Annotated in this window: 58 protein-coding genes and 1 pseudogene (2 of these 59 cut by a window edge); 27 read left to right on the top strand and 32 right to left on the bottom strand. The window is 56.8% G+C overall.

Annotation, left to right across the window (positions count from 1 at the left end; translation table 11 throughout):
• The 4 genes from CUJ86_RS07475 to CUJ86_RS07460 all read left to right on the top strand — a co-directional run.
• Window positions 1-407: the 3' portion of an EFR1 family ferrodoxin gene (locus CUJ86_RS07475; RefSeq protein ID WP_130646956.1), read on the top strand. The gene continues 394 nt to the left of window position 1, outside the view; the window shows 407 of its 801 coding nt (coding positions 395-801); its start codon lies beyond the left edge, outside the window; it ends in the stop codon at window positions 405-407.
• Between the two features lie 37 nt (window positions 408-444).
• On the top strand, window positions 445-1,287 hold the full coding sequence (gene nudC / locus CUJ86_RS07470; RefSeq protein ID WP_130646955.1) for an NAD(+) diphosphatase: 843 nt from the start codon (window positions 445-447) through the stop codon (window positions 1,285-1,287).
• Window positions 1,288-1,557: 270 nt separating this feature from the next.
• Window positions 1,558-2,292, top strand: coding sequence for a TetR/AcrR family transcriptional regulator (locus CUJ86_RS07465; RefSeq protein WP_130646954.1), 735 nt, complete (start codon window positions 1,558-1,560; stop codon window positions 2,290-2,292).
• An 81-nt stretch (window positions 2,293-2,373) separates the two neighbouring features.
• Entirely contained in the window at window positions 2,374-3,120 is a 747-nt protein-coding gene (locus tag CUJ86_RS07460; RefSeq protein ID WP_130646953.1) for a class I SAM-dependent methyltransferase, read from the top strand.
• Window positions 3,121-3,145: 25 nt separating this feature from the next.
• Here CUJ86_RS07460 and CUJ86_RS07455 read toward each other — a convergent pair whose 3' ends face one another.
• From CUJ86_RS07455 to CUJ86_RS07435, 6 genes and pseudogenes are all read right to left on the bottom strand, one after another.
• Complete coding sequence (locus tag CUJ86_RS07455) at window positions 3,146-4,456, bottom strand: hemolysin family protein (protein WP_130646952.1); 1,311 nt, start codon at window positions 4,454-4,456, stop codon at window positions 3,146-3,148.
• 108 nt (window positions 4,457-4,564) lie between these two features.
• Window positions 4,565-4,873 (bottom strand): DUF3471 domain-containing protein, encoded by a 309-nt coding sequence (locus tag CUJ86_RS12165; RefSeq protein ID WP_235855612.1) that lies wholly within the window; start codon window positions 4,871-4,873, stop codon window positions 4,565-4,567.
• Window positions 4,874-5,054: 181 nt separating this feature from the next.
• On the bottom strand, window positions 5,055-5,324 hold the full coding sequence (locus CUJ86_RS07445) for a hypothetical protein (protein ID WP_130646950.1): 270 nt from the start codon (window positions 5,322-5,324) through the stop codon (window positions 5,055-5,057).
• A 36-nt stretch (window positions 5,325-5,360) separates the two neighbouring features.
• Complete coding sequence (locus CUJ86_RS12160; RefSeq protein WP_235855611.1) at window positions 5,361-7,205, bottom strand: PKD domain-containing protein; 1,845 nt, start codon at window positions 7,203-7,205, stop codon at window positions 5,361-5,363.
• Window positions 7,206-8,810 (bottom strand): annotated as a pseudogene (locus tag CUJ86_RS12365) (NosD domain-containing protein); the annotation flags it as partial.
• 718 nt (window positions 8,811-9,528) lie between these two features.
• On the bottom strand, window positions 9,529-10,032 hold the full coding sequence (locus CUJ86_RS07435; protein WP_165394826.1) for a hypothetical protein: 504 nt from the start codon (window positions 10,030-10,032) through the stop codon (window positions 9,529-9,531).
• 99 nt (window positions 10,033-10,131) lie between these two features.
• Between CUJ86_RS07435 and CUJ86_RS07430 the strand changes: the two genes are divergently transcribed.
• On the top strand, window positions 10,132-10,374 hold the full coding sequence (locus CUJ86_RS07430) for a hypothetical protein (RefSeq protein WP_130646947.1): 243 nt from the start codon (window positions 10,132-10,134) through the stop codon (window positions 10,372-10,374).
• 154 nt (window positions 10,375-10,528) lie between these two features.
• On the opposite strand, the gene CUJ86_RS07425 is transcribed toward CUJ86_RS07430, so the two are convergent.
• From CUJ86_RS07425 to CUJ86_RS07415, 3 genes are all read right to left on the bottom strand, one after another.
• The gene (locus tag CUJ86_RS07425) at window positions 10,529-11,920 is read right to left on the bottom strand and encodes an ATP-binding protein (RefSeq protein WP_165394825.1); all 1,392 of its coding nucleotides are present in this window, start codon (window positions 11,918-11,920) and stop codon (window positions 10,529-10,531) included.
• Between the two features lie 116 nt (window positions 11,921-12,036).
• Window positions 12,037-12,381 carry a HepT-like ribonuclease domain-containing protein gene (locus CUJ86_RS07420; protein WP_130646945.1) on the bottom strand — a complete coding sequence of 115 codons (345 nt, stop codon included), beginning with the start codon at window positions 12,379-12,381 and terminating at the stop codon, window positions 12,037-12,039.
• Entirely contained in the window at window positions 12,296-12,658 is a 363-nt protein-coding gene (locus CUJ86_RS07415) for a nucleotidyltransferase family protein (RefSeq protein ID WP_130646944.1), read from the bottom strand. The genes CUJ86_RS07420 and CUJ86_RS07415 overlap by 86 nt, the downstream gene beginning before the upstream one ends.
• Window positions 12,659-12,830: 172 nt before the next feature.
• On the opposite strand from CUJ86_RS07415, the gene CUJ86_RS07410 reads away from it, so the two are divergent.
• From CUJ86_RS07410 to CUJ86_RS07400, 3 genes are all read left to right on the top strand, one after another.
• Window positions 12,831-13,124, top strand: coding sequence for a nucleotidyltransferase family protein (locus CUJ86_RS07410; RefSeq protein WP_130646943.1), 294 nt, complete (start codon window positions 12,831-12,833; stop codon window positions 13,122-13,124).
• Complete coding sequence (locus CUJ86_RS07405; protein WP_130646942.1) at window positions 13,121-13,471, top strand: HepT-like ribonuclease domain-containing protein; 351 nt, start codon at window positions 13,121-13,123, stop codon at window positions 13,469-13,471. Before CUJ86_RS07410 ends, CUJ86_RS07405 begins: the two co-directional genes overlap by 4 nt.
• Window positions 13,472-13,622: 151 nt before the next feature.
• Complete coding sequence (locus CUJ86_RS07400; RefSeq protein ID WP_130646941.1) at window positions 13,623-13,826, top strand: type II toxin-antitoxin system HicB family antitoxin; 204 nt, start codon at window positions 13,623-13,625, stop codon at window positions 13,824-13,826.
• A gap of 144 nt (window positions 13,827-13,970) precedes the next feature.
• Here CUJ86_RS07400 and CUJ86_RS07395 read toward each other — a convergent pair whose 3' ends face one another.
• Window positions 13,971-14,792, bottom strand: coding sequence for a hypothetical protein (locus CUJ86_RS07395; protein WP_165394824.1), 822 nt, complete (start codon window positions 14,790-14,792; stop codon window positions 13,971-13,973).
• 446 nt (window positions 14,793-15,238) lie between these two features.
• Here CUJ86_RS07395 and CUJ86_RS07390 point away from each other — a divergent pair, with 446 nt between their 5' ends.
• From CUJ86_RS07390 to CUJ86_RS07375, 4 genes are read left to right on the top strand one after another with little or no spacing between them, the layout of a single operon-like run.
• Window positions 15,239-16,402 (top strand): ORC1-type DNA replication protein, encoded by a 1,164-nt coding sequence (locus tag CUJ86_RS07390; RefSeq protein ID WP_130646939.1) that lies wholly within the window; start codon window positions 15,239-15,241, stop codon window positions 16,400-16,402.
• Window positions 16,386-16,706, top strand: coding sequence for a hypothetical protein (locus tag CUJ86_RS07385; RefSeq protein WP_235855610.1), 321 nt, complete (start codon window positions 16,386-16,388; stop codon window positions 16,704-16,706). The genes CUJ86_RS07390 and CUJ86_RS07385 overlap by 17 nt, the downstream gene beginning before the upstream one ends.
• 59 nt (window positions 16,707-16,765) lie before the next feature.
• On the top strand, window positions 16,766-17,245 hold the full coding sequence (locus CUJ86_RS07380; RefSeq protein ID WP_130646938.1) for a hypothetical protein: 480 nt from the start codon (window positions 16,766-16,768) through the stop codon (window positions 17,243-17,245).
• Window positions 17,246-17,620 carry a DUF3467 domain-containing protein gene (locus CUJ86_RS07375; protein ID WP_130646937.1) on the top strand — a complete coding sequence of 125 codons (375 nt, stop codon included), beginning with the start codon at window positions 17,246-17,248 and terminating at the stop codon, window positions 17,618-17,620.
• Between the two features lie 43 nt (window positions 17,621-17,663).
• Here the strand turns inward: CUJ86_RS07375 and CUJ86_RS07370 are convergent, their stop codons facing one another.
• Window positions 17,664-18,488: a hypothetical protein gene (locus CUJ86_RS07370; protein ID WP_207231392.1), complete on the bottom strand. Its 825-nt coding sequence runs from the start codon at window positions 18,486-18,488 to the stop codon at window positions 17,664-17,666.
• A 318-nt stretch (window positions 18,489-18,806) separates the two neighbouring features.
• Here CUJ86_RS07370 and CUJ86_RS07365 point away from each other — a divergent pair, with 318 nt between their 5' ends.
• A complete protein-coding gene (locus tag CUJ86_RS07365; protein WP_130646935.1) occupies window positions 18,807-19,967 on the top strand; it encodes an HNH endonuclease domain-containing protein in 1,161 nt (386 codons plus the stop codon).
• Window positions 19,964-20,332 carry an HIT family protein gene (locus CUJ86_RS07360; protein WP_130646934.1) on the top strand — a complete coding sequence of 123 codons (369 nt, stop codon included), beginning with the start codon at window positions 19,964-19,966 and terminating at the stop codon, window positions 20,330-20,332. Before CUJ86_RS07365 ends, CUJ86_RS07360 begins: the two co-directional genes overlap by 4 nt.
• A 57-nt stretch (window positions 20,333-20,389) precedes the next feature.
• Here CUJ86_RS07360 and CUJ86_RS07355 read toward each other — a convergent pair whose 3' ends face one another.
• From CUJ86_RS07355 to CUJ86_RS07315, 9 genes are all read right to left on the bottom strand, one after another.
• A complete protein-coding gene (locus CUJ86_RS07355) occupies window positions 20,390-25,723 on the bottom strand; it encodes a DEAD/DEAH box helicase (protein WP_130646933.1) in 5,334 nt (1,777 codons plus the stop codon).
• Window positions 25,720-26,769, bottom strand: a complete 1,050-nt coding sequence (locus tag CUJ86_RS07350; protein ID WP_207231391.1) for a hypothetical protein — start codon at window positions 26,767-26,769, stop codon at window positions 25,720-25,722. The genes CUJ86_RS07355 and CUJ86_RS07350 overlap by 4 nt, the downstream gene beginning before the upstream one ends.
• Window positions 26,762-28,927 carry a hypothetical protein gene (locus tag CUJ86_RS07345; protein ID WP_130646931.1) on the bottom strand — a complete coding sequence of 722 codons (2,166 nt, stop codon included), beginning with the start codon at window positions 28,925-28,927 and terminating at the stop codon, window positions 26,762-26,764. The genes CUJ86_RS07350 and CUJ86_RS07345 overlap by 8 nt, the downstream gene beginning before the upstream one ends.
• Window positions 28,928-30,505, bottom strand: a complete 1,578-nt coding sequence (locus CUJ86_RS07340; protein ID WP_130646930.1) for a competence protein CoiA family protein — start codon at window positions 30,503-30,505, stop codon at window positions 28,928-28,930. It lies immediately after the preceding gene.
• 1 nt (window position 30,506) lies between these two features.
• On the bottom strand, window positions 30,507-30,983 hold the full coding sequence (locus tag CUJ86_RS07335; protein WP_235855609.1) for a DEAD/DEAH box helicase family protein: 477 nt from the start codon (window positions 30,981-30,983) through the stop codon (window positions 30,507-30,509).
• A 707-nt stretch (window positions 30,984-31,690) separates the two neighbouring features.
• Window positions 31,691-32,761 carry a hypothetical protein gene (locus CUJ86_RS07330; RefSeq protein WP_130646929.1) on the bottom strand — a complete coding sequence of 357 codons (1,071 nt, stop codon included), beginning with the start codon at window positions 32,759-32,761 and terminating at the stop codon, window positions 31,691-31,693.
• 202 nt (window positions 32,762-32,963) lie between these two features.
• Entirely contained in the window at window positions 32,964-35,714 is a 2,751-nt protein-coding gene (locus CUJ86_RS07325) for a hypothetical protein (RefSeq protein ID WP_130646928.1), read from the bottom strand.
• Window positions 35,711-36,046: a hypothetical protein gene (locus CUJ86_RS07320; protein WP_130646927.1), complete on the bottom strand. Its 336-nt coding sequence runs from the start codon at window positions 36,044-36,046 to the stop codon at window positions 35,711-35,713. Before CUJ86_RS07320 ends, CUJ86_RS07325 begins: the two co-directional genes overlap by 4 nt.
• Window positions 36,043-36,348, bottom strand: a complete 306-nt coding sequence (locus CUJ86_RS07315; RefSeq protein WP_130646926.1) for a hypothetical protein — start codon at window positions 36,346-36,348, stop codon at window positions 36,043-36,045. The genes CUJ86_RS07320 and CUJ86_RS07315 overlap by 4 nt, the downstream gene beginning before the upstream one ends.
• Window positions 36,349-36,654: 306 nt before the next feature.
• Here CUJ86_RS07315 and CUJ86_RS07310 point away from each other — a divergent pair, with 306 nt between their 5' ends.
• Window positions 36,655-37,335 (top strand): hypothetical protein, encoded by a 681-nt coding sequence (locus CUJ86_RS07310; protein ID WP_130646925.1) that lies wholly within the window; start codon window positions 36,655-36,657, stop codon window positions 37,333-37,335.
• Window positions 37,336-37,368: 33 nt separating this feature from the next.
• Here CUJ86_RS07310 and CUJ86_RS07305 read toward each other — a convergent pair whose 3' ends face one another.
• The 3 genes from CUJ86_RS07305 to CUJ86_RS07295 all read right to left on the bottom strand — a co-directional run bounded on the left by CUJ86_RS07305 (window position 37,369) and on the right by CUJ86_RS07295 (window position 39,295).
• Complete coding sequence (locus CUJ86_RS07305) at window positions 37,369-37,917, bottom strand: YIP1 family protein (RefSeq protein ID WP_165394822.1); 549 nt, start codon at window positions 37,915-37,917, stop codon at window positions 37,369-37,371.
• Between the two features lie 108 nt (window positions 37,918-38,025).
• Complete coding sequence (locus CUJ86_RS07300; RefSeq protein ID WP_328590962.1) at window positions 38,026-38,586, bottom strand: YeeE/YedE thiosulfate transporter family protein; 561 nt, start codon at window positions 38,584-38,586, stop codon at window positions 38,026-38,028.
• A gap of 10 nt (window positions 38,587-38,596) precedes the next feature.
• Window positions 38,597-39,295, bottom strand: coding sequence for a YeeE/YedE thiosulfate transporter family protein (locus CUJ86_RS07295; RefSeq protein WP_130646923.1), 699 nt, complete (start codon window positions 39,293-39,295; stop codon window positions 38,597-38,599).
• A gap of 288 nt (window positions 39,296-39,583) precedes the next feature.
• On the opposite strand from CUJ86_RS07295, the gene sixA reads away from it, so the two are divergent.
• Both sixA and CUJ86_RS07285 read left to right on the top strand, forming a co-directional pair.
• Window positions 39,584-40,102: a phosphohistidine phosphatase SixA gene (gene sixA, locus CUJ86_RS07290; protein WP_165394821.1), complete on the top strand. Its 519-nt coding sequence runs from the start codon at window positions 39,584-39,586 to the stop codon at window positions 40,100-40,102.
• A gap of 513 nt (window positions 40,103-40,615) precedes the next feature.
• Window positions 40,616-40,816: a hypothetical protein gene (locus tag CUJ86_RS07285; RefSeq protein ID WP_130646921.1), complete on the top strand. Its 201-nt coding sequence runs from the start codon at window positions 40,616-40,618 to the stop codon at window positions 40,814-40,816.
• Window positions 40,817-40,820: 4 nt separating this feature from the next.
• Here the strand turns inward: CUJ86_RS07285 and CUJ86_RS07280 are convergent, their stop codons facing one another.
• The 6 genes from CUJ86_RS07280 to CUJ86_RS07255 all read right to left on the bottom strand — a co-directional run bounded on the left by CUJ86_RS07280 (window position 40,821) and on the right by CUJ86_RS07255 (window position 44,969).
• Window positions 40,821-41,429: an SOS response-associated peptidase gene (locus CUJ86_RS07280; RefSeq protein WP_130646920.1), complete on the bottom strand. Its 609-nt coding sequence runs from the start codon at window positions 41,427-41,429 to the stop codon at window positions 40,821-40,823.
• Between the two features lie 32 nt (window positions 41,430-41,461).
• Complete coding sequence (locus CUJ86_RS07275) at window positions 41,462-41,914, bottom strand: GNAT family N-acetyltransferase (protein WP_130646919.1); 453 nt, start codon at window positions 41,912-41,914, stop codon at window positions 41,462-41,464.
• 64 nt (window positions 41,915-41,978) lie between these two features.
• Window positions 41,979-42,311 carry a divalent-cation tolerance protein CutA gene (gene cutA / locus CUJ86_RS07270; RefSeq protein ID WP_130646918.1) on the bottom strand — a complete coding sequence of 111 codons (333 nt, stop codon included), beginning with the start codon at window positions 42,309-42,311 and terminating at the stop codon, window positions 41,979-41,981.
• On the bottom strand, window positions 42,311-43,558 hold the full coding sequence (locus tag CUJ86_RS07265; RefSeq protein ID WP_130646917.1) for a Glu/Leu/Phe/Val family dehydrogenase: 1,248 nt from the start codon (window positions 43,556-43,558) through the stop codon (window positions 42,311-42,313). Before CUJ86_RS07265 ends, cutA begins: the two co-directional genes overlap by 1 nt.
• Window positions 43,559-43,601: 43 nt before the next feature.
• Entirely contained in the window at window positions 43,602-44,546 is a 945-nt protein-coding gene (locus CUJ86_RS07260; protein WP_165394856.1) for a radical SAM protein, read from the bottom strand.
• A gap of 9 nt (window positions 44,547-44,555) precedes the next feature.
• Window positions 44,556-44,969: a plastocyanin/azurin family copper-binding protein gene (locus CUJ86_RS07255; RefSeq protein ID WP_130646916.1), complete on the bottom strand. Its 414-nt coding sequence runs from the start codon at window positions 44,967-44,969 to the stop codon at window positions 44,556-44,558.
• Between the two features lie 52 nt (window positions 44,970-45,021).
• On the opposite strand from CUJ86_RS07255, the gene CUJ86_RS07250 reads away from it, so the two are divergent.
• Window positions 45,022-45,420 carry a YigZ family protein gene (locus CUJ86_RS07250; protein ID WP_235855607.1) on the top strand — a complete coding sequence of 133 codons (399 nt, stop codon included), beginning with the start codon at window positions 45,022-45,024 and terminating at the stop codon, window positions 45,418-45,420.
• A gap of 31 nt (window positions 45,421-45,451) precedes the next feature.
• Here CUJ86_RS07250 and CUJ86_RS12320 read toward each other — a convergent pair whose 3' ends face one another.
• Entirely contained in the window at window positions 45,452-46,729 is a 1,278-nt protein-coding gene (locus tag CUJ86_RS12320; protein ID WP_165394820.1) for a GNAT family N-acetyltransferase, read from the bottom strand.
• 90 nt (window positions 46,730-46,819) lie between these two features.
• Here CUJ86_RS12320 and CUJ86_RS07240 point away from each other — a divergent pair, with 90 nt between their 5' ends.
• The 8 genes from CUJ86_RS07240 to CUJ86_RS07205 all read left to right on the top strand — a co-directional run bounded on the left by CUJ86_RS07240 (window position 46,820) and on the right by CUJ86_RS07205 (window position 53,770).
• A complete protein-coding gene (locus tag CUJ86_RS07240) occupies window positions 46,820-47,575 on the top strand; it encodes a SagB/ThcOx family dehydrogenase (RefSeq protein ID WP_130646914.1) in 756 nt (251 codons plus the stop codon).
• 66 nt (window positions 47,576-47,641) lie between these two features.
• Window positions 47,642-49,036: an MFS transporter gene (locus CUJ86_RS07235; RefSeq protein WP_130646913.1), complete on the top strand. Its 1,395-nt coding sequence runs from the start codon at window positions 47,642-47,644 to the stop codon at window positions 49,034-49,036.
• Between the two features lie 51 nt (window positions 49,037-49,087).
• Entirely contained in the window at window positions 49,088-49,600 is a 513-nt protein-coding gene (locus CUJ86_RS07230) for an FKBP-type peptidyl-prolyl cis-trans isomerase (RefSeq protein WP_130646912.1), read from the top strand.
• Window positions 49,597-50,238, top strand: coding sequence for a class I SAM-dependent methyltransferase (locus CUJ86_RS07225; protein WP_130646911.1), 642 nt, complete (start codon window positions 49,597-49,599; stop codon window positions 50,236-50,238). Before CUJ86_RS07230 ends, CUJ86_RS07225 begins: the two co-directional genes overlap by 4 nt.
• A 101-nt stretch (window positions 50,239-50,339) precedes the next feature.
• Window positions 50,340-50,696, top strand: coding sequence for an STAS domain-containing protein (locus tag CUJ86_RS07220; RefSeq protein ID WP_130646910.1), 357 nt, complete (start codon window positions 50,340-50,342; stop codon window positions 50,694-50,696).
• The gene (locus tag CUJ86_RS07215; RefSeq protein WP_130646909.1) at window positions 50,693-52,054 is read left to right on the top strand and encodes a PP2C family protein-serine/threonine phosphatase; all 1,362 of its coding nucleotides are present in this window, start codon (window positions 50,693-50,695) and stop codon (window positions 52,052-52,054) included. The genes CUJ86_RS07220 and CUJ86_RS07215 overlap by 4 nt, the downstream gene beginning before the upstream one ends.
• A gap of 2 nt (window positions 52,055-52,056) precedes the next feature.
• Window positions 52,057-52,470, top strand: a complete 414-nt coding sequence (locus CUJ86_RS07210; protein ID WP_130646908.1) for an ATP-binding protein — start codon at window positions 52,057-52,059, stop codon at window positions 52,468-52,470.
• Window position 52,471: 1 nt separating this feature from the next.
• On the top strand, window positions 52,472-53,770 hold the full coding sequence (locus CUJ86_RS07205) for an STAS domain-containing protein (protein WP_130646907.1): 1,299 nt from the start codon (window positions 52,472-52,474) through the stop codon (window positions 53,768-53,770).
• 43 nt (window positions 53,771-53,813) lie between these two features.
• Here CUJ86_RS07205 and CUJ86_RS07200 read toward each other — a convergent pair whose 3' ends face one another.
• On the bottom strand, window positions 53,814-54,215 hold the full coding sequence (locus CUJ86_RS07200) for a fasciclin domain-containing protein (protein WP_130646906.1): 402 nt from the start codon (window positions 54,213-54,215) through the stop codon (window positions 53,814-53,816).
• A gap of 195 nt (window positions 54,216-54,410) precedes the next feature.
• Between CUJ86_RS07200 and CUJ86_RS07195 the strand changes: the two genes are divergently transcribed.
• Entirely contained in the window at window positions 54,411-55,433 is a 1,023-nt protein-coding gene (locus tag CUJ86_RS07195; protein ID WP_165394819.1) for an AI-2E family transporter, read from the top strand.
• A 12-nt stretch (window positions 55,434-55,445) separates the two neighbouring features.
• Here the strand turns inward: CUJ86_RS07195 and CUJ86_RS07190 are convergent, their stop codons facing one another.
• On the bottom strand, window positions 55,446-55,956 hold the 3' end of the coding sequence (locus tag CUJ86_RS07190; protein WP_130646904.1) for an MBL fold metallo-hydrolase. 1,118 nt of this gene lie beyond the right edge of the window; the window shows 511 of its 1,629 coding nt (coding positions 1,119-1,629); its start codon lies off the right edge, out of view; the stop codon is at window positions 55,446-55,448.

The following is a 55,956-nucleotide window of genomic DNA, read 5'->3' as shown; positions in this document are numbered from 1 at the left end:
CGACGGCAAAGGACCGTCCGGATGCAGGCGACCTCCACCACGCAGAGTCGTTTGGACGAAAAATACGGGAAAAACTCAACGCCGTCCCGTCGGCCGACCAGATACCTGAAGTGGAGATACCCGGCTGTCGTCCGTACCGGGGTGACTCGGGACTCTGGACCGTCGATTTTATCGCGGTCGGGGATGCGTGCACCCGGTGCGGGATCTGCGCAGAGGGATGCCCGGTCGGCGCCATCGATCCGGAAGACAGCAGCGTGATCGATACACAAAAATGCATTACGTGCTGCGCCTGCATCAAAAATTGCCCGAACCACGCCAGGACGATGAAACCCGGGCCGGTGAAAGAGGCGTCGTTGCGCCTCCATACGCTTTACAGCGAGCGAAAGGAGCCTGAATGTTTCCTTTAGCGGGGAGACCGCTGCAGACACATATCGGGGACATCTGATGGAGCACCGCCCGTTCTACGCAGTCCGCCCCCTCCTCCCCGTCTACCCGGAACCGGAGGACCCGTCGCCCGCACAGAGACGCTGGGTCCTGGTCCAGGGCAGTTCTGTGCTCTTCCAGAGCGGCCCGGCACCAGGCACCGTTCTCATGTCCGACCCGCTCCCCGCCGGTCTGGTGTGCGGTGCGCCGGTGTATCTCGGCACCCGTGACGACCTCTACTACTATGCCGCCGAAGTCCCTGCCGGTGCGGCGCCGCCGGCCGGCTGGAATCCGTCGCCGGTCCGTGAACTCTCCGGAACGGTGCCGGATAGCGACATGGCCCTTGCCTCCTATGCCGTGCGGATCCTCGACTTTGACCGCTCGACCGCCTTCTGCGGGAGGTGCGGCGCACAAACCCGCCCGCTCACGACCGAGCGGGCGCGGATCTGCACGGCATGCGGCCGCATCATCTATCCCAGGATCTCCCCGGCCATCATCGTGCTGATCAAAAAGGGTGAGGAGGTGCTGCTCGCCCGCTCCCCCGCCTCCCCGCCGGGGGTCTTCTCGGTCATCGCCGGCTTCAACGAGCTCGGCGAGAACCTCGAGCAGACTGTCCACCGCGAAGTCGGCGAGGAAGTCGGCATTGCAGTGCGAAACCTCCGGTACTTCGGGAGCGAGCCCTGGCCGTTTCCCGATTCGCTCATGATCGGCTTTGTGGCGGACCATGCCGGAGGAGAGATCCGGATTGACCATCAGGAGATCGAAGCCGCCGGCTGGTTTACCCGCGATTCCCTGCCCCCCTATCCCCGGAAGGCGAGCATCACCCGGGCGCTCATCGAGGCCTGGATCCGGCGGGAGGTCTAACACCTGCCGGAGTTACAGAACGAGGGGGCCTGAAGGGTTTTGCCATTAAAGGGAAGGAGGGATGAACGGTGACGAGCGTAATGGCGATCAACAGCCGGCCCCGGAAGGATGGAAACACCGCCATTCTGATGAGGCATATCATGGAAGAGCTTGAGAAAGCGGGTATCCCCACTGAAGGGCGCCCCAATGATGCTTGAATGATCATGGCATGGCTTCTCAACGCCCTTGAGACCGAAAAAGAGAGTGCCGGACAGAAGCAGGAGAACAGAGATGGGAATCAAAGATAGAAGACAACGGGAAAAGGAACAGCGAAAGACCGAGATCGTCGATGCAGCCGAGCGCCTCTTTTTTTCCCGGAGGTACGAAGAGGTCACCATGGACGAGATCGCCCGCGAGGTCGAACTGAATAAGGCGACGATCTACCTGTATTTTAAAAACAAGGAGACGCTGTTCGCCACCATCGTTCTCCGCGGCGTCGAGATCCTCAAGCAAAAATACACAGAGTGCATGGAAAAACAGGCCCCCGGAATCGTCAAGGTAGCCCTGATGGGCCAGGCCTATTACCGGTTCTCACAGGAACACCCGGATTATCTCCGGCTGATCCACTTTTACGGCTCCGAGCGTTTTTCCAGAGAAAACCCGTATACCGCAGAGATCGGAAAGGGATACGGCACCTGCCGCCGGATCCTGCGGGACGCAGTCCAGGAGGGCATCGACGACGGGACGATCCGGCCCGATCTCGACCCGTTCCTCACCTCGATGTACCTGATGGTCTCCTTCATGGGCATCCTCTCCATGGAAGACCGGTGGAAACTGGTGATCGAGGCCGAGGGATTTTCTTATGAGCGGTTTGCCGGTGAATTCTTCCGGTTCATCATTCCGGCGCTTTCTCCCGGCGAGGGGTCCCACAGGATGGACGTCAGGGATTTCGCGGCATTCGGATTCCATTTATCAGAACCTCCGGCGCCCGGGGAGAGAGAAACAACAAAATCAGTCCATTATTAATCGCGGGAGCGAGGATATCCCCGCTCTTTCAGGTTCCTGACCACGTCCGTTAAATAATCAGGACGGCATAATTCTACGGCAATGGACATTTCATTCATCTTAAAGATGCACGAGGGTCTCCCCCGCCAGGGGCCGGGGAGCAACGAGTGCACGAGAAAAGCGTTTTCGATGCTGAAGGACCTCCCGGAGCGGCCGGAGATCCTGGATATCGGGTGCGGTTCCGGGATGCAGACGATCGAGCTCGCCCGGATATGCCCGGACTGCCGGATCACCGCCGTCGACATCCACCAGCCGTTCCTGGACGACCTCGCCGGGAGGGCGGCGGCGGCCGGGGTGGGGGACAGGATCACGACGGTGAGGGCGTCCATGGACGACCTGCCGTTCGAGGATGCATCCTTCGACGTCCTCTGGGCGGAGGGCTCCATTTTCATCGTGGGCTTCGAGGAGGGGCTCCGGTCGTGGAAGCGGCTTCTCCGGCCGGGCGGCTACCTCTGCCTCACCGAATCGGTCTGGTTCACCGACCGGCCCTCGCCCGAGGCCCTGGCATTCTGGAACGACTGCTACCCGGCGATACAGAGTGTCGAGGAGACCGGTGCGATCGCTGAGAAGGCAGGATACGAGGTCGTCGCCACCTTCCGGCTCCCGGCCTCCGCGTGGTGGGACAGCTACTATATGCCCCTCCAGAAACGGCTGCCCGGCCTGAAGAAGGAGGCGGCCGGCAACCCGGACGCAGAGGCGCAGGTGGCCTTCTCCGAGCGGGAGATCGAGGTGTTCCGGGAGCACGGGGAGGAGTACGGCTACGAGTTCTTCATCCTGAGGAGCCCCTGATCCGCCGGCGCGAAACCATAACCCATTAATCCTGGAGAACCGGAGGAACTCTCGCCACCATCACCTTATCCACCCGGTTTCCGTCCATATCCACGACCTCATACCGGAGATCGCCAATGACGATGTGATCTCCGGTGGCAGGTATCCGGTTCAGGGCGTACATGATCAGCCCCGCAACGGTGCGGTAGTGCCCCTCCGCCTCGCCGGGAAACTGTTTGACCCCCAGGGTATCCCTGACCTCTTCAATCGGGGTGCTCCCGTCAATCAGCCACGACCCGTCCTCACGGACGACGACCGGCGCCTCTTCCATCTCTCCGGGGGTGCGGACATCGCCGACGATGGCCTCGAGGATATCATGAAGGGTGACGAGACCGGTGACATTGCCGTACTCGTCGGTGACGAGCGCACTATGCATGCCCGTTTCCTTGAAAGAGTCAAGCACGTTGAGGGCCGGGGTGGACTCGGGGACAAAGAACGGTGCAGTGACGGCCCCCCTGATATCCGACGACCCTCCTTCCACCATGGCTGCGAGGACGCATTTTACCGATACCATCCCGACGACGGCGTCCAGGTCCCCCTCATATGCTGGAAAGGTGGAACGACCGCTCCGCACCATCTTCTTCAGGTTCTCTTCGTCGGGGTTGTTGAGATCGAGGGCGATGATCTCGTAGCGGGGAGTCATCAGGGACTCGATGCGGCGGTCGCCCAGCCCGAACACGCCTTCCACCATGCTCAGTTCGGCCTTCTCGAAGATCCCGGCCTCTGTCCCCTCCTCGAGCATGATCGTGATCTCCTCTTCGGTCACCGGCGGCCCGGTGCTCTCGCGGATGCGCATGACCTCGAGTACCGCATCGGTCGACCGGCTGAGCACGAACACGAGGGGCGCTGAGGCAAGAGAGAGGGCCCGCATCGGTTTCGAGACGGCTGAGGCGATATCCTCCGGGTTGTTGAGGGCGATGCGTTTGGGGACGAGTTCTCCGAAGATCAGGCTGCAGTAGGTGATGACCAGGACGACCAGGACGATGCCGAGCGCTTCGGCATAGGGGGCGAGGGCGGGGAATGCGGTGAAGGAGGCGGCAAGCCCTTCGGCCACCGTCGCACCGCCATATGCACCGGCGACGATGCCGACAAGGGTGATCCCGATCTGGATGGTCGAAAGAAACGGCGTCGGTTCTTCCGCGAGGTCCAGCGCCACCGCCGCCCCGGAGTCCCCCTCATCCGCCCTCTGCCTGAGCTTCGCCCTCCTGGCGGAGACGATGGCGAACTCCGACAACGAGAGGACGCCGTTGAAGGTGATGAGCAGAACGATGATGGCAATCTCGACGAGATAGGACATTGTCGAGTTACTATCCTCACAATGGAAGTTATAACCGTTGTCATGGAACCGATCTCCGGCTCGAAAATGTTACCGGGAGGGCGGGCGCCTGCACGGCCCTGAAAAAAATTATGGCGAGATGCGGACAAACGTCCCGTTCCGCCCGGGCAGGTCGAACTGCACGAACCGGACACTCTCCGCGGTCCCGTTGCTGCCGACGGCGAACACTACGGGGGTATCTGTCGCCGTATCGCGGAAGGTGTCACCGTCATACGGGACCAGGAACAGCGGACTCGTGCTGTGGCCGGGGTACGCCAGGAGGCCGGTCGCATTCGTCTCGATGCGGACGGTGCCGTAATAGTCCTGCGCATACGAACCGCTATACGCCGCACCGGGGCGGGCCGAGCCTGGGCCGAGAGGTCCGTGCGGGCGTACCACCCATACACGTAACAAAGAGGAGGCGGGGAAGTGCCGGTGAGCCTGCATCCTTGCGAGCGGCGGTTGCCCGCCGGTCCCACCCCATCCTGACATCACAATTAAGCACTGATATGTGCAGATCACATACCCGATCACATAAACGAGGGGATATGTGATCGATATGTGCAGATCACATATCTGATCACAAACCCCGGTGTTCGCTCCCGCCCGGCAGGTAGCGATATCGGCTGCCCTTCCCCACGCCCTCGCGAACAACCGCAGGGTCTTCATGCTGCAACTCTTTCATCAACCGCACCGCCTGATACCGGTCCAGGTGGGCGATCTGCCTGATCTCCGCATTCGACAGCCCCCCCTCGCCGCACATCGAGCGCTGCCGCAGCACGCTCAGCACCCGCGTCTTCGCCGCCTCCCAGTCGATCCGCCGGTCGCGGTTTGGGTGAAACGGCGCCATTAGTCGGTGTGGGCCACCATACGCCTCAAAAAAGAGTTATTTTGTGTGGATGACAATCGACCCCCTGCCGATCTCGGTCAGGGCGTTGTCGTCCTCAAGATCGGCTCCAAGGCCGTTGTCATAGATAATGATTTCATTTTCCAACTCGTCTTTTTCCCAGATTTTGATTCGGAAACGGTCGATCTCGAAGGCATCCTTCTTGTTGATGTCGGCGTCGACGGCACTGAGCATGAACTTGTATGAACCCTCGCCACTGATGGTCCCCGTTCCCTTGTACTTCGCCTTCGCCCCGGCAACGACGAGCCACTCGTATTCGTCGGAGTGGAAGTTGAGGTCGGCAACCTGGAACTGGAACTCGGTCTCTCCGGTCGGTACGTTGGCCCCTTTCTTGTACTTCGAGTCGAACCCGAAGGTCGCTTTCCCGGTGAGATCGGGATCGGCGACGTAGGCACCTGCCGGCGACTCGATCCAGCCGCCGCCAGTGACGAAGCCGCCGTCAGGATCGTGGATGACCACATACTGGTACACAGACAAGACAGCACCGCCATTGTCATCGGTCACCTTAAGAGTGATCGTGTACACGCCTGCCACGGTATAGGTGTGCGTTCCGGTGATCGTGCCTGATCCTTCTGTTCCGGCCACGACACCATCAGAGGAGGTGCCATCGCCCCAGTCCCACGAAGCAGTATGGGTGTCGAGCGTTCCTGGATCGGTCCATTCAGCCGATGCCGAGACCGCCGTGTCCACCTGAACGGGATCGACGGGAGCGGTGATCGCACCGAATGTTGGGGGTTCATTGCTCACCGAAACATCTGCGGTTGCGGTGGCACTCAATTCCCCGTCAGAGACTTCGACGGTTGCCATGCCCGAGAAGTCGTCCTCCCATGTGAAGGAATACTCCGGGTTGGCCGACCAGGAGGTCTCCCATTCTCCGTCCGAGTCCACGTCCCACCGGAACTGGAGATCGTCGCCGTCGGGATCGGATGAACCGGAGGCGTCGAGGGTGACGGCAGTTCCTTCGGGTGCTGTATAGGAGTCGCCCGCATCGGCGATGGGGGGGCTGTTGGGGGAGGTGACGATGATATAGTCGGTTTTGGTGGTGCTGTCGCTGCCTCCCGAATTGGTGACGGTGAGTGAGACGTCAAAGGTGCCCGCATCAGAATAGATGTGCTGCGGGTTCTGGTTGTCCGAGGTGGCGCCATCGCTGAAGTCCCACGCCCATGCTGTCGGAGACCCGGCGGAACAGTCGGTAAACTGAACGGTCAGCGGCGCAATGCCGGTGGTTATACTCACCTCGAAATCCGCAACTGGCGGATCGATCTGTTCCACGGTGATGTACGCCTCCCTGAGCAGGGAATCGATTAGGCCATCCTCGCTTGTCACCGTGAGACTGACCGAGTAGGTCCCCGGATCGGTGTAGACATGTACCGGGTTCTGGTCAGTATAGTCGATGACACCGTCGTTGTCGATATCCCACGCCCAGGATACCGCATCAATCGAGTTGTCGATGAAGGTTACCGTGAGGGGCAGTTTTCCGGTGGTGACATCGGCCGAGAAGTCGGCTACCGGTTCGACCAGTGCTTCTACAGTGATGTAGTTCTCCATGAGGATCGTGACAGAGACATCATCGATACTGGTCACCGTGAGACTGACCGAGTAGGTCCCCGGATCGGTGTAGACATGTACCGGGTTCTGGTCGGTATAGTCGATGACACCGTCGTTGTCGATATCCCACGCCCAGGATACCGCATCTATTGAGTTGTCGATGAAGGTTACCGTGAGGGGTAGTTTACCGGTGGTGACATCGGCCGAGAAGTCGGCTACCGGTTCGACCAGTGCTTCTACAGTGATGTAGTTCTCCCGAATCTGTGAATCATACATGTCAACAGAATTCGTGACGGTGAGATTGACTGAATAGTTCCCCGGTTCAACATAGGTGTGTATAGGGTCCTGATCAACTGATGTGAATCCATCGCCAAACTCCCAAAGCCAGGATTCAATAAATTCTCCTGTCGATGTATCGCTGAAAGAAACGGTCAATGGAGCTTTGCCACTGGTGATATTGGATGTGAAGTTGGCTTCCGGAGGTTGAATTACACCGGTGGTAGTGAGTGGAAGCCAATCTATGTTCGTAAACAACGTCATGAGGTCATATTCGAGATCGCAAAAACCGTCGCCGTTCCCATCGGGGTTGATTTGCGAATGTCCGTCACCTTCGGGAGTGGCCCAATAATTTCCCCCGATGTATTCCCCGCCGATGATATTGGGGCCTTCGGTCATCGAGACGTTCCATGTATTTGACCCAAAAATCGAGTAACTTTGAGCATTTATGCTATTATTGAAATAGTTATTATAGATGAGGTTGTGGCCTGAAGAGGGGATGCCTAAACCGTAAATTCTGTTATTAACGATGGTGCTGTCTTTGAGAGTGATGCTTTCAGATGCTAATTCCAGCACGACGCCGTAGTCGTTACTCGATGCAAAAATGTTCTCGATCAGTCCATCATGCACGTCATTACAGAAGATACCTCTGTACCAGTCTGTAAGGACGGCGTTGCGGATGGTTATGTTTGTCAATGGTTCATCGTCTAGATCTTTGACGAGAAATCCAGCAGAGGAGCCCCAATCTATTCCATCGATTGTGTATCCGTTTCCTTCAAAAATGACATCCGATGCGATAATCTCAAAGCATTGAGCCCAATCACAATCGGCGATATCGTTCTGGAGAGTATACGTCCCGCTGTACGCGATGATCTGCGGGCCGTAGACCGGGCCGGGGAGAGGCGGTTTGAAGCCGCCAATAGGAAGGAAATCGAAATTATCTCCATATGGGTTAATCACAAATTTTTCATCGCAGATATCATTACGATCGACATCAAGACACGTCTGTGAGTACCCGTCTCCGGCAGGTGTTCCCCAATAATTTCCGGCGATATAATCTCCGCCAATGATATTGGGGCCCTCTCTCTGTGAGACATTCCAAATGTTTGTCCCAACATTTATCCACCACGCAACATTATCGTCATTGCTGAAATAATTGTTATAGATCAGGTTCTCGCCTGATGAAGGAATGTGAAGCCCGTAATCCGTGTTGTCAACGATAATGTTGTTGGTGAGGATGTTGTTCTCAGAAGATGACAGTTCAATCCCATATTCGTTGCTGGCGGCATAAATGTCCTCTATCCGTCCATTGTGCACATTATTGAAGTATACTCCACGTCGCCAGTCAGTGAGATTGAGATTCTTTATCTGGACATTGTTAAGTGGATCACCTGTGTCATTCTGCACACGGAATGCATAACATCCGGTATCTCTCCCATCGACAGTATACCCGTTCCCGTCAAAAATGACATCAGATACGATGATCTTTATGCAGTCAAGCTCATTGCAGTCAAGTATATCATTTTGCAGCACATATGTTCCGGGAGTCTCAATTACAATCGGTCCGTACACCTCGAATGTCGCGGCCTGAGCACTCCCCACCATAACAAGAAGAGTGACCAACGCCACTCCTGGGAGAATCATCTTCCTGAATATCATAGTTCAACTCCTTTTCTCAAGATTCACTCCATGTATGGCTTCTGTGAAAAAATCTGTAAAATCTTGAATAGGCGCTGAATGAAAATATTCCCGGATGAAATCGGGATATTTGACTTTATAGACGAATCTGCCGTCGTAAAATGAGATACGGCAAGAATTGCCTGAATGAATGCCATATGATCATGGATTGAAAAATTGTCACTCATTTATTACACATTCTTCTACCGATTTGATCAGAGCAGATCAAACCACGGCCAAAAATAATTCAACACAATTTATATAATTTCTCCAAATGATTGCACCTGCATTCATAGACAGCATTGTGCGGCAGCCCAGGCGTTTTAGTACACCTCAGCATTCGCCAACCGCCAGTCCTAACCGGGCAAACCCCCTAAAATCAGGTCCAATCCAGGCCATTTCCGCCCGTTTTCCCGCCCTTTTCGTCCCCTCTCCCCACCATTCCGGCCCCTCGCTCCTGATCACGCTCACGCACCCCCAGAACTCCAGATGAAACGGCACCATTTCTTCTCCGTTCCTCAAAATACCCCCAGAACGCCCACATCCGAAAAAACGCCCGGACTATCGAGATTAACGCGCTCAAAATCGCAAACTACGCCCAGAATGATGAGATTGTCGCACAGGAGAAGAAGGGGAAAGATCCCCCTCAGTTCAGGGCCGCAACCCCGTCCGCCCAGGTCTCGACGGTGGCGAGAATGGCGTCGTCCTCATACGAGGTGATCCGCACGCTCTCGCGGGCGAAGGTGACGTAATAGGTCTCCCCGTTGGCGTCATGGCACTTCAGCTGGCAGCTGAAGGCGTCGGCGTCCGGGTTCCGGACGGCATCTCCTCCAAGCGCCGCCTCCAGGGCGGCATTTGCGGCGAGTTCGGTGGCGGCGGCGTTGAACCCGGACATATCCGGGGCCTTCGCGCTCACCGACCCCACGACGCTGCCCTCGCCGTCCTCATAGTTCACCCGCACGGTGTAGGACTGGCGGTTGCGCTCAACGCCCGGATGGGTGGCCCCACCCTGCACATACTCCACGCACCCCCAGGGGTTGGTGGCGATCACGTCGGCGATGATCCCCTCGAAGGTCGCAATATCGGCGATTGCGGCCGGGATCTGCCGGACGGCGGTCTTGGTGTTGCTGGTCTCGACAAAGTCTGCCATGGTTTGGTACTCCTGCCAGCATGCTCCCGGGTGCATGACAGGCACATCACAATATTACTATAAGTAATATTAATCTGCCTTATCACCACTGTATCGAGCATGGAGGAACGCAGCACCCAGGAGGTGGTGGCCGAGACCGCCCGGGACGTGAAATGGATCTGCCGGACGCTTGCACGGATGGAGGAGCAGGGCGACCGGACCGAAGAGCGCCTCCGCTCCCTCGAGGGCTGGCAGAGCGAAAAGGTGGGTGAGGCGAGACGGGACAGGCAGATCGCCGCCGGAGCGGGGGGAGTTGTGGGGGGAGCGGTGGCGATCGTGCTGCAGATGATGGGGTGGGGGTGAAGGGTTCCCCCTCTTTGCCCCGGGCACCATCACGCACTGATCACGCATTATCACACAAATATCCACACATTATCCGCACCTCTCGAACACGGGACATCAATCGGGCAGATTATAGGCGCCATTTTCACAATATCGCCACGATAATATCCACACATCAGACATCAGGCACCGGCCCCTGCGCCAGCACATAATGCGTCTTCTTCTTTGAGGGGCTCCTGCGTTCCAGGATACCGAGTTCGGCCAGGGCTTTCAGTTCCTTGAGGGCAGTGGTTGCCGAGACGCCGGCGAGGTCCTGGTACTGGCTGTTGGTGATGGTGCCGTGCTCCTTGAGGTAATGAACGGCCGAGATCTGCCGTTCACCAAGCCCCATCTCCTGCAGGGCGCCGTCGGTCAGGGCGTCCGTGTGCATGTCGATGGTGAAACCGAGGGGCGTGCTGGAGAATGTGGGGGCCGGGGCGCCGGCATCGCGGAAAGCCCGGAGGATCCGCTCGATCCCTGACCCGTAGCGCTCCACCAGGCCGGCACGGTAGAAGATGTCGGCGATCCGGGGGTTGCGGAGGTAGGAGTAGTGCTCCCTGAGGATCATCTCGATGGTGACGCCCTCGGGGAGGCGGCCCGGGTTGTGGAAGCGGATGTGGTCGTCGAAGATCCTGACCTGAGTCTGGACGGTGTTGTTGAAGTAGTCACGGTGGATGAGGGCATTGAGAAGGGCCTCACGGATCGCCGGGAGCGGGTAGTCCCAGACCTCCTTTCGCTGGAAGGACTCCCGCATCGCCTCCTCTGAGATGTCGTAGCGGACGCCGATGTAATTCTTGATGATCCGCTCGGCCTCCTCGAACTGGGCGAAGAGGTTGCCCCTGATCTCGTGGTCGCCGATGATGATGTCGGCCCGCCTGAACCTGCCGATCCGCAGGACGGTGTTCGGGAAGTGGCGCTGCGGGTCCGTGCCGAAGAGGACGACGGCGCCGTTGGTCATGCGGCCGTCCCTGATAAGACCGAGACGGCGGAGGACGGCCTCGACCGGTTCGTCCGGGTCGATGGCCGTGAGGCGGCCGGCCGCACGGGCGAGGGCGAGGAACCGCCGGACGCTCGCCGCGTCGATCTCATCGAGGTCGAACGTCCCGGTGACGCTGTCCCACTCGATGCTCTCCTGGAAGAAGCCCCGCAGTTCGTCGGGGAGCATCTCGCGGGTGGTGTCGCCGACGCGGGTGTAGTAGCGGCCGTCATAGGCGACCGGCGTGCGGCTCTGCTCGACGGTGACGATGAGGACGTTTTTGCCGTCGATCTCGTGGATTTCGATGACCGGGTGGATACCGAGCCGGCTGCTGATGCTGTCTGCGAGTTTTTTCTGGGCGTTGTTTCTGAGGTCGATGCCGGTGACGGCGTGGTCGCTGTCCCTGACGCCGAGGACAATGGTTCCGCCGGCGGTGTTGGAGAAAGCGGAGAGGAGTTTGTAGAAGGTGCTGCTCACCTCTTCCTTGAAGTCGATCTGCCGCCCTTCATAGCGGGCGAGGAGAAGGGTGAGGTTATCCGTGGGGGTTTTCATCGCTCTTTTCGGGTGGTGCATGCGTTCATTTATAGTGTGCGGAGGGTTGTGCCGCATGATGGGGCCGAGCATGCGGTGGCGATCGTGCTGCAGATGATGGGGTGGGGGTGAAGGGTTCACTCCCCTTCGTCCTGGATCAGACCTTCGACGGCCTCTTCCAGGGGGCCGAGTCTGGTCTGGATGATATCCCAGAGAATCGTCGGTTTCACCGAATAATACGAATGAACGCTGATATCCCGGAGCCCGGCAATTTTTCGCCACTCGATCTCGGGATGGCGGGCGGTGAGGTCGGGCGGGAGATGTTTCACCGCCTCCCCGATGGTGATGAACCGCAAAACGATTGCATCAAGGCACATCGGATCGTCGACTATATCCTCAAACGACCGTTCCCCCACATAGGAGCGGATGGCGGCGATGGCGTCCCTGATGTCCTCCAGATAGAGCAGCAGGTCCCCAGGCATAGACCACCTCTGCCAGGACCGTGCCCCGGACCCTGGGCTTCAGGGTGTCGGCGATCACGAGATCGACCGGGCGCCCCATCAGGTCTTCGAGGTAAAACGTGAGGTCCATCAGGTGGTCGAAGGTCTCCTCCCCCTCCCTGAACTCCACCAGGACGTCGATATCGCTCGCCGGGGTGGCCTCCCCACGCACGACCGACCCGAAGACGCCGATGCGTGCCACGCCGTAGCGTTCCCGGATGATGCTGAGGTTCTGCCGGATCAGGGCGAGAGCGTCCATATCTGGTTTCGGGTGGTGCATGCGTTCATTTATAGTGTTCGGATGGGCGGTGCCGCGTGACGGGTCCGGGCGGGCGGTGGGGGTTGTTGTGCAGATGATGGGGCGGCACGCCGGGCAATAGGTTAAAGCGGTCCGGCGGCACAAAAGGACGTATACAGGGGATGTGAGAGATATGAAAACCCGCACCGAACTCCTCGGCATCCTGCGGTCGATGAAAGACGAACTCAGGGAACGGTATCATGTCGAACGGATCGCCCTCTTCGGGTCTTATGCCCGCGACGAACAGGGGGAGGGCAGCGATGTCGACATCCTGGTCACGTTCGGTTCGGGTGCCGACCTCTTTGACTTTGTCGGGCTGTCGCAGTACCTTGAAGAACGCCTCGAAATGAAGGTGGATGTCGTCCCGGAGACGGCGCTCCGCCCGGAGATCCGCCGGGAAGTCACCCGCGATATGCTGGTCGCATGAGGGCCTCTGCCCTCTATCTCCGGGATATCGCCGACGCCCTGGAGCGGATCGAGGAGTTCACCGCCGGAATGACCTATGAGGAGTTCCTCCATGACGACAGGACCAAGAGTGCGGTGATCAGAAAGTTCGAGATCATCGGCGAAGCTGCCAAAGGCGTCCCGGCGTCCGTGAAACAGAACTATCCTGCCGTTCCCTGGCGGGAGATGGCAGGAATGCGGGATAAATTGATACACGCCTATTTTGGCGTCGACACGATGCTGGTCTGGCGGACGGTCGTCAACCGCGTGCACGAACTCAGGCGGGAGATCTGCCGGATCATCGAGGAGGAGGGCGGTGGCCGCGGGTGAGGGGCGGCATACCGTCATCACGCACGTATCACGCATCGCTCGCCAGGATGATCTCGCCCCGCACGACCGAACCGGAGACGCCATAGCCGCCCAACCCTGCCGGCGATAGGATTCAATTACGTATACATTCCAGGAACTGACAGGGAGAGGTATGAAACTGCGGGTTGTGCTTGAACCCTCTGAAGAAGGGGGGTATACCGTCTATGTCCCGGCCCTTCCCGGCTGCATCAGCGAGGGGGAGACGAAGGAAGAGGCATTGGACACCATCAGGGAAGCGATCGAGGTGTATCTCGAAATGGTTGAGGACGATTGCCTCCTGAACGAAAAATCCGAGCAGGTCGAGATTGTGATATAAGGCGGACCTGCAATTGAACGCTCTTTTCTGAGTCCGTCATGTCTGGACCGGCCGATCGCCGCCGGTGCCGTGGCGATCGTGCTGCAGATGATGGGGCGGGGGATCGATCCTGATGTCGGCGTGAAAAGGGGGAAGGCCTCCCCTTTATGCACTCACTTCGAGATTCTCGGGCTCCTCCGGTTCCCGGGATTGTGTTTCCTGATCGGTTCTCTGCTGTTCTTCACCCCTGATATCGGCGTCCGCTATCACGGTTCCCAACCCGACCAGTCCTGATAAGACAATAATGATACCGAAATGCTGCAGAAAAATGGAAAAGATGTCACCAATTTCGGACAGGTTCCGGGGGTCCATCATATAATACATAAATTCAAGAAAATGCGGCGAATACACGCCGGCGAAGAGAATTCCGGCAACGATCGATGCGACCAGTGCAGATACAAAACTGAGTGAGAAACCAAAGCAAAACGGGAGAATGATCTTTTTATAGACCTTCCAGAACGCATATGAGAAGAATGCGAACCCTGCAACAAATGCAATGACGCCCAATACGGGAAAATTCGAGGCATCACACCCACTGGCTGCCAGACAGACGAGAGGGAGACAGAAGATCATGCCCCCGACCGTACCGATTCCCAGCACCGAACCAAGGAAAAAAAGGCCGAATAAGAAAAAAATGGAAACGGCGTAGGCAAAAGGTGCAAACGCTAAGAATGACAACATCCCGTTTCCACCCCATACCTGGAGTAGGGCGACCAGGACAGTGACCAGGATGGACACGATCAGGAACCATTTCACCAGTTTCCAGAATACAATGTATCCCAGAATGATGAGGGCTGCAAAAATCAGCCATAACGTGGCGAAAACGACATAGTAGCCGATGAGAGTGATGCCGATCTCCGTTCCAAAGGCAGTGCCCTTCAATCCTACCATCAGGAGAACTGCGGCAAGGTAGATTCCCACCGCCACCTGGATTCTCCTGTCATGTAACAGTGCCGCACTTCTCCCGGCACGCCTCCGTAATGCGAAAAGACCGACCATATATATCTGGAACAATTCATTTTTTTTGTTATTAATAAATATTATTAATTTATTTGATATCAATTTTCATGCATTATGGTTTCTGGAATGCGTATCCCACAATTTGCCGGAGATCTGCAGGAGAATTTCTGCTTCAACGGAAGGTCCGATCCAACAGGGGAGACTTTCAATGTCCTGGCCTCGATTTAAGGGGGAAACCCCTGAAACAAGCATTTTCAGGAGAGGGATCCCTCCATTCAATCCCCATCGGCTCCTCCCGCTCACGAGAAGGTTCACTGATGGCGGCGATCGTTGTTGAGGACTGCTCCCATTGCCCTTTCACTTTCACCCCACGCCCACCTCCCCCTTTTATATTTCCGCATGAATCCACTCCCATGACATCCACCCCCCTCATGGCCGACCAGACGCTCTTCCGGGACGCCCGGATCTTCGATTTCGACCACCTCCCCGAGACCTTCCACTACCGCGACGCCCAGGTGCGGGACCTCGCCTTCGCCTTCCGGCCCTGCCTGCACGGCTCCACCCCCCTCAACACCATCCTCCGGGGGGTGCCGGGCACCGGGAAGACCACGGCCGTCCGCCGGATCTTCGCCGAGGTCGGGGAGGTCTGCGAGACCGTGGTGCCGGTGCTCGTCCCCTGCCAGGCGCACTGCACCCCCTATGCGGTCTTCAGCCAGATCTATCTCGCCCTCTTCGGGCAGAGCCCGCCCGGCACCGGCGTCCCGCTCCGGCGGGTCATGGCCCGTATCGCCGGCGACATCGCCGCCCGCGGGGCGGTGCTCGTGGTCTGCCTGGACGATGCCGGCCACCTCCTCCATGCCGGTGTGCTCGACGAGGTACTCGCCTCTCTCCTCCGCATCCACGAGGGCTATCCGGGGGCAAGGGCCGGGGTGCTGCTCACCCTCTCGGACGTGGACCTGGATCTCTCCACCGCCCTCACCCCCTCGACCCTCTCGGTGCTCCATGCCTCCGAGGTCTTCTTCCCGCCCTATTCCCGGCAGGAGATCCGCGGCATCCTCGCCGACCGGGTGCGGGCCGGGCTCTACCCCGGGGTGGTGCCGCCCGCCATCCTCGACCTGATGGCAGAACGGACCGACGCCTGCGGGGACCTGCGGGTGGGGCTGGACATGGTGCGGCGGGCGGCACTGGCGGCCGAGATGGAGGCCCGGACGACGGTGACGGCGGAGGATGTGCACGCCGCCTATGCGGTCTCCCGGCACCTGCAGGTGGGGGCGGCGCTCGGGTCTCTCAATGAGGGCGAGCGGGCGGTGCTCGATGCGGTGCTGGCGTCGGCGGAGGACGAGGCCGTGATCTCGGCCGAGGCCTATACGCGTCTCCTGGAGCGCCGACAGATGAGTTATACGGCGTTCCACGACCATCTGCGCAAACTGGAGTTTCTCCGGCTGGTGGACCTGGTGAAGGTCAGGAGGAAGGGGCGGGCCCGGGCGGTTCTGGTCAGGGACGGGGTGGAGGAGGTGATGCCGGTGCGGGGCGCCGGCGTGGCGGAGGAGGAGAGGGGGTATGGGGGGGGACGGTGAACCGATGGGATCGGGCGATGATCCGGATGGCCCGGATCCCGGGAAAGAAGGGGCCAGGTTTCTTGCATGGGTGAAGAAACGAGGTTCGATGGTTCGCTTCACGGATTGCCACAAGAAACATCTCCAGACCGGTTTTGATGCGCATTCATTTGTCCGGTCGATCGGGTCACCCTATCTTGAGAAGTACACCTGGCGGGGAGAGGCGGTTCTGAAACTTGAGGACCTCCCCTGGGCCGATCGCTGGATGGTCCGGTATGGCGAAGAGGTGCCCCATCACCGGCACTGGCACCGACTGAAAAAATAGTTTCAATCATGGAAAATATATTTATTGTTGTGGGGGGCAGGTATGGATATGTGGTTGCGATGACCGGCACAGTCTACCCGGAGTTGCCTGCAGAGGTTGCGCAGTTCCTTGAAAAACCGTTCGGCGGCCTTTTCGGAAAAACCGTGCTTGCGCAGGTGGTCGAAGAGGTCGTGGCCGATCCTTCTGCACTCTATACGCCGAAATACCTCAAGGAACTGACCGGAGCCTCGGCGCCCCGGCTCAGGGAAGCCCTTGCGACCCTTGTGTCGCTCGGCCTGCTGCACCGGAACGAGATCGACCGGCAGCACCCGGTCTTCTCTGTCAATACGGGGTCGAAGGTCTTTGTGGCGCTTTCGTTCCTCGCATATGCGGTCCTCGACGACCGTGACGGTTCGGGGTGCATGGACCAGGCAGTGTGCGAGTATTATCAGACGACTCTCAGGGAGGAGTGCGAACCATTCGCCCTGGCGTCGACGGCCGATACCGAATATGTGGCCGGGAAAAAAACCGGCACCGGATGCTATGGGGCGGCGGTCTGAATGGATGGAGAGGAGAAGAAGGGCGGCAAAATGGTGATCGACCTGCGGGAGATGTACGAGTATGAACCGTCTGATCTGGTCCCGGACATCGGGGGGACGGTGTACTCGAACCTTGCCTATGTGCAGGCCACGCACCGCGATGTGTTCATCGATTTTCTCCAGATGCCGGGCGTGAAGCGGGACGGGAAGATGCACGTACAGGGAACACGGGTGTATCTGTCCCATGCGGCGGCGCAGAAACTCGCCGGGGCGCTTGCAGGTACGGTGGAGAGGGTCTATTCAGACGGGGCGATGGAGCACTACCGCCCCGAGAAAGCCGGGGAGCGGGAGGTTTCGACGCAGGTTTCCCGGGTGACGAAGGAGAGGACGGTGTAGAGGCCGACCTGTTCGGGCTCTTCCCGGTCTTCTGGCATGCCGTTCATGGTCCTCCTGTATCCAGCACCACCGTCCGCCCATCGATCGCCACCCTGCCCCCCACGCAGAATCTGCCGAACTCGCACGTCGAACGGAGCGGGCAGGCGCCGGTCTCCGGGTCCCGCCGCCCGCAGCCGGCTCTGGAGAGGTGCCAGAGCGGTTCGTCGATGTCCAGGGCGACCATCGGCCGGTCGCCGGCCTCGTAGCCCCTGACGCTCTCCGCCCAGGCCTGCCTGATGGCTTCGAATATGTCCTCGAGCCGTCCCTCATAGGTTCCGCGGACGACCCCCAGGCAGAGCGAGGCGCGGGCGACGTGAATATCGACCGGGATCGGGACCCTTTCCAGGTGTGTGAGGGTATCGAGCCCGGCATTGTCCCTGAGCATCCGCAGCCAGAGCGGCCCGATCTTATCCCCCCGCAGGAAGGGGAAGTCCGGGGCCTCGCGGCCGTTGAAGGGGTGGCGGTCCTCCTTCAACCGCCTGAGGACCGTCGGGCCGTCATACCCGCAGTCGGCCAGGAAGTTCCGCGGGTCGCCGCCCCATTTCTTGAAAAAGGAGATCCCGACCGTTCGCCAGATGTTCGTGTCCGCACTGTGCTTCTTCGAGAGCCCATGCTTCTTCAGGTCGGCGAAGACCTGCGCCTGTGGGGTTTCATGCAGTGCACGCGGCTCGAAGAGGTACCTGGTCTCCGGGTCCTCATGGGTGTGCCGGGCGCTCTCCCAGAGTGCGTATGCGTCCCGCTGGTAGTCGATCGAGACGGTGAGGGTGAGAAAGAGGATGTGTTCGATGGAGCCGACCTCGACCCCGGCGGGTGGGCGGTCCTCGGGCATGTTTACGTGTCCGAGAATGCCGGTTGTCCTGAATTTTTCATAGAGAAGAGGGGCTATCAGTTTCCCTTTTTCGATATCAGAGGAGAGATGCATACCTCTGGATCAAATCGGCAGGAATTAACTCTTTTGAAAACACCGTGAACTTTTAGCGAGTTATTTTCAGCCAACATAAATAACATCCATCGTATTTTTTCTATTCAGGATATAATTGAGCAAAATACAGACGAATGGCATTCGAGTGGATTTTTTTAGATTCACTTCCGACGCAAAACTCGACACCTTTATCTCCCCGTTCCCCTACTCTCTTTTCTGAATAGAATGGACCTCGCCGAATACCAGAAGATCAACGCCATCATTGCCCGGGACAGTGCCGATGCCACCTACAAATACGCCCTCCTCCGCGGCGTCATCGAGGTCTGCCAGCAGTCCCTGCACCTGGAGGAGGCCGATCCCGACCGCCCCGATCGCCTCTGGTTTCCGCTCGGGCTGCTCATTGAGAAGTGGATCCTCTATTACTACCCGATATTTGCTGCGCCGACGTTCATCCCGCAGAAAAACGGCGAGACCAGGGACCAGGAGAGCGGAAAAAATGTCTCGTTCCGGCGGCACTTCATCCCGGTCATCGAGTATTACCGGGAGAGGGGCGGGATCTCGGTCTTCTATAACGACTACTTCCGCGGCCGGATCCCTGATGAGATCCAGCCTGACTTCCTTACCCTCGTCAGGGCGATCCGCACCACGATCACCGGCATGCCGATGAAGCACCTCGGCTATTCACAGTCAGGGGAGCATTATTCGGTCTTTGACTTCGACCGCCCCCTGCCCAGGCTGTCCGGGGGCCGGCCGATCGACCGCATATTCTTGATTGAGCACGCAGGCCGTTTTTCCCTCTCCCGCGAGCTCTGCACGATCTTTTCGTATTTCGGGAGTTTCATCTCCGGGGATGAGTGCCTGCTGAGGAAGTGGGCGGCATTCACCGCAGGGGCGGACAGGACCCAGACGGTCAGCGAGGAGTTCATGTTCTCTCTGCTCTCCGAGACCCCGACGACCGAACGGGCGATCGCCGATGCACAGAGGATCTACCGCTCGGCCCTCGACGGCGGGGGCGGCCTCCGGTGCGTCTGGTCGGGGAGGGCGATCCCCTCGGCATCTGAGATGCACATCGACCACCTCCTCCCCTTCTCGATCTGGAAGAACAACGACCTCTGGAACCTCCTCCCCGCCCTTAGTTCAGTCAATGCAAAGAAGAGCGACCGCATCCCCGACCCGTCCTTCCTGAAACGGCGGAAGGAGGAGATCATCGGCTGCTGGGACCTGCTCCATGACCCTCTCCCCCGCCGCTTTGAAGAGGAGGTCCGGATCTCTCTTATCGGCCCCCACGCCCCGTGGAGCGACTGGCAGGACCTGGCGATCGAACACCTGGCCGACAAATGCAGATACTTAATCGAGATCAGGGGCAATGAGGCATGGGCGCTATGACCTGTCCGTTCTGTAACCCCGAACCCTCGGAGGTCGTGCTTGAAAACGACCTCTGCTATGCCCGCTACGACCGCTATCCGGTGAGCCCGGGCCACCTGCTGATCATCCCGTTCCGGCATTTCGCAGACTTTTTCGAGGCCACCGAACGGGAGCAGCAGGCACTGCTCGCCCTGATCAGGGAGGGAAAACGCCACCTCGACCGGGAGTTCGGTCCCGACGGCTACAATGTCGGCGTGAATGTCGGTGCGGCCGCCGGGCAGACGGTGATGCACCTGCACATCCACCTGATCCCCCGCTATGAGGGGGATATCGAGAACCCGAGGGGCGGGGTGCGGGGGGTCATACCGGAGAAGAGGGTGTATTGAGGGGAGTTTTGTTGGGTAAATAGAAATGATAATTTTTCAAGTGGAAAAGTAGCCAATTTATGAATGATTTTCTCCCATATACTTTTTAATCAGGGCAAAAACGGTGGGTAGGGTCTTTCTTAACTCAAGGTCTGAAACGTACATCACCCCTTTTTCTATTCTATTTCGACTGTGCATTGCTGGATAAACTACAACTTTCTGTTTTTTGTATGGTGATTCTATCAGAAGTCCAGATAGTTCATCATGATCAATCTGAGTATCAGATTTTTCTAATTCAAGTCGATGTTTGAGCGGCGTAATGAGATGTATCTGTTCATCCAAAGATAACAGATTAGGAAGATTCCCATCAATACCCCAGTTAAGGAGACCAAGGGCATTATGACGATTCAAGGTGTCTTGAACTCTCTGATTCCAATAGTGCTTCAAGCAATTGTGGCATGCTGAATCACATGTACATTCCTGAAGCAAACTCCGAGTTTCAGAAAGGACATCGGCAGTCATATCCAGAAGACCGGATGAATATCCAGCACCACTTGAGAGGCTGTCATAGAGGTATATATCAACATACACCTTATCGTCTGCTCCATGGATTCGGTGACCTCCATTGAGGTCCGTAAACTCGATATCCAATGCTCTGCTGGCAGCAAGTAGAAATGCTTCGGTTAACGTAATCGCAGCACTTTTTATCCAGAGTCCATCATATTCTGTGTTAATCTGGGTGGGATCAAGTTCAAACTCAAACACAACCATGTCTGTTGCAAAAGTATGTCCAAGATAGACTATCTCAGGAGAATGTTGACAGTTTGAAAGATCCCGTGCAGTATATGGCCGACCTACACCTTTCAAAGAGGTAGACTGATCTTCATCTTTACCTTTATTCGCCGGTATTGATGCCGATTTTGGCGGGATTGATTCCGCAGCACCACATTTTTTGCACACGTGGAATCCTTGTCCTTGGATACCTTTGTTAATAATGGTAATCTTGTCAGGACGCTTTGCAGCCTTCAAATATGCACAACCAATATCTTTCATGTCTTGATGGGTTGGTTCTGCAAAATAGCACGGTTCCTCAGCATATGAATACTCGACCTCTGCCCATGCCTCAGGGATGCTTGTATGGTTTCGTGGAGCAAATCCCCATGGCTTCAGCATTTTCTTTGGGGGGTTCAATGGCGAATGACAAAATGGGCATTCGTCATTTTTTGGACGTTCTGTAGATGTCCATTCACAATTTGGATTTGAACACTGATACAAGTCTGAATAATACTTAGGATCGTCGAAATAGCCCTTTGCAGGATTTTCACGGCTTTTTGCTAGGGATGAGGGGTTATAAACTCCCCCAACTTTGTAAGTCTTTTTGTCAACAACAAGGACCTTGCCCGGTGCATACTCACTAATTGCAATGTTTAATGCCCGTTCTGGTTTTTGTGAAATGGTTCCACGTGTATCATCAGGATCCTCAATATAAAATCCAACGACATTCTGTGGGAATGAATATGTTGGCAATACCCCCTCACTACTCAAGAGATCAAGAAGCGAATTACTATGTTCAAATCCGTAACGTTCTCGATTCTGTAAGACTTCATTTTGAAGGTTGTTTAACCTTCGAATCAATTCCTTGACAAAATTCTGAATTACGGATATATCCTCGTCATTCTGGGGAACAATAATTCTCATAGCATCTTGTGAAAATGAGAAACGGGTGGCATAGTCTGAAAAATCATCATAGAGTGTATCAAAGAATTTCAATGCGTTACAATCGTATAAATTCGTATTTTGATTATTGAGAAATTCGTTTAGAAGGAGAATGTTGAGGTGTCTACCAATCAGTTTTTCATTGTGGGCATCAATCCATGGGAGACGCCCCTCTCCTGAGATAATAGCTTGCGGGTGGTTGAAATACCATCCATCATGTGGACCATCTTGTGCATAGGTAACGATTGTAGATAAAGAAGTACCCCTTCTTCCTGCACGTCCTGCTCTCTGCTGGTAGTTTTCTCTTCGTGGAGGGACATTCCTGAGACTGATGGCGGTTAGTGATCCAATATCAATACCCACTTCCATTGTAGTCGTACAGCTCAGTACGTCAATTGGCTCTTCTTCATTGGATAAGAGATTCTGGAACCGCATTTCATAGTTCTCTGTAGTAGACCAGGTCTTGTCGCGTTGATCCTTGTAAGAGAGCTGAGCAGTATGCTCTTCGGTATTTATTGTCTGAATTGTTTTCCCAGTCCCTTCTGCTGTAGCCTGTAATACCGGATCTCTCCAGAATTTATATCGATCCAGATCACCTGGAGAGACACTCTCTATGTGGTTATCTCCACAATGTGCACAGCGACGCCATGGGGCGAATGGGAAGATTTTTGAACACTTTGAACAACGGTACCACTCTTTTTTGTCGTCAAATTTGAGAGCAATATTATTGAGCGAAAGGTAAAACGTCCCTTTTTCTCCTAGGCCTTTCTGGAAATAGGTTTTCTGCAATATATGTTGGATTTTTTCAATCTGTTCTTTTGAATACCCGTTCTCTTTCAGAATCTTCTGAATAAACCTTGGCATTGTACGGAGTTTTGTCTGTTCTATACCTAAACGTCCAAAAGACCAACGTGTGATGTTCCTTCTGACCTCATCGTCGATACTTTCCCCAATCGCATAATCGGAGGTACAGTAGTGTGTGGCCCATGTTGAGAAGAGACATTCAAATTCATCACGTGTCATGGTGATGTCTTCTTCCTCAAGATTGGCCAGGCAGTTTTCAATGTCTTCCTCGTCACTTGGAACAAGCCAACAAAGACCCAAATCGGTAAGAGACCGATATGGTGAACAAAGGTTTTTCAGAAGTTGTTCTGAGAATAAACCCGGTTTATTTGTAAATTTAGAGGCAATTTTACTGTAATTTAGCGGTTTTGATTGCTTTTTTGCAAGATTTATATAGTCGGCAATGATTTCCCATCCGCCCATGAAATCTTTTTTATTCATCCCGTAAAAAAGCATTATATGGTTATTATAGGTAATTTCGAGAAATGCAGGGTATAGCAGATCTAAGGTTGGATCTCTCCCTGTTTTTTTGCTCCAGTCCTGAAGGCGGGATGCAGCAAGGACTAAAAGAGCTCTTGCCGCTTCATCATCCGCTGATCGGGTCATGTCTTTTGCTAATGTTGCGGCTCTTTGACGGCTGTCAGAGAAGAGCAGAACCTTTCTTCCTGCGTTTGGTTGTTTTTCGAGTTTTTTCTCGTCAAAGATTGTGGGTGGTTGAGATTCCAACTGGGATGAGACAATGTTATAAAATGGTTCATTTCCTTTGGTTGCAAAATCGGATAATTTGGATTTATCAAGGTTTTTTCCACACTTTGGGCAGGATTTGAACGTAAACTGCCCAGGCTTTTTGGGAAATTCATGAATTGAATATGCCACATGAAGATAACCTGTTTTTCCAGAATAGGAAGGATCTCGATGAAGTAAACCTGTATATGGATTAATCCAACCCTCGTTATGTTCTAGATTTTCCTGATAGGTGCCTACTGTTGGGATGATGTAGAGATGAACCTCACGCATATTCTTGCTATACGAATCCCCCGGAGATCGCCAGAGATCAATACTCGTGGCATTCTGACTTTCATGCACCATATAAGCCTTTAAAAATAAAGCCCCACACCTTCGATCATTTATCAGTTCGTAGATCTGTCCACCACAGTCGCAGGTTTCGTGCCCACTGCTGGTAAATAACTGTCCAAGAGTGATCCCATCACCGGTATTTCTGTGAGGACAATCAGGATTTGTACATGCGTACAAACCTTCAAGTCCCCGGAAGAACATGTGGAGTCGTGCAGGGAAAAGAACCTGACCTTTTGTATTTTTGGCAATCGGGAGTACAGCAAGCAATACCTGGGTTGCTCTCAGTGCAAGATCCTCTGAGGTACTTGGAAAAACAATTTTAGCAAGGTTGTGAATATCTGTGGCATTTCCTGCTGTCTGGGCAATAATACGCTGTACTGGAGCATAGATCGGTAGTTTCTCATAGAGATACTGAGAATATGCCTCCAGAGTGTTTTCCTGTATAGTTCTTAATCCTATAGTTTGACAGAATGAGGCTATCGCTTCTATTTTTTGGGGAGTGTCGCCCTGAAACGCATCAATTGAGAGTTTGGATATCGCTTCTGGGGATATTTCAAGAGAAATCTCTGTGGAGATTTTTTTTCGCTTTCCTGTGATTATGGTAAAATCCGTGCCATTGTCGCTTGCAGTGATATCATGGAGGAATTTCTGTAAAGATGCAATATTTTCCCTTGAATTAGTAGGAATACTTGCGCTAGTTAAAATGAACCTGACCTGATCTCGGGTTATTCCGAGACAGTACATCAATCTCCTGATGAGAAGCGAAACTTCCCCGCCGGCAGATCCATGATACATATGTGCTTCATCAATGACGATGAGCAGTTTGTTTTCCTGGGATGCATGGAGCCAGTCCCTTGTAGAGTTCCAGATCGGTTGTTCGATGTCTCGAATCAGCATATACTGGAGCATGGTGTAGTTGGTTACAAGAATGTCCGGTGAGTTGTTCTGCATCTCCTTTCTAGTGATCAGTTCGGCATCTTCGGGATCTGTCAGATGCACTCCTTTTTCAAGATAGTTTACATACTCCCGGAGGTCTTTTTTTGCAGGGTATCTGCCGAGATGCTTGAGTTCTTTGGTGAAGTCCTCTCCTTTGCAGAGAATATCATTTCTTAATGCTGTTGCAAGTTCTCGGTCCTTCTTTTTTTTAGTCTCACCTGGATAGGGAGTTCTACCAGTGTACATTCCGAATTGAGGGCGGCGCGATGTTTTTGATCCTGCAGCAAGGTTCTGAAAGAGATGATAGAACCTGTTTTCGGAGTCTCCAACCATTTTCCGCAATCTGCCTATTTGATCTGCAACAAGGGCATTCATCGGGTAGAGGAGGAGAGTGCGTACCCCACGCATTTTCCATGTTTCTGGAGACGATTGCGCTTCGTGTATGAGATTGGCAACTACTGGCCACATGAAACATTCTGTTTTACCAGAACCTGTTCCAGTGGTTACAAGGACATCTTCCCCTCGATAGAATGCCTCGATTGCTTCTATCTGGTGGGAATAAGGGTTTTCAAAGACGCCGGTATTCTCTTTAGAGAGTGTTGTCAGGATATTTTTAATATTTTGAGGGATATATGCCGATTCCAGCCCCTTTTCGCATATGATATAGGGAGTATTAGACTCGATATATGGTTCTTGGGAGAGGATATTATCTTGATCTAGTAGATCGTCGCTTTTATCCAGCAGAAGGGTGTTTTCACCAAAGTACTGAGCGCGGATATAGGCCTTAAGCTTTTCAAGTAAGGTGTTGTGTATGTGTTGGACTCCGTAAATATCAGTCATTGGCTATCACCATAAGTCATCGTAATATCGAGATTTGTGAGAATTTTTTCAATTGCTGGCAGGAGTTCTTTTATAGAGAAGTACTCATTTCTGTCCAGGATGTCCTTTTTGGGCCATGCCATCATGTAGAGGAGGTTTTGTTCAAAATCAGGGAGGTATGAGGGGAGAGTAATCTGAATCATAGAGCCCATGCTATTTATTGTAGCCCGTGCAGGGTTTTTTCCAATTTTCCGAATCCCATACATGAAGCGTCTTACATCGTTGGTTTCAATAACTGCATGTGGGAATGCAAGTGTGTATATCTCGCACGAGTCGACTCTGGCAAGTCCGTAATCAGACTCGCTATCCTTATAGACCGTGAGTTTTCCACTTTTTGGATATGATGCTTTCCAGGATTTCCAGAATGCACTTCGTGAGTTATAATCAAAGTATTCCCTGGTTTCCGGAGGATTCTCGCTTCTGGCAAATTTATTCCATACTTTTTGGACATACTGTATCACATAGTCTTTTGCAGAAATTTGGGGGGTGGAATACATGCCCTCAAATGAGCATACCGGTATCTGATATGGTCTTTGGATATAGCTTCCAAGACCGACAATCTGTGATTTTTTGTGAAAGGTATCTCCACGGTAGAGATAGAGATTTTCTGCGATTTTTGTGCATTTTTCCGGTGGAAACTGAAGAGTATTTTCAATTCCTGATACAAGCATCCCTGCTGTTAATTGACGCTTCCGTATCTCTGTGACCGGGTTAAATGTCTCATTGACAGATGCTGGATAATACCAATTTTTTAAATCTGGATAAAGATCTAGGTACGCATCAAGGATTTTTCCACACTTGCGTGTAATATGGTTCTTGGTAGCTCCAATTTCACCTATGACTTCGCCGTCGTCGTCTTTGACATCAGTATCGTACGCTGACGCTTTTATCCACTCACCAATTGCAGAATAGGTGACTCTTGAGATGGAGGCATTTGGATCCTCGCCAGTAAATGAGGTAATTCCCATATCTGCTCCCATTCTGGTATGAAGGGGAGTATTACTCATTTTTTCCCACTCCAAGCCTTTCTCTGAAGTCTTTGATCGACGGGTCTTCGTTATTTTGAAGTATTTCTCTGTAATCTTCAGAAAGACCATAAACTTCGATGATGGATGCAAATTCGGTATATATTGTCTTTATTAACTCAGAACTCTGTTCTCCCTCTTGTGCAATCCCCTCTAGAATTTTTACTCTCGAATTAACATATCCCGTTGACGCTGGGGAACCTATTGTCAAATTTGAGATCTTTTTTAAAAGGTTTATTCTGGTAGCACTGTTAGTAAGTGGGGAGATTGAATCTTTTATTTCTCCTGGACGGGTCTCTTCATCGTTCATTAATTGCGTCTTGAAGAATTTATCACACAATATCAGTCCCATGTGGGCATAGATGCCTTTTGGCAAGAGTTTGAGTGTTTCTTCGAATTCAACAACGAAAATAAAGTATTTTTCAGGAATATCCGCGGCAAGATGGGTGTAGCAGTATTCATCACAGTAACCAACTGCATTTTCCAAAATGACAATGTCACTCTTTAATCTCTTGATGGTACTGAGCAGAGAAGAGTAGTTACTGTATCCTGTTGGGACGCAAACGGTGTCAGGCGCCTGGTTTTTGAATGATATTGAGATTATCCGAGCCATCTCATTCGCCGAGTTTCCAGCGCATAGGAGGGGCAGATGAGAAAGGTACGAAGCAGAGATAAACTTCGATAGTTCCGACAGGTCTGGTGTATCTTTTCCCTGTTCAGGGAGATTATCCTGAAGGAGAGAATACATTTCAAAAAGCTGGGTAATCTCCTTTGGAGGTACTCCATCCATATATTCTAGATTATTTCCAGGTCTGATTGTTAGATCTGGTGTGTTTGCGTTTTGTGGGGATGTCTCGAAATTGGTTTCACCCAAGTGAAGTACTTTTTTCAGAACAGAGAGTTCTTGTAATAATCCCGTCCTCTTGCCGTTCAATAACTCATCTAAATCCTGATTGATTTTTTTAGCTTCATTAACTTGAGCAAGTATTTTTTTCGAAGACTCAGTTAATGAGCTTATTTTAGCATTTAGCTCATTTTTTAGTTTATTATTCTTTTTAAGTTCTATATTTGCCTCTTCTATCTTATCTTTGAGAGGGGCCAACTGAAGTCCTAGTTTCCGCTTTTCTTCGTCGAGGTAGCCGTTAGTTAGGATTTGAAGATATTTTTTTCGAAGGGAAGGGCAGTGCTCCACGATAAACTCAATAAACTTCTCATCTGTTGCTGTTTGCTTAAGGTACGAGGAAAATACTGATTCAAATTGCGGAAATTTCCCAAGAGTTGAGATATATGTATCTTCGTTTGATTGTGAATATTCCTCCAAGAATTTGATCAAGTCGGAGTCAGGATTTACATTTTCAGTGATGGTCTTGATGAAGGCTTCGATTACTTCTTGATCTCCGGTCTGACCAGACAAGCGGGTTGCAATTTGCCTGAGATATTCGGCAAGATGATTGCTGAAACGCTTGAGGGGCAGGGTTGCAACTGGACTTCCCCAGATATCTCTTCGTTTATATATGATACGACGTTGAAGTTCTGGATCGAGGTGGTCTTTGAAGATATTGAGATTGTTGAGATAATCTTTTGTATCAATAACATCTGATTTTGATATTTTGTACACTTTTAAGAGAGTGTTCTCATGAACTATGATTTTATTTTCATCATGGCTGTAGGAGGATTTTATGAACTCGAGGCAGATATATTCAGTTTCTGTTTGATTAACAACCAACAGGAATGAGTCTGAGTGTTGGGGCGGAGCAATGAACCCATTAAGAAGGATGTCAAATAAATGCCAAATTGAGAGGGGTTTGAAAATTAACCCATAATTTAAGTTAGGATTATTGAGAAATATCAATTCATAAAATGTTTCATTGGTACGATAGGAATGTTGTCTATTTGGATTATCTGGTTGCACCTCCCATTTCCAGATCTGCAGTTCATTTGGTTTTGCTTCATAAGGATCCATAGAAATGGTTTTGATGTGTGAGAGATCAGAGCGCTTATTAAAGGGAAATAATCTGCCTCCTGTTGCTCCACTGTTTTCTTTGCTAAATATGATATCAGCAAGGCGCAGAAGTGCTGTGTGTTTGTTTTTATGGCGGATCGTCACGCATAATGAGCAATAGGTTTCCTGAGTAGTCATTTAGAGTTCTCCCTGATTGTAGATCATAATGAGTTGTTCTGCTGCTTTATTCGGAATTATGCCTGTTTTAAGTGCATTTTTGAGGTATTCTCTTGTTTTTGGATAGTTGCCTAGCCCCGCAGCAATATACTTTAACTGCGATGGAACTGCGATAAAAGCGCTTCTCAGGCTGAGTAATTTCAGATACAGTGCCTCATCTGTAATTTTGTTACAATTTTTGTAATCTGGAGTTTTTTCGTTTTTCCTGAAGAAAAGAGATGTCAGAATGTCTTGTCCATGTCTGATGATGATAGTATCTCCATTGGATACATCTGGGAAACTTAAGACTGAAAGATTATTTCTGAAGAGAAGATTTGGAATGTGATCTCTCATCCGAATAATGTCACATTTCATGTTGGATTCTATCGAGAGATCTGCATTTTTATTTGCTTTAAGTTCTGATCCCGGTTTGATTTTTTTCTTCATCCATTTTAGTTCCAGCTCTGGTTGTTGATACGAGATGTCTGTTTTGTCATCTCTTGAGACAATGGCTGTCTCTAGATCGCTGTCTGTATCAAAAAACGATAGGTACTGTATGTTTTTGTCCACGTTAATTGAGAAAAAAGGATCTTGGAGGGAAATCTCCCTTTTATCTGACGGTATCTGATCTTTGTCGAGTATAAATATCTCCCATGTTCCTGATTCATGAGATGATTTTAGACGATACGTACAGAGGCCTGTTTTATGATAGATCTGTTTTTGGTTGTTCTGAATGCTTGGTGGCCACAGTGGGATGAGTTCTGGAGGTTTTTCTAGGAGTTGTACATGATGTTCCCTTGCATAATGGGATGATTCAGGGGTGACTTTGGTAAACTGGATTTTGTAGATTCTCCATTTTGGTGTTCCTTCCATGAGAAGTGGGTGACTCTCCTCTACTTTGAGGAATGATTTGTTGATGACTGGATACTGAGAGATATAGTAGTAACTTGTATTGGGAGTGATGACACCATTTAAACTGATACTACGGGAGTAACTGTCACCGATTCTAAAAAGTATGCCGTTTGAGAATATTCTTGATGTATTCTCTCCCCATATTTCATTGAGGGCGGTCTTCGGTACCTGATATATGAGCTTGTATGATTCATCAACCCATGAAAGGGGCAGGTGGTAAACCTCGTTTGCGCTGACCTTTCCAAGGTCCATCATCACAGAATTTTTATCGTTTTTGATCGTTACTTTTTGTCCTCTTTGCTTTTCTTTTTTAAGAATTGATTCCTCCACAGGCCAAAATCCGAGATATAATTTGAAGGAGTCCCCAATCTGTTTAAGATAGAAGGGAAGGCCAGAGATTTTTCGTTTGAGTTTATAGTCAGCATAATCTGAGTATTTCGAATGGTTTCCAGAATATAGTTCACATGTCTGCGCAATAATTGAACCGGACTTATGACGAAAATGCGCTTTTTGATAAACTCCACTACAAAAAATAACTGTTTCCCCGCATAATGGGCAGGAATAGTGCCCATAGTGGGAACCAGATATGTCCTTAGCTCGGACTTTGACCAGAATTCCTGGCTTGGTATTATCATATGCACTATCCATGTCAGATCACTTCCGAGAAATTCAATTCAGCCCGCATCAGGAGCTCCTGGATCAGCAGCCCGGCCATGATCGTCTTGCCGGCGCCGGGATCGTCCGCCAGAACAAACCGCAACGGTTGTTTGGGGAGCATCGTCTCATAGACCGCTGTGATCTGGTGGGGGAGGGGCTCGACGTTCGAGGTGTGAACCGCCATCATCGGATCGAAGAGGTAGGCGAGATCAATACGGTAGGCCTCTGCAGCCAGCTTGAACTCCTCGCCGGGTGCGTCGAACGCCCACGGCCGTCCGGCCTCTGCAAGGGAGAGGGAGGGCTCACTGGAGCGAAAGAGCATCTGCTCTTTCAGCTGCCCGTCGGCGGTCTTGTAATAGACCGTCAGCGCGTTTTCGCCCACCGGATCAGTCGTGACAATACGCACGATCTGGCCCGGTTCAATCCCATTGACGGCAGCATCTTTTTTGATGTCTTCCAGTCTCAGCATGGGCTATTACATCTCCGAGTATGCGATCATCCATACATTCGAAGCGGGGCCGATAAAAATACTCTCCATTTTTACGAAATGGCGGAATAATGGGCCATATTAGTCATTTTAGTTAGTGAATTTTAGTTGCCTGAAAAGCATTTTATGTTAAGGCCACTATTAATGTTTTCGTTTTTATTTTCAGATTTTTGAAAATTTTGTCACTTAAATTGGAATAATTTAATGAATCCTCTGAAAATATGTATCATACTACAAAGTTTCCATTCACCGCCCCATATACCATCTGCAATCCATTCTTGATCATACAGTCACCAAACCAGAACGCCCTCACCCTTCCCCTTTTCTTGCTAATCACCTCTCCCTCATAGTCTAACTGGTCTATGCGCCTCCGCCAAACCAAGGTGACGTCATGACCTACTAGACCACAATAGATACAGTGAGACCCTGGCATCATGCTCCTCTATCCGATCTCTCTCCCATCCCGAGCACCCTTGCGAGTGTCTGGAGGGGGTTATCAGAACATGCGACCACCCTTCTGATCGTTTCTCACCCCCCCCCCTCCCCGCAAAGGGTTCAGCGCCCGAGATCGGCCGAAACCCGCGAAAACTCACGATGCTCCAGCACGCCCGGCAGGAGCACCACCGCCGGCAGAGGAAGGGGCGGCGTTCCGGTTCACGCCGGGGACTGCCACGTACCGGCCGCCATGATCAGGAGTGTTCGGGATCGGATGGGAGCGAACCCTGCACGGCAGATCGCTTCATGCCTTCCTGCACCCATCTCCGCCCCGGGCCTGCTATGAACGGAACGATAAATAACGCCACGATGCCGATAACGCCACACCACCACTCGGGGACGGCCGGGAAGGCGGTAATGCGAAGGCCGATGTAGAACAGGAATATCACAAAGGATACTGCCGATACGGCCACATACTGCAGTGACCGCTCGTGCGGGGTCACGATTGCGTAGTATTCCGGCATTTTATAGGCAAAAATATAGTACAGCCCGAGAATCCCGAGAATCGTTCCGGCAAGGAAGATCGGCCACGGCGAGATCCCGAGTCCGTGGTTGATATTGCCGAAGTCGTCGTTCTGCAGGAAAGAGCGGGTAAAGACGTACTCGAAGACCATCACGAACGTGATGATGCCCGTCCAGAACACAGAGTGGTATGCCCACCGGTGTTTTTTCACGCTCTTCACCGACATGAGCCCGGCGGTCACGAAAAAGAGGACGATGTTTGAGAGGGGGCCGGCAAATGCAATGGCCGCCGCAGTAGACCCCCTCCCCGCGTCAAAAAGAGCCGAATAATCGACGTTCTCATCCCAGTGCGATCCGATCCAGTTTCCATAGATGATATTCCACGGATCCTGTTTCACCCCGAGGAGGTACGCGACAAAACTATGCGAGAACTCGTGCATCAGAAGGACCAGAATATGCAGGAAGAGAAAGGAGACGACCGTTATGGCGATGAATGCGATCACCTCTGCGAACGGGGGAAACCGGGAGAAAAAACTCAGATCATATTGTTTCGTTCCGGAAGATGCAGTCTCCGCAGCCGTACGTGCAGCCCCGGACCTCCCGGTCCTGCGGTCGATCTCCGGCAGGATGAACCAGCAGTAGACCAGATACAGCATGAAAATCGAGGACAATACGAGCGACGTCTCCAGAAATTCCATCAATACGGCAAAGAGAAGAAACATCCCGACTGCTATCAGCATCGCCCATGCCGCACCCTGAATATAGTTCCTGCACTTTCCGGTCGTACTGACCTTTTCTGTCACAAGAGATCAAATCGGTCGACAATAGGATTAATTTTTTGAAATATGTCCTGTGAGAAGGCAAAAAGAGTGCTTGAGAAGTCTCTTCGAGGCACCCGTGCAGCACAACTGCAGCATGTCCGGCCGCTATTCCCGAGTTTTTTGACGCCGGGTTTTCCTATCGGTCACCGGCAGCACCGCCGGCGTCTGGAGGGGGTTGAGGGGATCACACAACCCCCCTCCCCTCATTCCAGGCCCGCACCAGCCGACCATAGCATCCCTCGCAGAGCACCGTCCGGCGGTCCTCAGAGACGAACACCGCCCGCCCCTCCCCGCAGAGGGTGCAGCGCCCGAGATCGCTCGAGAGACGCGAGAACTCGGTGTGCTCCAGCACGCCCGGCAGGCACTCTTGCGGCACACCCCGCTCGTTTGCAGTCGTTTGTAGCAGGTTGCGGAAGGCTCCGCCACTCAACGGGCGGCTCTGCACATTCTGATCAGATTGATCTCTGCCGGGCGGGGAGATCGAGGGATCGGTTGCATCATTCCGGGGATCGCACACACACCCACACACACCCGCACCCGCACCGGTGCCAGGGGCTGTGTGTGTGTTCTGCTGTACTTTAGTACGTATAGAGAGAGGCGTCTCTCTCTCTGTACCAGTACTGTCAGATCCAGCGTCTCTCCTCGCCGTTTCTTCTTTGCAGCACCTGCTGCAATCCTGCTGTAAACCTGCTGCAACGTTGCAAAGGTCGGAGGGGCCGGGCCCATCGTCCCGGTCGTCGTCCTCATCATCGATCCACACCGCCGCACACTGCGCCCAGCGCCGGTAGACCACAGGATCGAAGGAGAAGAGGTGCTCCCTCCGGCGGACCACCTGCCCGGGCCCGTCCTCGGTGACCGTGGTGTCGAAGTAGCTCACCGCCGGACACTTCTCCAGGAGGCCGGAGTAGGTCATCCCCCGGCTTGCATACCCGTGGAGGATCCGCCTTGTCTGGTGGTAGGAAAGCCCCAGGGCCGACTGCAGCATGCGGATCGTGAACTGCTCCCACCCCATCGCCGCCACCGTCTCCAGGGCGGCGGCCTCGTTCTTCGTGAGTTTTGTCTCCTGCCCGCCGGATTCGCCGTTGATCGTCGCATAGATCCGGGCGGCGGTCTCGAAGTCCGAACGATCCGCCCGGATGCCGCCGTCGTATGCCTCCCGCTGGAAGCGGTGGAGGAGGGCGCAGGCCTTGATCAGGTCAAAGAGCATGCCCGGGTTGCGGCGGTTGGCCGTGGCCGAGAACTGGATGCGCCCGGCATAGGGAATGGAGACATGGAGGCGTTCCTCCTTGAGGACCTCCCAGACCGCCCGGCAGATAGGGAGGTCTGCGTCCTCGCCGTCCCCGCCGTCCTCCCGTGCCTCGGCCTCCTTCATGTGGGCGAGCACCCGGGCGTCCTGATCGGCCGAGTCGTCGATCCAGACCGTGAGCATGCGGTTCATCACCTGGTCGTCGCCCGGGTCCTCGACCCGTGCCAGCCACCAGACACACCGTTCAGGGATGCGGCAGACCTGCAGCTTGCGGTCGGCGGTGACGGTGCGGTGCTCGATCTGTTCTCTGAAGTTCGCCGTGGCGGCCTTCAGGACCTCCTGGAGGTCGTCAGATAGCGACACGTCATCGAAGAGGAAGACCGTGCCGGCCCGGAGGTCGTCGTGGTAGTAGAGCGCCTTGTTGGAGACGCTGCCGGCCATGCGGTAGGCTGGCGGCACCTGCCGGAGCATGGTGGTGCAGGCGTGGCTCTTCCCCTTGCCGGAGGTGCCGGAGACCGAGACGTGGAGGCCGCTCGTGTTCTCCACTGACTGTGAGGCCAGGGACATCACCAGGCACTCGGCCACGATGCGGTCGCCGACGTGCTCGCGGTTGAAGGTGTCCAGCAGGAAGCGGAGCGGGTCGCCGGCGGTGAGGATCTCGAGGGCCCGCTCCCGATACGCCGGAGAGGGGGGCGGGGGAGGTGGCGGCACCTCCTTCTTTTTCTTTGGCTCGTGTTTCTCACGCAGTTCGGGCCAGCGCTGCACCCCGCCGCCGCAGGAGGCGTGGTGACATCCGGCGTGGACTGCTCCGCTCGGGAACTGTATGGCGAAGGCGCCGTCGTGGTGGGCGGGGCTGAACGGGCAGTCCTCGAGCACATAGAGCGTGCCCCCCTGCCAGGGGCGGGTGCCCCGGACGGCGATGCCGTGCTCACTGAGCCAGCGCCCCAGGTCGATCCCCTTCGAGGTCGGCGCCGGGGCCCTGGTCGGGAGGATGGCGGCGGTCGCCTGCAGGAGATCGACCGGGACGGTCTCCACCTCCCCGGGCACCGAGAGCATTCGTGCCCGGCGGTGCGGGCGCTCCGGGGTGTGGTCCCCTTTTCGGGAGCACGTCCCATAGAGTTTCCAGATCCGGGCGGGGTTCGCGTTGGCGGTGTCCACGCTGACGTGCTCGTCGGAGAACAACGCGTCCAGGGTGGTGAGCACGCCCTTCACGAGCCCCCCGTCATCGTTTGCGAGGTCCACCGCATAGAGCAAATGCGCCCCGTTCCCTGAGTCGGCCCGGATGGGGGCGGGGAAGCCCTGCTCGCTGAGCCAGAGGGCGATCTCGTCCGCCTTCGCGAGCGCCGCCTCGTGCTCCGCATCGGTGGAGGAGACCCCGCTCGGCCGCACCGGGTCGAGGTCGATGGGGAGCCAGCGGCGAGAGAGGATGTCGGCGTCAGAGGTCGTTGGGTCGCTCCGGGAGAGCCGCATCTTCACCCGGTTCGCCCGCCGGGCGAGCAGGGCCGGGTCCACGCGGTTCAGGGTGATGTAGATCCCCTTCAGGTCCGGGTCGGCGTCCAGGGCCGCCACCGCCTCCGCACATCGCGTGAGATCATCAAAATAGCCGGAGTGGGTGAAGCGGTCCGAGAGGGCCCGCACCTCCACCACATCCCCGGGCGGCACCAGGGCCGCAAGCGTTGCGGCGATCATGGATACCCCTCCGCCACCAGGGGAAAGAGCGGCGCCGAGACCGCCTCCCCCCGGGCCACCCGGCGGAACGAGACCAGCGGGATGATGAAACACCCAGAGGTCGTGAAGATCCGCACCGAACAGCCGCACCGGTTCAGGGCCGCATACCCCCCGATCGCCCTGCGCCCATATATCCCCCCGTCCTCCCGCCGTTGGACCAGCATGTGGGTCAGCGGCACGGGCCGGCCAAAGAGGAGAAGGGGGCGGATCTCCTCCTGCCCCACCTCGTACCAGTGCCGCCCGATGACGATCTGGAGAGTGTCGTCCGCACCGGGCTGAAGGGCGGTGTTCATTCCGCCTCACCCTGTGTCAGGATCGTGATCGCATACATGTGCCGCCCGCTCCGCCGGATCAGCACCTCCCGGATCGCCCCGCCGAAACGGTGGATCTCGGTCGAGAGGGTGACCGGCAGCAGGTAGAGTGGCACCGGGCCCGCGGAGTTTATCTCCTCCCGTGCCGATACAAGGGAGGCAGTCTTCCCCGGTCCAGTGTTGGCGCACGCGGTGTCGTGGGAGCTGCCGTTCTGGTCTGTTTTGTTGTTCCTGGTTCCTCCCCGGTCGGTGCCGGGTCGGTCGTCTGCATGGTTTCGTCTCATACTCGGTTCTCCTGTGTGGACCCCATGCCGTTCCGGGGGGGCCGCACACAATTGAATGGTGGTCGTGAGCCAGTATAAAGGAGAGCCGAGCGTTCTGTAAGAGACAATTCATCGTATTTAATCGCTTCTTTACCGGGAGGATCCCGAACGTGAACGGGCCGACGGGAGGGTGTGAGAGGGGCGGGGAGAAATCACGTGGAAAAATACAATATGATATATTCGGGGAAGGATATGCCGCAGATGGGGGGCTGCGCGCCCCGTATGAGAGGGCACCACCTTTTTTTTACAGGAGGACGACATCATGCCATGGCCGACGAACCGCAGATCCTCAGGGATCTCCTGAGAAGAGGCCTCGACCTGGGCGCAAGTGTGGCGGGGTATCTCCCTGCAGACCACCTCCGGGACTGCCCCTCCGCCCTGGAGGCGGGGCCGCAGGGATTCAGGACCTATTCTGGCACCGTCGTCGTGCTCGGGCTCTACCATGACCCGGCACAACCGGAGATGGACTGGTGGGAGGAGGGGCGAGGCACGCCCGGCGACCGCATGCTCCGGCAGATCAACCTGGCGCTGGCGGCATGGCTGAGGGATGAACACGGCATCGCCGCACGGGACATCCCCTACCAGGTCGACGACGGCGGCATCTACCTCAAGGACGCCGCCGTATATGCAGGCCTCGGGTATATCGGGAGGAACAACCTCGTCATACACCCGGATTTCGGGCCCAGATTGCGGTTCAGGGCCTTATGGGTCGACATCAGGTCGGAGCAGACGGACAGGCCGGTCCCGGAACGCCGCTGTGACGCCTGCGGCCACCCCTGCGAGACCGAGTGCCCCCAGAACGCCCTTGAAGGCGGACGATATTCCCGCACCCGCTGTCTGGCCAGGATGGATGCAGATAAGGCGAGTGCCGCCCGAATTCGTGACGAGACCGGAAAATTGGCCCCTGCCGACCACTGCCGGATCTGCGAACTGGTGTGCCCAACATAAATGGGGGAGAGAATCCCCTCCGGAAGGGGAGTGTCAGATCCGCCCGAAGGAAACAAAACCATATTGCAGCGCCATGTACGCAATCCCGGCACAGATGCCCCAGATCACTCCCGCACACATCGCACGGCGTGCAGGCATGCCGTGGACCTCCCTGATCCCGATGATCACGGTCCCGATCATCCAGACACCCCCGATGAGGTCTGCAATGGGGATCCAGCCGAGGAGCAGGTACGGCGTCGCCCCATACATGAGCACCCCGAATGTCGGATTGATCGGTCTTCCCCCGCCGACGATTCCGACGAGGAGATGGAGCAGGAGACCGCCGGCGCAGAGGAATATGAACCCCGAGACCAGGGTGCCGAAGAATGCGCCGGGAAGCCCCATCCACACCGATCCGCCGATCACAGAACCGCCGATAGAGACGCCCCTCATGATCACGAATGCCAGGAGCGTCGAGAGCACCGCATTGAGGAGAAGGAGTGCTGCATAAAAGAGAAACGCATCCTTCAGGCTGCCGTTATTGATATCCCGGAAGGTTTCGGCAGGGCGGAAGAGCATGCCGGCGGCACGTCTGAGGACCATACACTGCATTTGAAAAGCGGCATGAAATACGTTTTGTTTCGAAATAGGGCGAACATCAAAAAATATTTTCAGGATCTGTGTCCTGGCACTCCCCTGAAAAAGAGGAGATCAGAGCCCCATCACCTCCAGCACCCAGAGGATGCCGATCATGATCACCACGAACGGGATCACGACAAACCAGGGGTTCACGCCCAGGACCTCGGGAATGGTCCGGACCTCAAACTCCCCTGCCTTCAGGATCCCCTCTGAAATCCGGGGATAGACCCATGCAAACAGCCCGGCGCCGACGACCATCCCGACCATGCCGCCGAAGAGGGCGTCCAGGAACCCCTGCCCCACCGCCCCGGCCACCGTTCCGGGGCACCATCCGAGGACGGCAAACCCGGCGCCGAAGATCAGGCCGCCGATGACGACCGAACCGAGCGTGACATTCCTGCAGTGGATCGCCACCATCTCCCCCCCTTTCAGCAGGTAAAACCCGATCATGCCGACGATCACCGCCGAGAGCATCACCCTGACGACGGTGAAATCGGTCAGGAGCAGCTGCCCGATGATCACGTCATACTCGGTCACGCCTCCCTTCTGGAGGAAGAAACCAAAGCCGATGCCGATCAGAAGCCCGATCAGGAGTTGCGCTCCTTTGTTCCGGTGAAGCGATGTGAACATCATTTCTCTCACCCTACACCCCCGGAAACCCGAACAGGACCATGGCGACCGCAATCCCGCCGATGAAAAAACAGATGGCGGCAATCAGACTGTTCACCGAGAGCTGCAGTGTCCCGCTGATCCCGTGCCCGCTCGTGCATCCTCCGGCCCATCGTGCCCCGAAACCCAGGAGCATCCCCCCGATGAGGGCCGCCGCCCAGCGGAGAAGCGGATCCGATCCAAATGCCTCTTCCCACCTCGACGGCACCCAGGTGAGGTCGAAGGTGCCGGAAAGGGACGCCGAGACAAAGGCCCCGATGACGATCCCCAGCACGACCATCCATGAACCATCGATATATGGGCCGATTTTTCGGTAATACGGATGTGTGTCCACCTGTTCACCCCGGACCACCCGTTCGATCATGCCGCTCGTCTTTGCGAATGCCGTCGAGCAACCGAGCGGACGGTCAGCAAGGAAAAACGAAAGTATTGCCATGAGCCCGATTCCGGCCCCTGCCAGATAGGGGGACCACCGGACTGCCGTCAGAATATCCATCATCTTCACACCCCCCGATGCAGTGCGGCGGATGCTTGAACCCCGCCTGCAGGTGCATATGGCCCCTGCATCATGGACCACACGCCACCATGCTGGGTGATGTCGGTCCCTGCTTATACCACTTTTCAACCCTGATAGAAATGGAGAGGGAGAGATAGGGGCAGCATCTCGCGCCATGTGCAAGGTATCTCACTCATGCACAAAGGGCCCAACCCTCACCCCCGTATCACATCGCCATAGTCACTGCTGTGCTCCCTGGAAACGGCATCTTTTGTCTGACCATATTGACCGGCGCCCTTGCATCCGGGTTGCCGGCACGCTCCGTGCTCCCGTCATCACCAGATCCCTGCCCGGGGACGGTCTCGAAGAGGCGACAGATACGTGAAATATCCATGGAAAAGATGTAAGCCGCGTTTTCTCATGCATTCTGGTCGGAGTGCTCTGGCCCACGCCCATACTTCATATATGAGAGAAGATGAAGGCTGGCTGATGGATCTCTATGTGTTGCGGCACGGGAAGGCGGGGACGCCGCTCGACGACCCGGCAGAGGATGCGGGGCGCCCCCTCTCGCAGGACGGGCGGGAGCAGGTGAAGGTGGTGGCGGGATGGATCGCCGACAGGACATTCGATCTCGACGTGATCGCCACCAGTCCTCTCAGACGCGCCCATGAAACGGCGGACATGGTGGCCCGGGCAACCGGACGGACAGACCGCCTCTCGGTCAGGGACGAACTTCTGCCGGGCCGTGAGGTGCGGGAGGGGGCCCGCTGGCTCCATGAGATCGGCGGGGACAGACGGGTGATGATCGTCGGGCACGAACCAGGCCTCTCCGCCCTTATCGGAAACCTCATCGGGGACGGCGGCGCAAGCGTCGTGTTGCGCAAGGGAGGGATCGCTAAAATCAGGAATATCGGGCCCGACCTCCCGCTGAGAGGCGAACTGCACTGGTTGCTCACACCCGGGCAGATTGCGGACATGAGATGATGCACCGCCTGCCGGAGGGCGGCGCGCCCCTCGTATCAGCACAGGGATTCACGACGCCGTTTTTCCGCCCAGCCCCATGCGTATTCCAGCATCCGCTCCACTCCAGACCGGGAGGGGAGGACCCCTCCCTGACCCACCCCCGTCAAGGGGATAGGGGCGGGATTGGTGGATCGGTGGAGGTGGGGAGGATGGCGATTTTTCCCGGGTTGCGTCTTCACTCCAGAATTATATCCGGGATGTATTCACATCCAGAGATCTCACAGAGAAACATCCCCGCCCCTATCGCAATGACCGGGGGGAGCGGGGGGTGGAACCCCCCGTCCCGTGCTGTTCGGGAAGAGCGATCCGCCCTTGACCGGGAGGGAGTGGGTCCGGGGAGAATCGTACCCGGGAAAGAGGGAGTGTTATGGAAAAATATCCGATATATGTGGCTATTGTAACAGGATGTTACGGCGCCGCCGCTCGCCGTAACAGAATGTTACATTTTTCCCCTCCGGCGTTACATACTGTAACATGGCGTCCAGGGTCGTCCGCATCGACGAAGAAGCCCTCGCTCTGGCCCTCCAGTACGGCCCGAACCTCTCGCAGGGGGTGAAGGCCATGCATGCCGCCATCGAGGCCGCAAAGAAGAAAGAAAAACAACAGGACCTTGAGGGGTTACTCAGGCGCGTGGTCCGGGAAGAACTGGAGGTGCTCACCGGTCCGCACTACTGACCGGTCACCACCACTCCCTCGCCCCCTCAGGGCTCAGGATCAGGGATGGATCGTCGTTCGCAGGGTCCGACACCCCGCTCCCTACACGGCGTCGCTCCATCCCCGCCGCAGGATAGGGGGTGCACACCTCCTCTGCATCCGCCCCCGAGAGCCACCGCCCCTCATCCTCCCTCCTGAGGATCACGGGCATCCGTCCGTGCACCGGTGCGACGACGGCGTTTGACTCCGTGGTGAGGATCACGAACTGCCGTTCCTCACTGACCAGTCCGGCAAAGGCGAAGAGGGGACTGTCGGGAAGAGTGAAATAATACGGCCTCTTCATCCGGTCCCATTCATAGAACCCGTCGGCCGGAACAAGGCACCGCCCGCCCTTCAGGAGGGAGGAGAAGAGGGGGCGCTCGTGCATGCTCCCGGCACGGGCATTGATGATCTTCCCCCCCTCCCCCATGCCCCAGACCGCCGGGCAGACCTGCCGCTCCCCATCACCGCAGACCACCGGGAGCCTCTGGGAGGGGGCGGCATTATAGCGGGGGCGGAGCCATGCAGGATGTGATGACACACCGAAGCGCTCCCCGATTCCCGCAACGGCAGCGATGGTATAGCGTCCGCACATGCATGCTGTTCGCCCCCTCCAGGCAAAAAACTTCACCGGAGGGGAAGACGCATCACCAGGCGGTCCTCGCCGTCCCCGAAATATCCCGGTTCTTCCCCGACCACGCCAAAGCCCGCACTCTCGTAGAGGCGACGCGCCGGGGTGTTCGACGGCGACACGGTCAGCACCGCTCCCGAGGCACCGCTCTCGCAGAACCTCCCGAGGAGTGCCTCAAGGAGCTGACGGCCAAACCCATTCCCCCGGAGACCTTCCTCCACCTTCAGGCGGAGCACCCATGCCTCCTCTCCATTCCCCTGGACCCTGGCGCCGATCGTGAAACCGACCGCTCTTCTGTCCTGTTCAAGCACCAGGAACTGATCGTTGAAAAGAACGGCTGCCTGACGAATAAAAACGGCCGCCTGATATTTGCTCCCCCCGGTGCCGCATTCGAGGGCGGCAACAGCCGAAAAGTCATCGTCACGATACGCCCTGATCTCCGGAGCCATTGATCAGGTTCTAAAGTCGCCCCGTATAGGAGTATCGAATCAGGCAGAGAAGTGATCGACCCTCTCAGTGCCTCTCCGGCGGTTTCACCATTTCCGCCACCCATGCCAGATACTCCTTCGCCCCCTCGATCACCGGAACGGCGATGATCTCCGGCACCTCATACGGGTGTGCCCCCTGTATGGTATCCATCAGGATGGAAAGGCGCCCCTGCGTCGTCTTGAAGATCATCAGTTCCTCCCGGTCCCGCTGGACCTCCCCCTCCCAGCGGAAGACCGACCCCACGCCGACGATATTCACACATGCGGCGTCATGCTTGCGCACCGCAAGGTCGGCGATCCTCTCGGCATCCCCGGAGGGCGCCGTGCAAAGCACAATAACAACACTTTCCCCTTCCATCAGACCCACCCCCGCGCCTGCATCGCCTCCACGATATTGTGGACGGCGATCGTATATGCTGCCTGCCTGAGAGAAAACCCTTTCTTCTGCGCCGTTTCGTGCACGGTATGATAGGTCATGGTCATCATCTTCCGCAGTCGACTGTCCACGTCGGCGGCGTCCCAGTGGTCCATATTCAGGTTCTGGACCATCTCGAAGTAGGATACCACCACTCCGCCACCATTGCAGAGGAGGTCGGGGATCAGTATCACGTCCTTTTCCTTGAGCATGGCGTCCGCCTCGTTTGAGACCGGACCGTTGGCGAACTCGGCGATGATCCGGGCGCGTATCCGATCGGCGTTGGCGGCGTTGACCACATTCTCAAGGGCGGCCGGGATCAGGATGTCCACATCGAGTTCGAGCAGATCCTCGTTTGAAATGGGTTCGGTGCCCAGGAATCCGGCCACGCTCCCGGTCTCTGCCTTGTGCTCCTGCAGGCGATGGATCTCGATGCCGTCCCGGTTCATCACCCCGCCCCGACTGTCGCTCACCGCCACCACCCGTGCACCCGCCAGGTACTGGCCGAGACGGGCGGCATGGGCCCCCACGTTCCCGAACCCCTGGATCGCCACGGTCGCATTCTTCAGGTCGATCCCGGCATCCTGCGCCGCTTCACCGATCACATACCATCCCCCCCTGGCAGTGGCGTCCAGCCTCCCCTCAGACCCGCCGACGACAAGCGGTTTGCCGGTGATCGCCCCGAATGTGGTCTGCCCGGCAATTTTGGAGTATTCGTCCATCATCCAGGCCATGATCCGGGGATTGGTGTAGACGTCAGGGGCCGGGATGTCGCGTTCCGGCCCGATAAACCTGCTGATCGCCTGAATATATGCCCTGCTCAACCGTTCGAGTTCCCCCTCCGACATCTCCTTGGGATTGCAGACCACGCCCCCCTTCGCACCGCCGAGGGGGAGGCCGAAAAGGGCGCATTTCCAGGTCATAATGGCGGCAAGCCCCCGGATCGTGTCGATGGTCTCGTCCGGGTGGTATCGGATCCCGCCCTTTGTCGGGCCGCGGGCGTCGTTGTACTGCACCCGGAACCCCTGAAATGTATGGATATGGCCGTCGTCCATCCTGACCGGGATGGAGACATGGAATTCGCGCATCGGCATCTTCAGGATCGCCTCGACATCAGGGGCAAGGTTCAGGTCATAGGCGCACTGGCAGACATGCTGCCTGATCGTCTCGAAGAGGTCTGTCTGAGTCATGGCACACCCCCAGCATTCTCATCTGATCCCATAAACCTGACCGTCACCCCTCCTCCCCTCCGGGGGCAAGGCCGCGCCAGAGTCCGGCAGCACGCGCCTCGCCGAGCGCCTCCTCGAATTCAGCGGCATTCAGAGGCCGGGAAAATGCCGCCGGCAGTCCTGACTCCCTGAGAACGGCATGCCATTCCGGGCGGTACTGGTCCATCAGGTTCAGGTAACTGTCGCGGGAGATCTCATCGGCGACGAACCTGAACACCTCCCTGCTTTCGGCATATCCCCCGGGCAGCACCAGGTGCCGGATGATCAGCCCCCTGACGGCCAGACCGTCCCAGACCTCCAGATCGCCCACCTGGCGGTGCATCTCCCGGATCGATTCCTGCATATACCGGGTATAGTGGGGGGCGTGTGAGAACCGCCGGGCGGCATCATCGCTGCCGTATTTTGCGTCCGGCATGTAGATATCGACGATGCCGTCGAGGAGACGGATCGTCTCTGCCAGATCATACCCGCCGGTGTTGTAGACAAGAGGGATAGCGAGCCCGCCCTCTGCGGCGGCAAGAAGCGCACGCAGGATCTGGGGGACATAGTGAGTGGGCGAGACCAGGTTGATGTTATGGCAGCCCTGCCGCTGGAGGGCGAGCATGATCCTGGCGAGATCGTCGCACCTGATCTCCTCCCCCCGCCCGCACTGGCTGATCTCATAGTTCTGGCAATATTCACATCGCATCGTGCAGTTCGAGAAAAAGATCGTCCCGGAACCGTTTCTTCCCACCAGCTCGGGCTCTTCACAGAAATGTGGTCCGAAACTCGCAACTTTCGGGAGGTCCCGGCTCCCGCACCACCCCGCCTCGCCCTGGAGGCGATCGATGCTGCACCGGCGGGGACAGAGCGTGCATGAACGCAGGATCTCCCATGCCTGCTCAACACGGGCGGCGAGGTCACCGGTTTCATAGAGGCGTCGATAGGAGGGAGGGGGCAGGTTGTTCATACGGCGCATTCAGACCACGATGAAATCCCCCTTCATCTGCCGGGGATGGGGATCGCACAGGAAATGGTAGGTTCCCGCCGTTTCGGGCGCGGTGAAGGTGTAGGTCGTCGTCGATGGTCCGGTGATGAGGTCACCTTTAAAGAGGACGGTCTGCGCTGTTTCGTCAAGGTACAGGGCGAAGTTATGCCCCACGCCCGGATCCCGGTTCTCAAACCTGATCACCACCGTCGATCCCGCCGGAACGGTGATCTCGGTGCGATCGAAGGCGAACTGCTCGGCGACCAGATCGATCTCGGTCACCTCTCCTGTGATCGGCACCTGCGTCGTCTCCACAGGAGGGGGCGGACTTCCGTCCCCGCCGGTGCATCCAGAGAGGCAGACGGCGAGGAGGATGATAAATGGTATGCAGCGACCAGCATGCATGCGCGTGAAGACTGCATCACCCTATATATGGGTTGCCCCGAAAGCAGGAAGGGTGCCGGCGGCCAACCTCTCTTGCATGCAGGAATGTTCGGTGGTGAAACTGGACGTGCAGAAGTCGCGGTTCTATGCACACCTCTATCATCTGGAGGATCCGGCCGAGATCGCCGACGCCCTCGCCCTCCACCGGAAAAGATACCGGAGGGCGGCGCATCATGTCTCTGCCGTCCGTTTTCTTGGCGGTGCGGTCCCGGTCGCCGCCGGCAAAAACGACGGTGAGGTCGGTCACCCGGGCAGGGCGCTCCTCCAGGTCCTCGAGAAGCATGATCTCGACAGCCACGCCCTGATCGTCTCGCGGATCTTTGGGGGGATCAAACTCGGCCCCGGCGGTGTGACCAGGGCGTTCAGGGATGCCGCGGAGGGTGCGGTCGCCTGCCTGCCGCCCGAAAAGTAAAAAATATGGTGTATGCGAACTGATCCGGCCCCTATTTTCCTTTCCGCATCATCGGCTGGACGTTTGAGCCCTCCATATTCCCGAGGGCAAACGAATAGCGTTCCCGGATCGTCTTTGGGAGTGCCGACTCCGGGATGGCCACAAAACCGTAGTGGCCGTAGAACACGACCAGTTCAAGGGTGGAGTGCATGTACAGGTCATCTGTTCCGCAGGCGTCCAGCAGGGCCTCGACGGCGTGCCGGGCATAGCCGCGTCCCCTGAAACCGGGAGAGGTGAACACCCCGTCCACCTCAAAGCCGTCGGGATGCCGCCGGCACCGGGCAACGGCCGCAAGCGTGCCTTCGACAAAGACGCCGAAGATCCGGTCGGTGGTGGGATCGGCATGCTGGCCGTGATATTTCTCCCAGACAGCGTCCACAAGGGGGAACTCCGATGATTCCAGTTCCCGTGTCTCGATCCCCAGGCTGAACACCAGCGACAGGATCAGCACCGTGCAGGGGGCGCCCTCGCCCACGACCCGTGCCGTGCTCCCGATCGAGATGGAACTCATGTAATCGGTCCGGCCAAGGCGCGGGATCAGGATCAGGTCGGCCTCGAGGTCCTGTGCCGCCCTGATGATGGCGCTCGAGGGTTTTCCCCGGAGGACCCGTGTCTCCGCCCTGATGCCCCGGGCCGCCACCGTCTCCGAGAGGGCCGAGAGTTTCTGTTCGGCCTCCAGGGCACTTGCTTCATCCGGGTGGTCAGGGAGCACATGCACCAGCGCCACCCGTTCAGCCCCGAGGTCCGCAAGAAGCGCCGTTGCTTCGGCCGAGGGTTTGCCGAAGTCCACCGGACAGATGACGGTCCTGAACAGGGGCGGTTCCACATGTTCATCCCTGACGATGATCACATGGATATCCGCCCGTTCGAGCACACCGGCCGAAACGTTCCCCAGAAAGAGGCTGCCGATCATCCCGTGGCCATGCGCACCCACGACGATGGCGGTCGCTCCATATTTGCCGGCGACATCGAGGATTTTCGAGGCGATATCTCCCTCCCCCTGCTCGATTACGCGATAATCGGCATCGATACCCGCCGCAACATATCGTTCTGTTATCGCCGCCAGTTTCTCCGCTCCGATCTCCGCACCCGAACGAAGGAGGTGCCCGCTGATCCATGCCCTTTCGCTCCCGTCATGCGGGATTACATGGACGACCAGCACCGACCTGACCCCGGGCAGCAGGGAAACGGCGTTCAGGGCCTCCTGTGCATGCACGGAGAAATCCGTGGCGATAACAACACGCTTGAAGAGTTCGATCCCGATATGCAACCTCTCCTCTAATCCGAATACGATGCCCCCTCCTATATATTCTGTGAAATGAGGCGGAGAGTTTTTGCCGGATGCCGGCAAGGGGTGGCCATGGCGGAGAGGAGCGCTGCGGGAAGGAGGTTCATCGAGGAGACAAAATTCGGGCATTTTCCTCCCTCTGATCAGATGCTCGGGCGGGTTCAGCCCCCCCTGGAGCGCCCGCACCGGGGCGAGGGGGTGGCGCTTCCGTCGCCATCTGATGCGACGATCGATGATATACCCCTTGTAGATGCGATTGCGCGGCGGAGGAGTGTCAGGGACTACTTGATGACAAAGATGTCAAAAGAAACGCTCTCGTTTCTGCTCTGGTGCTCGCAGGGGGTGCAGTCGGTGGCGGGCACCGAATGGACGTTCAGGACGGTGCCGTCGGCCGGCGCCCGCCACGCCCTGGAGACCTTCCTGCTCCTCAACACCGTGGAGGGAATTGAACCCGGCCTGTATCACTATTCGGCGCTCTCGCATCGACTTTTCAGGGTGATGGGGCCATCCGATCCGGCGACAGAGATCTATGACGCCTGTCTCGGCCAGCCCATGGTGCGTGACGCTGCCGCCGTCTTCCTGTGGGCAGCGGATATCGAACGGATGGCATGGCGCTACGGAGAGAGAGGTTACCGCTATATCTTCATCGACGCCGGTCATGCCTGCCAGAACCTCTATCTGGGAGCGGAAGCGGTCAGGTGCGGGGTGTGCGCCATCGGGGCATTTGACGACGATGCCCTGAATGCGGTGCTCGGACTTGACGGTGAGAACGCCTTCGTGATCTATGCCGCCACCGTGGGTCCGGCGCCCCCCGGATCCCCGTCCTGAAGTTTTCCCCGTTTTCCGGGGCACGAGAGTTTTTGAGGGGGCAGGAACAAGATTGAGTGAATACATATGGCCGCACCATCCTGTCCTGACGGCGCCCTCCTGGAACGGCGTTGCATCCTCATCATCGCCACGCTTGCCGCCTTCATGACCCCCTTTATGACCTCGTCCATCAATATCGCCCTCCCTGCCATCGGGACGGAGTTTGGCGCCGATGCCATCCTCCTCGGCTGGGTGCCGACCTCGTTCCTGCTCGCCTCTGCGGTGTTCCTCATCCCGATGGGGCGACTCGGGGACATTTACGGAATGAAACGGATTTTTGCACCGGGGATCGTTGTGTTCTCGGTCGCCACCCTTCTCTGCGCCTTTTCGACCTCCATCTGGATGCTCATCGCCATCCGGATGCTGCAGGGGATCGGGAGCGCCATGATCTTCTCCACGGCGGTGGCCGCCCTGACGGCGGTCTACCCGCCGGGCGAACGGGGGCGGGTGCTCGGGATAAATGTCGCCGCCGTCTATATCGGGCTCTCGATCGGCCCCTTCCTCGGCGGGATCCTGACGCAGTTTGCCGGGTGGCGGAGCATCTTCTTCTTCACCGTCCCGCTCGGCATCGCCATCATCCTCCTGCTCACGCGCACCGGCGGCTCATGGACCGAACGGCATCCTGAACACTTCGATGTGGCGGGCTCCGTCGTCTACGGGATGATGCTGCTGTTCCTGATGTACGGCATCACGATCCTGCCCGCCCTCAGTGCGTGGGTGTTTATCATCGCCGGCGCCGTGCTGGGTGCCGCCTTCATCCTCCTCGAACTGCGGGTGGAGAGCCCGGTGCTCAGGGTCAGGCTCTTCATCGAGAACCATGTGTTCACCTTCTCCAATATCGCCGCCCTCATCAACTACAGCGCCACATTCGCCGTGGCATTCCTGCTCTCCCTCTACCTCCAGTACAACCGGGGGCTTGATCCCGGGACGGCAGGGACCATCCTGCTCGTCCAGCCCCTCGTCCAGGCCCTGCTCTCCCCATCGGCAGGGAAACTCTCCGACCGGATCGAACCCTCGATCGTGGCCTCGGCAGGGATGGGGGTGACCGTCATCGGTCTTGTGATGTTTGCCCTGCTCTCCGACGAGACGCCGGTCATCGTGATCGCCGCTGCCCTGGCGGTCCTCGGGCTCGGGTTTGCCCTGTTTTCCTCGCCCAACACCAACGCCATCATGAGTTCGGTGGAGAAGCATCAGCTCGGCATCGCCTCCGCCACCCTCGCCACCACCCGGCAGGTCGGGATGATCCTCTCGATGGGCATCGCCCTCATGATCTTCTCGGTGATGATCGGGCGGGTCGAGATCACCCCTGACCTGCACGAACCCCTTCTCCAGAGCATCAGGATCGCATTCGCCGTTTTCTCAGCGATCTGCGTGGCCGGCATCTATTTCTCCCTTGCACGGGGCAGGGTCAGGTCCGCCTGACCCCCCTGTGGAGAGGGTACTCTATATCCCGCGGACCCCAATCTGCTTGACATGAAATCCGGAAGAGCACTGGCCGGAGTCCTCGTCCTTGCAGCGCTGATCTGTGCCGCAGGATGCACGGGAACGGCCGAAAACAGCGTCGCCGAGGTCGGGGACAACGTGACGGTCGATTATACCGGTTCATTTCCCAATGGCACCGTATTCGACACCTCGATCGGGAGGAAGCCCTTCACCTTCACTATCGGAAAGAATATGGTGATCGAGGGCTTCGAGAAGGCCGTGATCGGGCTCTCCGAGGGGGAGTCGGTGAGTGTGTTGATACCGGCGGCTGAGGCCTATGGCGAATACAACCCAGATCTCGTCTCCTCTGTGAACCGTTCCGGTCTTCCGGACGACACCGCCGTCGGCCAGATGTTCCTGCAGCAGATCAACGGTCAGACAGTGATCTTCAGGGTGATCGCCATCAATGAGACGACCGTTGTGATGGATGCGAACCCGGCCCTGGCAGGAGAGGACCTCAAATTCGATATCACGCTTCTCTCGATCCAGAAAGCAGCGTCATGAGCCGGCACGCTGACGGCGGTCCCGGTCCGGCGGGGGCATGGGAGGCGGAATACCGGAGCCGCGGCCACTTCTGGGGGGGAGCGGCACTCTCAATCCCGGAGACGGTCTCGGGCGAGCGTGTGCTCGAGATCGGGTGCGGAAACGGCAAGACACTCGGTTTGCTTGCCTCAATGGGAGCGGAGGTCACCGCCTTTGACATCTCGCCGGCGGCGGTCGCCCTTGCCCGGACGTCGGTCCCTGGATGCCGCCGCCTGCTCGTCGCCGATGCCCGCACCCTGCCCTTCAGGGATATGGTCTTTGATACCGTCGTTGCCTTCCATATCCTGGGCCATATGGACCGTCGTGAACGGCGGCAATGCGCCGTCGAATGGTCGAGGGTGCTCTCCCCCGGCGGGTGCCTCCACCTCAGGGTCTTCTCCGTCCGGGATCTCAGGTGCGGGAAGGGGAGCGAGGTCGAAGAGTCCTCCTATCTCCGGGGCAACGGGATCATGACGCACTATTTTACCGGGGGCGAGGTGCAGCACCTCTTCCCTGCTCTCACCCCGCTCAGGATCGAAGAGCACGAGTGGACCCTCCGTGTGCGGGGGCGGGACCACCCGCGGTCCGAGATCTCTGCGGTGTTTGAAAAAGGGTGCTGACACCCTTTCACAAGATTTTATTCGCCCACTTCACCGGACAATCCTGTTCGTGAGGAACGAAAAACAACCTACTTATTGTCTAAAGGGAGACGCACATACCAATGACTGATCCCACACATACAGGGCACAGGATCATCAACGGCACCCCGGTAGTCCCGGTGAGCGGGCGGATCGATGCATCCACCGCCGCCGACCTCGAACAGGAACTGGCGTCCGCGGTCCGGGACGGTGCATCATCGGTTGTAGTGGATATGACGGACCTTGACTATATCAGCAGTTCAGGTCTGCGGGTGCTCCTTGCGGCAAAGAAAAACCTGAGCAGAGGGGGCGGAACCCTGAAGATCGCAGCCATGAAGCCATTTGTCCGCGAGGTCTTTGAGATATCCGGCTTTTTGCGGATCTTTCCGGTATATCCGGGCGTCGACGAGGCGCTCCAAGAGAAAGGAACCGGTGAATGAACGCAGAGATAGGGGACTTTCTCGTCCTCTTCGAGATGATCTGCGTCATCGTGGTGGCGGCATATTTCATCACCCGCACGACCCTCTTCGCCGCCGTTCTTGACCGGCGCCTCACCATCCGCCATCAGGCGATGCTGATCCTGTTTTTCGGCGTACTCTCCATCTACGGCACCCTGAGCGGTATCGAGGTGCTGGGAGCGCCGATCAATGTGCGGGACCTCGGCCCGATGGTGGCCGGCGTCTTCTGCGGTCCGGTGGTGGGCATCGGTGCCGGCCTCATCGGGGCGGCCTTCAGGTTCGGCATGGGCGGGTTCACCGTCCTGCCCTGCACCATCGCCACGGTGCTGGCCGGTGCGCTCGGCGGCGCCGTCTATCTTCTCCACCGGGGGCGACCGGTCCAGGTCAGGACGGCAGTGGGTTTTGCCGCCGGCATGGAGGGTCTGCATATGATCCTGGTGCTCCTCATCTGCTCGCCGTTTGAGCAGGCATGGGACGTCGTGAGCCAGGTGGCGCTCCCGATGATCCTTGCCAATGCGATCGGGATGTATATCTTTGCGCAGATCATCGTCAACCTCCGCGAGGAGCGGCGGACGAAGACCGAACGGGACGCCTATCACGACGAACTCCAGAGAAAAAAAGCGGAGCTCCAGATCGCAGCGGACATCCAGCAGACCTTCCTCCCCCGCTCCATCCCTCCCCTCAGGGGCTACGACCTCTCTGCGGTCAGCTGTCCGGCCCGCGAGGTCGGCGGGGACTTTTATGATGCCATCCGTCTCCGCTCAGGACGGACCGGGCTTGTGATCGCGGATGTCTCGGGAAAGAGCGTCCCGGCCGCCCTGTTCATGGCGCTCTCCCGGACGATCATCAGGGCGATGGCCACATGGCACGACGACGTCGCCGTCGCCCTTGCAGATGCCAATACCATGATCGCGGAGCAGTCGGATTCCGGGATGTTTGTGACCCTCCTTTACGGTGTCCTTGATGAGGAGGGGCAGAGGTTCACCTATGCCAGCGCCGGGCACAACCCGCCTCTCCTCCTGAAGGCAGACACCGACGAGTTCATCCGCCTGATGCCGACCGGCGTGGCCCTGGGCGCCATGGAGGAGATGGAGTATGGTGAGGAGACGGTTATGATCACGCAGGGCGATCTCCTGGTCTTCTATACCGACGGCGTCACCGAGGCGATCGACCCTGCGGGCGAGGAGTTCGGGGAGGAGCGGTTGAAGCGGACCGTGCTCTCGCACCGCACTGAATCCTCCCGCGACCTGATCCGCCAGATCAGGTCGGCAATCAATGACCATGCCGGTTCTGAACCGCAGTTTGACGATATCACCCTGATGGTGCTGAGGGGGTTGTGAGGGTGGACGGGATCTGTATCGAGGCGGTGATCTCCTCCCTCCCGGAGGCGCTTGCCTATGTGCGTACCGCCCTTGCCGCATCGAGGGTGCCCGAACATGCGGCCATGGAGGTGGAGCTTGCCGTGGACGAGGCGGTCACCAACATCATCATGCACGGATTTGCCGGGGGTGGGGGGCGGATCCGGGTCCTCTGCACCTTCGATGAGGAGGAGATCACCATCAGGATCGAGGACCGGGCACCCCCGTTCGACCCGACGGGTGCAGAGGCCCCTGATACCGATGCCGATATCGATGAACGGCCGATTGGCGGTCTCGGCATCCATTTTATCAGACAGATGACCGACGAGATGCAGTATAGACGACAGAACGGCAGGAATATCCTGATCTTGAAAAAACACGTGCAGGAAGGAAGATAAAATGGAGATTACGACAGAACGGCAGGACGGGATCCCGGTCATCGGGGTGAAGGGGCGGTTCGATGGATATACGGCCGGAAAGGTGGATGAGGCGCTCGATGGCGCCCTCAGGGACGACGACCGCTCGACGGTGATCGACCTGGAGGGCACGACCTATATCAGCAGTGCCGGAATCCGGGTGATCCTTGCCCTGCAGAAACTGCTGAAGGGGCGGGGCGGTGGGACGGTCCTCTGCGGGGTGGGCGAATATCCCATGCAGGTTCTTTCTATGGCCGGTTTCGACCGGGTGTTCACCATCTGCACCGGACGTGCTGATGCCCTCGAACGCTGTCACCGGCGTGAGGATTCCCTCTCCCTGATCGACGAACTGGAGAGCCCGTCGGTGGAGTACGAGGGTATCAGGTTCAGGTTCGAGCGGGGTTCGCCCCGCGACTCGGTGCTGAAGGTCACGGGGAGTCTTGATGACCTCCTCCATTCCCGTCTCTCTGCCGGGGACATCCGCGCCGAACCCTTCTCCGGGATCCGCTATTCCCTGGGGCTCGGTGCCCTCGGTGCCGGTGTGGAGGATGCGATGCCCCTGCTCGGCGAGATGATGACGATCCATGGTGCGATGATCTGGCTTCCGACGGACGGGCACGATACGCCGGATTTCTTTGTGCCGGCCCGGGAGGACGGGGGCGTGGTCGCCTACACCGGGTTCAATGTCTCGCTTGAAGGAGGGTTTCAGGAATTTGCCCTCATCGAACCGTCAAATGGCGATGCCATCTCCCTGGATGCCCTGTATCGTGCGGTGTTCGCCAGGGGACGGGAACGGACGGGCGGGTTCTCCGGGATTGTGGCGGTCGCCGTCTGGGGGGTTGCCGCAGGGGTCGAGAGTTCCGGGATCCGGCGGTCGCCCTGTATCGAGAACGCTCCCGCAGACGGCAGTTCCATCCTTGACGAGGGCATGATCGAGGACTGGATGGATATCGATACCGAACCCCGCTATGACGGCGACAGCATCGTCACGTTCGGCGTCGGCGTCGATCTCTCGGCAGATCTCTGTGCATTTGATCCGTCATCCCTGACGGCGATCTCCTATACCCACCCCGCAGAGGGGGAGGGGAGCGGGGCATATCTCCACAACCATGGCGTGGTCTTCAGGAATGTGCTCTGGGAGGCGGAGAGCGATCTCGAGCAGGGGATCGGACGCTGTCTAGAAGAGGGCGAGTTCGTGGATATGCGCCATCTCCTGGATTCCACTCGCCTCCACCGCGCCCGGATCGGGATCGCCTATATCCAGGAAATCAGGATCTCCTGAAATATCGGTAACTGCCCATAGAAACAGCAGAAAAAGAGATGGATTATTTCGGCATCAGCACGGTGTCGATGACATGGCAGACGCCGTTTGTGCAGACAATATCGGGCTTGATGACGCGTGCGTCGTTCACCCGCACGCCATCGCTGGTATCGATCCTGAGTTCGGCGCCATTCACCGTCTGGGCCGTCTTCATCTTCATCACGTCGGCGGCCATGTACTTGCCGGGCACCACATGGTAGGTGAGAATCCGTCCAAGCTGTTTCTTGTCTTTCAGAAGGTCCTGCATCTGCTGTGCAGGGATCTTGGCAAATGCGGCATCATTTGGTGCAAATACTGTAAATGGGCCTGGAGAGCTGAGCGTTTCTGCAAGCCCGGCGGCCTGCACCGCCTTGACGAGCGTGGTAAAACCGCCCACATCTATCGCCGTTTCAACAATGTTTCTCATCTGGTCATCCCTCCTCCGGGACAGTGACTCAGGGGCGAGATACGTATTTAATACTATTCTCAATTAATGCACATTCATTTACCGGCAATGTGGCCATTGCGTGATTAATTGGCGCAGTGGAGGGTAAAAAACATCATGAATCATGGCCGTCCTGCCCCCAGCCTATATATCCACAGGAAGAGAGTATGCACCGGTATGTACATCCCGAGAGCACGGTGGGACCTCTTCATCGTCGCCCTGACGGCGATAATCGTCACCTGTGCGACGATCGCCTTCTGGCCGCTTATAAACCCCTTAATCGTCGGCATATCTGTCGCTGTCGTGCTGATGCCGCTGCAGCGCCGTCTTTCTGAGGTGGTGGCCCCCTGGATATCCTCGGCCGTGATCACCATCAGCGTGTTTGTCATCGGTTTCCTGCTGATCGTCACCACACTGACCATACTCTCCCAGAACGCCGGGTATCTGGCCGGCATGATCACCACGATCATCGAATGGATACGCTCGATGCTCTCCGGCGAATTTACCGCCCTCATCCCAATCAACGCCTTTCAGGAGGTGTTTTCCTCCCTGATCACCGATATCCAGATCGGGATCATCAACGCCCTCGCCCTGGTGCCGATGGCGATCATCAAGATCATCATCTTTTTCCTGACCGTGTATTTCCTGCTCATCACCGGGGACCGCATCTGGCAGGACATCCTGGGCGTCGTCCCGGTGCGTTCGATGGGATCCTTCTCGCTCTATTCGAGAACCGTCTCCGACACCCTCTACTCCATCCTGGTCGTCCACATATCGATCGCCTTCATCACCTTCTTCCTTGCCCTGCCGTTTTTCTGGCTCCTGGGTTATGATCACGTCCTGTTCTTCTCGATCCTCTCCGCCCTGTTTGCGATCGTGCCGGTGCTCGGGCCGGTATTTCTGATCCTCTTTCTGGGGGTGTACGCCCTCGCCATCGGCGACTGGCGGGCGCTTGCATTGCTGGCGCTGATCGGGTATCCGGTGGTGGCCGGGATGCCCGACCTCTTCCTCCGCCCCATCCTGATGGGGCAGCGGGTGGAGATCCCACCGGTGCTGATATTCATGGCCTTCTTCGGGGGGATGGCGGTGATGGGGGTGATGGGTTTTATTCTCGGACCGCTGTTTGTGGCCCTGCTGCTGGCGGGCTACCGGATCATGGTGAAAGAGTTCTCGCAAACCCGGAACGGCGGCAGCGGATGAAGATGGAGGCGTTCAGGAGGTGTTCGGGAACGTGACGACGATCCCGGTGCCGTCCGGCGATTCCTCGATCCTGCACCGCCCCCCGCAGCGTTCGAACCGGCGGGCATACCCCCCGGCATTCATTCCCCTCCGGTCCGACCAGATGGAGAGGAGGATCTCGCCCTCCACCTCCCCTGCAGTGATGGCGATCTCCTCCGCCCCTTCGGCGGCGCAGTCCTCGCAGACGCCGGCCACGGTATCGCAGAGGCGGAGGGGATCGGTGCGGATGGAGAGGGGGCGTTGTGCTGCCGTATATCTGATGAGCGTCCGGTCGAAGAGCGTGGTCCGGGCAATCCGCGCTGCCAGTGCCGACCTGAATGCCTCTTCGTCGTCCGCAGCCTCGATCATCGCCCTGTCGAGGTCTGCCGGAGAGGTGAGGTCGGCAAGATAGGGCTCCAGGTGGGTGGTGATATCGACGCTCTGCAGGTATCCCCGGGGATCGTCACCATAGATGGTGGAGAGGCAGTCTGAGAGGAGGCGGTTT

This window comes from Methanofollis fontis (assembly GCF_004297185.1).
In the GTDB taxonomy this organism is placed as follows: Archaea; Halobacteriota; Methanomicrobia; order Methanomicrobiales; family Methanofollaceae; genus Methanofollis; species Methanofollis fontis.
Note: the sequence above shows the minus strand (reverse complement) of the source record. Positions and strands in the feature narration are given on the sequence as shown.

Excerpts from the sequence above, each read along its gene's own strand:
- CUJ86_RS07355 (WP_130646933.1), bottom strand. The coding sequence starts at position 25,723 with ATGACTGATATTTACGGAGTCCAACACATACACAACACCTTACTTGAA.
- CUJ86_RS07215 (WP_130646909.1), top strand. The coding sequence starts at position 50,693 with ATGAACGCAGAGATAGGGGACTTTCTCGTCCTCTTCGAGATGATCTGC.
- CUJ86_RS07205 (WP_130646907.1), top strand. The coding sequence starts at position 52,472 with ATGGAGATTACGACAGAACGGCAGGACGGGATCCCGGTCATCGGGGTG.
- CUJ86_RS07225 (WP_130646911.1), top strand. The coding sequence starts at position 49,597 with ATGAGCCGGCACGCTGACGGCGGTCCCGGTCCGGCGGGGGCATGGGAG.
- CUJ86_RS07265 (WP_130646917.1), bottom strand. The coding sequence starts at position 43,558 with ATGACTCAGACAGACCTCTTCGAGACGATCAGGCAGCATGTCTGCCAG.
- nudC (WP_130646955.1), top strand. The coding sequence starts at position 445 with ATGGAGCACCGCCCGTTCTACGCAGTCCGCCCCCTCCTCCCCGTCTAC.
- CUJ86_RS07325 (WP_130646928.1), bottom strand. The coding sequence starts at position 35,714 with ATGATCGCCGCAACGCTTGCGGCCCTGGTGCCGCCCGGGGATGTGGTG.
- CUJ86_RS07220 (WP_130646910.1), top strand. The coding sequence starts at position 50,340 with ATGACTGATCCCACACATACAGGGCACAGGATCATCAACGGCACCCCG.
- CUJ86_RS07350 (WP_207231391.1), bottom strand. The coding sequence starts at position 26,769 with ATGAGTAATACTCCCCTTCATACCAGAATGGGAGCAGATATGGGAATT.
- CUJ86_RS07340 (WP_130646930.1), bottom strand. The coding sequence starts at position 30,505 with ATGGATAGTGCATATGATAATACCAAGCCAGGAATTCTGGTCAAAGTC.
- CUJ86_RS07425 (WP_165394825.1), bottom strand. The coding sequence starts at position 11,920 with ATGAAAACCCCCACGGATAACCTCACCCTTCTCCTCGCCCGCTATGAA.
- CUJ86_RS07285 (WP_130646921.1), top strand. The coding sequence starts at position 40,616 with ATGGCGTCCAGGGTCGTCCGCATCGACGAAGAAGCCCTCGCTCTGGCC.
- CUJ86_RS07300 (WP_328590962.1), bottom strand. The coding sequence starts at position 38,586 with ATGATGTTCACATCGCTTCACCGGAACAAAGGAGCGCAACTCCTGATC.
- CUJ86_RS07420 (WP_130646945.1), bottom strand. The coding sequence starts at position 12,381 with ATGCCTGGGGACCTGCTGCTCTATCTGGAGGACATCAGGGACGCCATC.
- CUJ86_RS07200 (WP_130646906.1), bottom strand. The coding sequence starts at position 54,215 with ATGAGAAACATTGTTGAAACGGCGATAGATGTGGGCGGTTTTACCACG.
- CUJ86_RS07280 (WP_130646920.1), bottom strand. The coding sequence starts at position 41,429 with ATGTGCGGACGCTATACCATCGCTGCCGTTGCGGGAATCGGGGAGCGC.
- CUJ86_RS07445 (WP_130646950.1), bottom strand. The coding sequence starts at position 5,324 with ATGGCGCCGTTTCACCCAAACCGCGACCGGCGGATCGACTGGGAGGCG.
- CUJ86_RS07370 (WP_207231392.1), bottom strand. The coding sequence starts at position 18,488 with ATGCCCGAGGACCGCCCACCCGCCGGGGTCGAGGTCGGCTCCATCGAA.
- CUJ86_RS07345 (WP_130646931.1), bottom strand. The coding sequence starts at position 28,927 with ATGACTACTCAGGAAACCTATTGCTCATTATGCGTGACGATCCGCCAT.
- CUJ86_RS07430 (WP_130646947.1), top strand. The coding sequence starts at position 10,132 with ATGGAGGAACGCAGCACCCAGGAGGTGGTGGCCGAGACCGCCCGGGAC.
- CUJ86_RS07415 (WP_130646944.1), bottom strand. The coding sequence starts at position 12,658 with ATGGACGCTCTCGCCCTGATCCGGCAGAACCTCAGCATCATCCGGGAA.
- CUJ86_RS07390 (WP_130646939.1), top strand. The coding sequence starts at position 15,239 with ATGACATCCACCCCCCTCATGGCCGACCAGACGCTCTTCCGGGACGCC.
- CUJ86_RS07385 (WP_235855610.1), top strand. The coding sequence starts at position 16,386 with ATGGGGGGGGACGGTGAACCGATGGGATCGGGCGATGATCCGGATGGC.
- CUJ86_RS07360 (WP_130646934.1), top strand. The coding sequence starts at position 19,964 with ATGACCTGTCCGTTCTGTAACCCCGAACCCTCGGAGGTCGTGCTTGAA.
- CUJ86_RS07315 (WP_130646926.1), bottom strand. The coding sequence starts at position 36,348 with ATGAGACGAAACCATGCAGACGACCGACCCGGCACCGACCGGGGAGGA.
- CUJ86_RS07260 (WP_165394856.1), bottom strand. The coding sequence starts at position 44,546 with ATGAACAACCTGCCCCCTCCCTCCTATCGACGCCTCTATGAAACCGGT.
- CUJ86_RS07295 (WP_130646923.1), bottom strand. The coding sequence starts at position 39,295 with ATGGCGCGAGATGCTGCCCCTATCTCTCCCTCTCCATTTCTATCAGGG.
- CUJ86_RS12160 (WP_235855611.1), bottom strand. The coding sequence starts at position 7,205 with ATGTATGATTCACAGATTCGGGAGAACTACATCACTGTAGAAGCACTG.
- CUJ86_RS07305 (WP_165394822.1), bottom strand. The coding sequence starts at position 37,917 with ATGGTCCTCAGACGTGCCGCCGGCATGCTCTTCCGCCCTGCCGAAACC.
- CUJ86_RS07240 (WP_130646914.1), top strand. The coding sequence starts at position 46,820 with ATGGCGGAGAGGAGCGCTGCGGGAAGGAGGTTCATCGAGGAGACAAAA.
- CUJ86_RS07310 (WP_130646925.1), top strand. The coding sequence starts at position 36,655 with ATGGCCGACGAACCGCAGATCCTCAGGGATCTCCTGAGAAGAGGCCTC.
- sixA (WP_165394821.1), top strand. The coding sequence starts at position 39,584 with ATGAGAGAAGATGAAGGCTGGCTGATGGATCTCTATGTGTTGCGGCAC.
- CUJ86_RS07380 (WP_130646938.1), top strand. The coding sequence starts at position 16,766 with ATGACCGGCACAGTCTACCCGGAGTTGCCTGCAGAGGTTGCGCAGTTC.
- CUJ86_RS07335 (WP_235855609.1), bottom strand. The coding sequence starts at position 30,983 with ATGCTGAGACTGGAAGACATCAAAAAAGATGCTGCCGTCAATGGGATT.
- CUJ86_RS07255 (WP_130646916.1), bottom strand. The coding sequence starts at position 44,969 with ATGCATGCTGGTCGCTGCATACCATTTATCATCCTCCTCGCCGTCTGC.
- CUJ86_RS07400 (WP_130646941.1), top strand. The coding sequence starts at position 13,623 with ATGAAACTGCGGGTTGTGCTTGAACCCTCTGAAGAAGGGGGGTATACC.
- CUJ86_RS07435 (WP_165394826.1), bottom strand. The coding sequence starts at position 10,032 with ATGGCAGACTTTGTCGAGACCAGCAACACCAAGACCGCCGTCCGGCAG.
- CUJ86_RS07465 (WP_130646954.1), top strand. The coding sequence starts at position 1,558 with ATGGGAATCAAAGATAGAAGACAACGGGAAAAGGAACAGCGAAAGACC.
- CUJ86_RS07375 (WP_130646937.1), top strand. The coding sequence starts at position 17,246 with ATGGATGGAGAGGAGAAGAAGGGCGGCAAAATGGTGATCGACCTGCGG.
- CUJ86_RS07235 (WP_130646913.1), top strand. The coding sequence starts at position 47,642 with ATGGCCGCACCATCCTGTCCTGACGGCGCCCTCCTGGAACGGCGTTGC.
- CUJ86_RS07275 (WP_130646919.1), bottom strand. The coding sequence starts at position 41,914 with ATGGCTCCGGAGATCAGGGCGTATCGTGACGATGACTTTTCGGCTGTT.
- cutA (WP_130646918.1), bottom strand. The coding sequence starts at position 42,311 with ATGGAAGGGGAAAGTGTTGTTATTGTGCTTTGCACGGCGCCCTCCGGG.
- CUJ86_RS07230 (WP_130646912.1), top strand. The coding sequence starts at position 49,088 with ATGAAATCCGGAAGAGCACTGGCCGGAGTCCTCGTCCTTGCAGCGCTG.
- CUJ86_RS07320 (WP_130646927.1), bottom strand. The coding sequence starts at position 36,046 with ATGAACACCGCCCTTCAGCCCGGTGCGGACGACACTCTCCAGATCGTC.
- CUJ86_RS07405 (WP_130646942.1), top strand. The coding sequence starts at position 13,121 with ATGAGGGCCTCTGCCCTCTATCTCCGGGATATCGCCGACGCCCTGGAG.
- CUJ86_RS07365 (WP_130646935.1), top strand. The coding sequence starts at position 18,807 with ATGGACCTCGCCGAATACCAGAAGATCAACGCCATCATTGCCCGGGAC.
- CUJ86_RS07195 (WP_165394819.1), top strand. The coding sequence starts at position 54,411 with ATGTACATCCCGAGAGCACGGTGGGACCTCTTCATCGTCGCCCTGACG.
- CUJ86_RS07455 (WP_130646952.1), bottom strand. The coding sequence starts at position 4,456 with ATGTCCTATCTCGTCGAGATTGCCATCATCGTTCTGCTCATCACCTTC.
- CUJ86_RS07410 (WP_130646943.1), top strand. The coding sequence starts at position 12,831 with ATGAAAACCCGCACCGAACTCCTCGGCATCCTGCGGTCGATGAAAGAC.
- CUJ86_RS07460 (WP_130646953.1), top strand. The coding sequence starts at position 2,374 with ATGGACATTTCATTCATCTTAAAGATGCACGAGGGTCTCCCCCGCCAG.